At 60.7% G+C, this 57671-nt stretch carries 52 protein-coding genes and 2 pseudogenes (2 of these 54 running past the window's edge); 19 read left to right on the forward strand and 35 right to left on the reverse strand.

The features are described 5' to 3' along the window. Nucleotides 1–94, reverse strand: a pseudogene (locus ACVWYO_RS23805) (transposase) (its annotated part extends 339 nt beyond the left edge of the window); the annotation flags it as partial. A 26-nt stretch (nt 95–120) separates the two neighbouring features. Here ACVWYO_RS23805 and ACVWYO_RS23810 point away from each other — a divergent pair. The 3 genes from ACVWYO_RS23810 (at nt 121) to ACVWYO_RS23820 (ending at nt 2054) form a co-directional block, all read left to right on the forward strand. After that, nucleotides 121–468, forward strand: a complete 348-nt coding sequence (locus tag ACVWYO_RS23810) for a RidA family protein (protein WP_457355422.1) — start codon at nt 121–123, stop codon at nt 466–468. A 153-nt stretch (nt 469–621) separates the two neighbouring features. Further along, nucleotides 622–1920, forward strand: coding sequence for an IS1182 family transposase (locus tag ACVWYO_RS23815; protein ID WP_457355424.1), 1299 nt, complete (start codon nt 622–624; stop codon nt 1918–1920). Further along, on the forward strand, nt 1830–2054 hold the full coding sequence (locus ACVWYO_RS23820) for a transposase (RefSeq protein WP_457355426.1): 225 nt from the start codon (nt 1830–1832) through the stop codon (nt 2052–2054). Before ACVWYO_RS23815 ends, ACVWYO_RS23820 begins: the two co-directional genes overlap by 91 nt. A 630-nt stretch (nt 2055–2684) precedes the next feature. Here ACVWYO_RS23820 and ACVWYO_RS23825 read toward each other — a convergent pair. Continuing rightward, nucleotides 2685–3659, reverse strand: coding sequence for an SDR family oxidoreductase (locus ACVWYO_RS23825; RefSeq protein WP_457355428.1), 975 nt, complete (start codon nt 3657–3659; stop codon nt 2685–2687). Between the two features lie 18 nt (nt 3660–3677). Between ACVWYO_RS23825 and ACVWYO_RS23830 the strand changes: the two genes are divergently transcribed. Further along, a complete protein-coding gene (locus tag ACVWYO_RS23830) occupies nt 3678–4340 on the forward strand; it encodes a TetR/AcrR family transcriptional regulator (protein ID WP_457355430.1) in 663 nt (220 codons plus the stop codon). Between the two features lie 261 nt (nt 4341–4601). On the opposite strand, the gene ACVWYO_RS23835 is transcribed toward ACVWYO_RS23830, so the two are convergent. Further along, nucleotides 4602–4871 carry a hypothetical protein gene (locus tag ACVWYO_RS23835; protein WP_457355433.1) on the reverse strand — a complete coding sequence of 90 codons (270 nt, stop codon included), beginning with the start codon at nt 4869–4871 and terminating at the stop codon, nt 4602–4604. 80 nt (nt 4872–4951) lie between these two features. Then, nucleotides 4952–5884, reverse strand: coding sequence for an IS5 family transposase (locus tag ACVWYO_RS23840; RefSeq protein ID WP_457348219.1), 933 nt, complete (start codon nt 5882–5884; stop codon nt 4952–4954). A gap of 92 nt (nt 5885–5976) precedes the next feature. Between ACVWYO_RS23840 and ACVWYO_RS23845 the strand changes: the two genes are divergently transcribed. Next, entirely contained in the window at nt 5977–6111 is a 135-nt protein-coding gene (locus ACVWYO_RS23845) for a hypothetical protein (protein ID WP_457355435.1), read from the forward strand. Nucleotides 6112–6217: 106 nt separating this feature from the next. Here the strand turns inward: ACVWYO_RS23845 and ACVWYO_RS23850 are convergent, their stop codons facing one another. From ACVWYO_RS23850 to ACVWYO_RS23860, 3 genes are all read right to left on the reverse strand, one after another. Next, nucleotides 6218–6520: a DUF1330 domain-containing protein gene (locus ACVWYO_RS23850; RefSeq protein WP_457355437.1), complete on the reverse strand. Its 303-nt coding sequence runs from the start codon at nt 6518–6520 to the stop codon at nt 6218–6220. A 241-nt stretch (nt 6521–6761) separates the two neighbouring features. Further along, complete coding sequence (locus ACVWYO_RS23855; protein WP_457355439.1) at nt 6762–7727, reverse strand: LysR family transcriptional regulator; 966 nt, start codon at nt 7725–7727, stop codon at nt 6762–6764. Between the two features lie 206 nt (nt 7728–7933). Then, the gene (locus tag ACVWYO_RS23860; RefSeq protein ID WP_457355441.1) at nt 7934–8833 is read right to left on the reverse strand and encodes a LysR family transcriptional regulator; all 900 of its coding nucleotides are present in this window, start codon (nt 8831–8833) and stop codon (nt 7934–7936) included. Nucleotides 8834–8922: 89 nt separating this feature from the next. On the opposite strand from ACVWYO_RS23860, the gene ACVWYO_RS23865 reads away from it, so the two are divergent. Then, the gene (locus ACVWYO_RS23865) at nt 8923–9684 is read left to right on the forward strand and encodes an SDR family NAD(P)-dependent oxidoreductase (RefSeq protein WP_457355443.1); all 762 of its coding nucleotides are present in this window, start codon (nt 8923–8925) and stop codon (nt 9682–9684) included. A 53-nt stretch (nt 9685–9737) separates the two neighbouring features. Next, nucleotides 9738–10484: an SDR family oxidoreductase gene (locus tag ACVWYO_RS23870; protein ID WP_457355445.1), complete on the forward strand. Its 747-nt coding sequence runs from the start codon at nt 9738–9740 to the stop codon at nt 10482–10484. A gap of 419 nt (nt 10485–10903) precedes the next feature. Here the strand turns inward: ACVWYO_RS23870 and ACVWYO_RS23875 are convergent, their stop codons facing one another. Further along, nucleotides 10904–12298 (reverse strand): IS1182 family transposase, encoded by a 1395-nt coding sequence (locus tag ACVWYO_RS23875; protein WP_457355591.1) that lies wholly within the window; start codon nt 12296–12298, stop codon nt 10904–10906. Nucleotides 12299–12537: 239 nt separating this feature from the next. After that, nucleotides 12538–13509 carry a LysR family transcriptional regulator gene (locus tag ACVWYO_RS23880; protein WP_457355447.1) on the reverse strand — a complete coding sequence of 324 codons (972 nt, stop codon included), beginning with the start codon at nt 13507–13509 and terminating at the stop codon, nt 12538–12540. A gap of 15 nt (nt 13510–13524) precedes the next feature. Here ACVWYO_RS23880 and ACVWYO_RS23885 point away from each other — a divergent pair, with 15 nt between their 5' ends. Next, on the forward strand, nt 13525–14448 hold the full coding sequence (locus tag ACVWYO_RS23885; RefSeq protein ID WP_457355449.1) for an alpha/beta fold hydrolase: 924 nt from the start codon (nt 13525–13527) through the stop codon (nt 14446–14448). A 4-nt stretch (nt 14449–14452) separates the two neighbouring features. On the opposite strand, the gene ACVWYO_RS23890 is transcribed toward ACVWYO_RS23885, so the two are convergent. The 9 genes from ACVWYO_RS23890 to ACVWYO_RS23930 all read right to left on the reverse strand — a co-directional run bounded on the left by ACVWYO_RS23890 (nt 14453) and on the right by ACVWYO_RS23930 (nt 26323). After that, nucleotides 14453–15532 (reverse strand): IS630 family transposase, encoded by a 1080-nt coding sequence (locus tag ACVWYO_RS23890; RefSeq protein ID WP_457354733.1) that lies wholly within the window; start codon nt 15530–15532, stop codon nt 14453–14455. A 213-nt stretch (nt 15533–15745) separates the two neighbouring features. After that, on the reverse strand, nt 15746–16462 hold the full coding sequence (locus ACVWYO_RS23895) for a LytTR family DNA-binding domain-containing protein (RefSeq protein ID WP_457355451.1): 717 nt from the start codon (nt 16460–16462) through the stop codon (nt 15746–15748). Between the two features lie 82 nt (nt 16463–16544). Beyond that, nucleotides 16545–17720 (reverse strand): sensor histidine kinase, encoded by a 1176-nt coding sequence (locus tag ACVWYO_RS23900; protein ID WP_457355453.1) that lies wholly within the window; start codon nt 17718–17720, stop codon nt 16545–16547. A 71-nt stretch (nt 17721–17791) separates the two neighbouring features. Then, a complete protein-coding gene (locus ACVWYO_RS23905; RefSeq protein ID WP_457355455.1) occupies nt 17792–18082 on the reverse strand; it encodes a hypothetical protein in 291 nt (96 codons plus the stop codon). After that, a complete protein-coding gene (locus tag ACVWYO_RS23910) occupies nt 18063–18707 on the reverse strand; it encodes a YkgJ family cysteine cluster protein (protein WP_457355457.1) in 645 nt (214 codons plus the stop codon). Before ACVWYO_RS23910 ends, ACVWYO_RS23905 begins: the two co-directional genes overlap by 20 nt. After that, complete coding sequence (locus ACVWYO_RS23915; protein ID WP_457355459.1) at nt 18704–20062, reverse strand: efflux transporter outer membrane subunit; 1359 nt, start codon at nt 20060–20062, stop codon at nt 18704–18706. Before ACVWYO_RS23915 ends, ACVWYO_RS23910 begins: the two co-directional genes overlap by 4 nt. Further along, nucleotides 20059–23181: an efflux RND transporter permease subunit gene (locus ACVWYO_RS23920; protein WP_457355461.1), complete on the reverse strand. Its 3123-nt coding sequence runs from the start codon at nt 23179–23181 to the stop codon at nt 20059–20061. The genes ACVWYO_RS23915 and ACVWYO_RS23920 overlap by 4 nt, the downstream gene beginning before the upstream one ends. After that, nucleotides 23178–24383 (reverse strand): efflux RND transporter periplasmic adaptor subunit, encoded by a 1206-nt coding sequence (locus ACVWYO_RS23925; protein ID WP_457355463.1) that lies wholly within the window; start codon nt 24381–24383, stop codon nt 23178–23180. The genes ACVWYO_RS23920 and ACVWYO_RS23925 overlap by 4 nt, the downstream gene beginning before the upstream one ends. Then, nucleotides 24383–26323: a M3 family oligoendopeptidase gene (locus ACVWYO_RS23930; protein WP_457355465.1), complete on the reverse strand. Its 1941-nt coding sequence runs from the start codon at nt 26321–26323 to the stop codon at nt 24383–24385. The genes ACVWYO_RS23925 and ACVWYO_RS23930 overlap by 1 nt, the downstream gene beginning before the upstream one ends. A gap of 135 nt (nt 26324–26458) precedes the next feature. On the opposite strand from ACVWYO_RS23930, the gene ACVWYO_RS23935 reads away from it, so the two are divergent. Further along, on the forward strand, nt 26459–26716 hold the full coding sequence (locus ACVWYO_RS23935; RefSeq protein WP_457355467.1) for a hypothetical protein: 258 nt from the start codon (nt 26459–26461) through the stop codon (nt 26714–26716). A 46-nt stretch (nt 26717–26762) separates the two neighbouring features. Here the strand turns inward: ACVWYO_RS23935 and ACVWYO_RS23940 are convergent, their stop codons facing one another. Beyond that, entirely contained in the window at nt 26763–27674 is a 912-nt protein-coding gene (locus ACVWYO_RS23940) for an oxidoreductase (RefSeq protein ID WP_457355469.1), read from the reverse strand. An 84-nt stretch (nt 27675–27758) separates the two neighbouring features. Between ACVWYO_RS23940 and ACVWYO_RS23945 the strand changes: the two genes are divergently transcribed. Then, nucleotides 27759–28196: a winged helix-turn-helix transcriptional regulator gene (locus ACVWYO_RS23945; protein WP_457355593.1), complete on the forward strand. Its 438-nt coding sequence runs from the start codon at nt 27759–27761 to the stop codon at nt 28194–28196. 18 nt (nt 28197–28214) lie between these two features. Here the strand turns inward: ACVWYO_RS23945 and ACVWYO_RS23950 are convergent. The 3 genes and pseudogenes from ACVWYO_RS23950 to ACVWYO_RS23960 form a co-directional block, all read right to left on the reverse strand. Next, nucleotides 28215–28786, reverse strand: a pseudogene (locus tag ACVWYO_RS23950) (IS256 family transposase); the annotation flags it as partial. A gap of 212 nt (nt 28787–28998) precedes the next feature. Next, a complete protein-coding gene (locus tag ACVWYO_RS23955) occupies nt 28999–29238 on the reverse strand; it encodes a hypothetical protein (protein WP_457355471.1) in 240 nt (79 codons plus the stop codon). 555 nt (nt 29239–29793) lie between these two features. Next, nucleotides 29794–30798 (reverse strand): zinc-dependent alcohol dehydrogenase family protein, encoded by a 1005-nt coding sequence (locus ACVWYO_RS23960; RefSeq protein ID WP_457355473.1) that lies wholly within the window; start codon nt 30796–30798, stop codon nt 29794–29796. A 164-nt stretch (nt 30799–30962) separates the two neighbouring features. On the opposite strand from ACVWYO_RS23960, the gene ACVWYO_RS23965 reads away from it, so the two are divergent. Beyond that, entirely contained in the window at nt 30963–31400 is a 438-nt protein-coding gene (locus ACVWYO_RS23965; RefSeq protein WP_457355475.1) for an RrF2 family transcriptional regulator, read from the forward strand. Nucleotides 31401–31714: 314 nt separating this feature from the next. On the opposite strand, the gene ACVWYO_RS23970 is transcribed toward ACVWYO_RS23965, so the two are convergent. The 3 genes from ACVWYO_RS23970 to ACVWYO_RS23980 form a co-directional block, all read right to left on the reverse strand. Next, nucleotides 31715–32329: a TetR/AcrR family transcriptional regulator gene (locus ACVWYO_RS23970; RefSeq protein ID WP_457355477.1), complete on the reverse strand. Its 615-nt coding sequence runs from the start codon at nt 32327–32329 to the stop codon at nt 31715–31717. A gap of 922 nt (nt 32330–33251) precedes the next feature. Next, nucleotides 33252–33650, reverse strand: coding sequence for a hypothetical protein (locus ACVWYO_RS23975; protein ID WP_457355479.1), 399 nt, complete (start codon nt 33648–33650; stop codon nt 33252–33254). 285 nt (nt 33651–33935) lie between these two features. After that, nucleotides 33936–34469: a nuclear transport factor 2 family protein gene (locus tag ACVWYO_RS23980; protein ID WP_457355481.1), complete on the reverse strand. Its 534-nt coding sequence runs from the start codon at nt 34467–34469 to the stop codon at nt 33936–33938. A gap of 368 nt (nt 34470–34837) precedes the next feature. Here ACVWYO_RS23980 and ACVWYO_RS23985 point away from each other — a divergent pair, with 368 nt between their 5' ends. Both ACVWYO_RS23985 and ACVWYO_RS23990 read left to right on the forward strand, forming a co-directional pair. Further along, the gene (locus tag ACVWYO_RS23985; RefSeq protein WP_457355483.1) at nt 34838–37141 is read left to right on the forward strand and encodes a CocE/NonD family hydrolase; all 2304 of its coding nucleotides are present in this window, start codon (nt 34838–34840) and stop codon (nt 37139–37141) included. A 27-nt stretch (nt 37142–37168) separates the two neighbouring features. Next, on the forward strand, nt 37169–38440 hold the full coding sequence (locus tag ACVWYO_RS23990) for an acyl-CoA dehydrogenase family protein (RefSeq protein WP_457355485.1): 1272 nt from the start codon (nt 37169–37171) through the stop codon (nt 38438–38440). A 37-nt stretch (nt 38441–38477) separates the two neighbouring features. Here the strand turns inward: ACVWYO_RS23990 and ACVWYO_RS23995 are convergent, their stop codons facing one another. The 4 genes from ACVWYO_RS23995 to ACVWYO_RS24010 form a co-directional block, all read right to left on the reverse strand. Next, complete coding sequence (locus tag ACVWYO_RS23995) at nt 38478–39692, reverse strand: MFS transporter (protein ID WP_457355487.1); 1215 nt, start codon at nt 39690–39692, stop codon at nt 38478–38480. A gap of 70 nt (nt 39693–39762) precedes the next feature. Beyond that, nucleotides 39763–40656, reverse strand: coding sequence for an SDR family oxidoreductase (locus ACVWYO_RS24000; protein WP_457355489.1), 894 nt, complete (start codon nt 40654–40656; stop codon nt 39763–39765). A 66-nt stretch (nt 40657–40722) separates the two neighbouring features. Then, on the reverse strand, nt 40723–43137 hold the full coding sequence (locus tag ACVWYO_RS24005) for a TonB-dependent receptor (protein WP_457355491.1): 2415 nt from the start codon (nt 43135–43137) through the stop codon (nt 40723–40725). A 201-nt stretch (nt 43138–43338) separates the two neighbouring features. Further along, nucleotides 43339–43683 carry a cupin domain-containing protein gene (locus tag ACVWYO_RS24010; protein WP_457355493.1) on the reverse strand — a complete coding sequence of 115 codons (345 nt, stop codon included), beginning with the start codon at nt 43681–43683 and terminating at the stop codon, nt 43339–43341. A 191-nt stretch (nt 43684–43874) separates the two neighbouring features. On the opposite strand from ACVWYO_RS24010, the gene ACVWYO_RS24015 reads away from it, so the two are divergent. The 5 genes from ACVWYO_RS24015 to ACVWYO_RS24035 all read left to right on the forward strand — a co-directional run bounded on the left by ACVWYO_RS24015 (nt 43875) and on the right by ACVWYO_RS24035 (nt 50537). After that, the gene (locus ACVWYO_RS24015; protein ID WP_457355495.1) at nt 43875–44411 is read left to right on the forward strand and encodes a flavin reductase family protein; all 537 of its coding nucleotides are present in this window, start codon (nt 43875–43877) and stop codon (nt 44409–44411) included. Further along, nucleotides 44408–46009, forward strand: a complete 1602-nt coding sequence (gene mhpA / locus ACVWYO_RS24020) for a bifunctional 3-(3-hydroxy-phenyl)propionate/3-hydroxycinnamic acid hydroxylase MhpA (protein ID WP_457355497.1) — start codon at nt 44408–44410, stop codon at nt 46007–46009. The genes ACVWYO_RS24015 and mhpA overlap by 4 nt, the downstream gene beginning before the upstream one ends. Before the next feature lie 153 nt (nt 46010–46162). After that, entirely contained in the window at nt 46163–48328 is a 2166-nt protein-coding gene (gene scpA / locus ACVWYO_RS24025; RefSeq protein ID WP_457355500.1) for a methylmalonyl-CoA mutase, read from the forward strand. Between the two features lie 984 nt (nt 48329–49312). Continuing rightward, nucleotides 49313–50131 (forward strand): FadR/GntR family transcriptional regulator, encoded by an 819-nt coding sequence (locus ACVWYO_RS24030; RefSeq protein WP_457355502.1) that lies wholly within the window; start codon nt 49313–49315, stop codon nt 50129–50131. A gap of 94 nt (nt 50132–50225) precedes the next feature. Beyond that, complete coding sequence (locus ACVWYO_RS24035; protein WP_457355504.1) at nt 50226–50537, forward strand: hypothetical protein; 312 nt, start codon at nt 50226–50228, stop codon at nt 50535–50537. Between the two features lie 796 nt (nt 50538–51333). Here the strand turns inward: ACVWYO_RS24035 and ACVWYO_RS24040 are convergent. The 6 genes from ACVWYO_RS24040 to ACVWYO_RS24065 are packed head-to-tail and all read right to left on the reverse strand — an operon-like array spanning nt 51334 to nt 57380. Continuing rightward, nucleotides 51334–53088 (reverse strand): CocE/NonD family hydrolase, encoded by a 1755-nt coding sequence (locus tag ACVWYO_RS24040; protein ID WP_457355506.1) that lies wholly within the window; start codon nt 53086–53088, stop codon nt 51334–51336. A gap of 14 nt (nt 53089–53102) precedes the next feature. Continuing rightward, nucleotides 53103–53723: an NADPH-dependent FMN reductase gene (locus ACVWYO_RS24045; protein ID WP_457355508.1), complete on the reverse strand. Its 621-nt coding sequence runs from the start codon at nt 53721–53723 to the stop codon at nt 53103–53105. Continuing rightward, nucleotides 53720–54547 (reverse strand): fumarylacetoacetate hydrolase family protein, encoded by an 828-nt coding sequence (locus tag ACVWYO_RS24050; protein WP_457355510.1) that lies wholly within the window; start codon nt 54545–54547, stop codon nt 53720–53722. Before ACVWYO_RS24050 ends, ACVWYO_RS24045 begins: the two co-directional genes overlap by 4 nt. Before the next feature lie 16 nt (nt 54548–54563). Continuing rightward, entirely contained in the window at nt 54564–55514 is a 951-nt protein-coding gene (locus ACVWYO_RS24055) for a VOC family protein (RefSeq protein ID WP_457355512.1), read from the reverse strand. A 26-nt stretch (nt 55515–55540) separates the two neighbouring features. Then, a complete protein-coding gene (locus ACVWYO_RS24060) occupies nt 55541–57073 on the reverse strand; it encodes an AMP-binding protein (protein WP_457355514.1) in 1533 nt (510 codons plus the stop codon). Between the two features lie 7 nt (nt 57074–57080). After that, nucleotides 57081–57380, reverse strand: a complete 300-nt coding sequence (locus tag ACVWYO_RS24065; protein WP_457355516.1) for a Dabb family protein — start codon at nt 57378–57380, stop codon at nt 57081–57083. A gap of 134 nt (nt 57381–57514) precedes the next feature. Between ACVWYO_RS24065 and ACVWYO_RS24070 the strand changes: the two genes are divergently transcribed. Then, nucleotides 57515–57671: the beginning of a TetR/AcrR family transcriptional regulator gene (locus ACVWYO_RS24070; protein ID WP_457355518.1), read on the forward strand. Its footprint extends 482 nt past the window's final position; 157 of the gene's 639 nt are visible here — the first part of the coding sequence; it begins with the start codon at nt 57515–57517; the stop codon falls past the right edge of the window.

Below are 57671 nucleotides of genomic sequence, written 5' to 3' on the forward strand. Positions count from 1 at the left end.
CGAATGTTTTCATGAGGCCGCGGATCTGGTTCGACATCTGGGTTGTCGCCTTGAGCATCTGAGTACCGATGCGGCGAGCTGGCTGCGAGCGCACCTTACAGGCTCAAAGGAGGAGGCGGCATGACGATCGTGCGTATCGAGGAGAGTGAACGCATGAGCCAGGCGGTCGTCCACCGCGACACCGTATATCTGGCCGGGCAGGTCGGCACGCCGGGTGACGATGTGGAGGCGCAGACCAGTCAGGTGCTGGCCAAAATCGATGACATGCTGAGACGCGCCGGCAGCGGCCGGGACCGTTTGCTCCGAGCAAACATCCTACTCGCCGACATGGCCGATTATGACGCAATGAACACTGTGTGGGATGCGTGGATCGCAGACGTCGGGAAACCCACCCGAGCCACCTACGGCGTGGGTCCGGCGGTCCCGAGGCATGACGTCGAGATAATCATAACGGCGGCAATGCCGTAAGCATCAAGATTGCGTCAGCATCCGCCGCTCAAGTGTCGACAAACATGTCAGAACGTCCGAAAACTCGCCATTGGCCGCAATCGGAAACACGACAGACCGTCCGAAAACTGCCTGATGGATTCCCGTCAGGTTTCGTATCCGGTATGATCGGGCATGGGCTACATCGAACGTCAATCGCGCGATCAAATGCTGCTGCTGCCAGCCTCGGTCGATGACTATGTGGCGGCAGACAACGCGGTGCGTTTCATCGCGGCCTTTGTCGACGATCTGGATCTGGGGGAACTGGGCTTTGACCGCTTTCGGCCAAAGGCGACGGGCCGACCCGGCTACGATCCCGCGGATCTGCTGAAGCTTTATCTCTATGGCTATCTCAATAGGGTCCGCTCAAGCCGATGCCTGGCGGCGGAAGCCGGGCGCAATCTCGAAGTGATCTGGCTGCTGGGCGGCCTGCGTCCCGACTTTCGCACGATCGCGGATTTTCGGCGCGTGAACCGGGCAGCATTCAAGCCGCTGTTTCGCGCATTCGTGCTGCTGTGCCGCAAGCTCGATCTGTTCGGGCGGGAACTGGTTGCCGTGGACGGCACGCGCCTCAAGGCGGTGAACAGCCGCAAGCGCAACTTCACGCAGCAAAAGCTGGCCGGATGGATCAAGCTCGCCGACGAGCGGATCGAAGAGTATTTGGGACGGCTTGATCGGGCCGACCGCGCGGAAATCGAAGTGCCAGGCGCGGCGCGCCGTGCGGCCACGCTCGAGGCGAAGCTCGCGCGGGTGCGAACACGGCGTGAGCTGCACCAGGCGATGCTCACCGAACTGGTCGCCAGCGGTGAGAGCCAGCTGTCACTTACCGACCCTGATGCCCGGGGGATGGCGATGCACCCCAAGGTCGGGGTGGGCTACAACGCACAGGTCGCGGTCGATGCCCGATACAAGCTGATCGTCGAGCAGAACGTCACCAATTCGGGCAGCGACCTTGGATTCCTGGCCCAGACAGCCGGTGCCGCGCGTGAGCTGGGCGTCGAACGTATCGATGCAGTCGCTGACAAGGGCTACTACAAGGGCGAGGACATTGCTGCCTGCGAGGATATCGGCGTCGTGCCCTATGTCGCGCGGCCGCAGCGCGGCTCGGCGGTTGCAAGCGGCTATTTCAACAGGACCGAGTTTCACTACGACCCGGAGGCCGACTGTTACGTCTGCCCGAGTGGTGATCGCCTTGATCCTTATACCCGCACCCGCAAGGACGAGCATATCTCCATCCGCTATACCAATATGCGGGCCTGCCAAACCTGCTCCCTAAAGCCGCAATGCACTTCAGCTCCCGGCGAACTATTGATCGCTGGGAAAACGAGGCTGTGCTTGAACGCATGGCCGAACGACTTGTCGCGCGGCCCGATATTCTCGACAAGCGACGCGAGACGGTCGAGCACCCGTTTGGATCAATCAAACAGTGGATGAACCAGGGTGCGTTCCTCATGCGCGGGCTCGCCAGCGTCAACGCCGAGTTCAGCCTGACGGCGCTCGCCTACAACCTGCGGCGAGCCATCAACATCCTCGGCATTTCGGCCCTGCTACGCGCCGTGCAGGCCTGAAAAGGCCGGACATCCATTTCTCAAGAGAATATCGCGCTGACGATGCCCAATATGAGGGATTTGACCCGTCGATGAGCGGTCCAATCCAAAAATCCTGCCTCACGCGCCCTCCAGGCCAGCCGCGCGCCTATAGCATGGCCATCCCGGAGTTTTCGGACGGTCTGACGAGTTTTACAGTATGGTGTCGCCATCCCTTGATTCAAGGACATGATGGCAAGTTAGTTCATCACTTTGGCGCAACTATATGGGGTCACGACACGAAAGTGAGTTTTGCGTACGCTAGGAGCGAACAGAACGTGTCCGTGAACCCGTCGCCCGCCGATATTGTCCGGCAACTCATTAGAACCGTGCGCTGTCGGACACTATGACGCTGACCTTCATACCAGCGTTTGACGGCCACGGCAGGAATCGCCCGAACCGTTCAGTAGATCGGCTCACCTTTCCGTAACCAGCCATCTGCCGTGACTAAACATTCCCGTTTTCCCATGTAAAACAGGTTGATTTGAGAAACTCAATCTGGAACAGATTTCGAGAAAATAGCTCTCTTGGGTGCATCAAAAGACCGATTTTGCCAGCCTTCTCGCTACATATTCCTTTTCGGGAAAGTCGCTGACCCCGAAAAGCAGAGAGCTAAATGGACCATATTTTATCTTGGCAGTAGCGGGACACAATTTCCTTTATTGACGGTAAATCTCCGAACAGCTGCTTCTGCCTCTGTGGGTCCCGGCTGACATAACCGCCCTTCCGCAGCCACCTCAGGACGGCAAGCTGTTCTCTCAGGCGCGGCACGAACAACGCTGCCAGCGACAGAATAGCGAACAAGGAGGGCGGGAAGACCGGCTTGGCCCGGATCGGTCGCCCCAGCACCTCGGCGAAGGCCTGCGCCACGGCGGTCCCCGTGGCTGGTACGTCCGAGCCGATGTCGACACTCTGGTTTAGAGCGGATTCCGGAAGGTCCAGCGCCGCTTGGACCGCATAGCGCGCAAGATCGCGGGAGTAGAGCAGCGCCATTGGCACGCCCGGCAGCATATCAGGAAACACACCTTTCCGGATGCTCGCCGGTACAATGTCCCTCGACCGGTCAAGAAAGGCGCCCGCGCGCAGTGCCAAATAGGGTTGGCTCACCGTCGCAAGGTGCTGCTCCGCCTGGAACTTCTCGCGGAAGTGGGGAACGCCAGGCGCTCGGTCGCAGCCAAGGATGGAGATCAGGATGAACCGCGACACCCCGGCGGCGCGCGTCGCGTCGATCAGGTCCCGATAGCCCTCGGTGTCGGCCTTGGAGTTGTCGCCCCTGGTCTTGGCGGAATGGGAGGAGAAGCCTGCCGCGCTGGCGATGACGGCCGCCGCACGTGGCTCGGCGACGAGCGCCCTTCGAAGCGACGCGGGGTCATTCAGGTCGGCGACCACGAAGTCGGTAATCCCCAGCGCTTCAAGCCGCGAGCGGTCGCTTGTGGCGCGCACCATTGGCCTCACCCGCACCCCACGCGCGAGCAGTGCTTCAACGATATGGCCGCCGAGCGAGCCCGTCGCCCCGACCACCATCACCACCCGATCATCGCTCGTGGGGGGCGACGACGTCGATGCGATTGGCGCGCTGACTTCCATAGGCTAGGTCATCCTTCGATGGAACGAGATCGTCTTGACGATATAACCGGCGGCTCGACGGAACACAACAGTTCCGTCGCGACCCCTAGAGGCAAATGGCTGACTGGTGCGGCAGTGAAGCGCCCGCAGATCACCGACGCACTAACCCGCACCTTCTTTGAAGAATGGGCGCGTGTCGGCTACAGTGCGCTGAGCCTCGACGCGGTGGCACGCAAGGCTGGGGTCGGAAAGGCGGCCCTTTATCGGCGTTGGCGGTCCAAAGCCGACATGGCCCACGATCTGGTCGCACAACTCGGGCGCCAGCTTCCCGCGATCTTGGACGTGGGTGATCGGGGCTCGCTGGAGGCTGACCTCAAGGCTCTGCTGCTCGTCGCGAGCCTATTGTTGCGCGTTCCTCTCGTGCTTCGCATCATGCCGGACCTCTACGCCGCCGTTGCGCGCGAACCCACCCTCGCGGCCGCCATGCGCCCGGCCGACGCCGTTTGGGAAAAGAAGGTCGCGGCCCTGCTCGACCGCGCCGTGGAAAGGGGCGAGCTGAAACCCGACCTGGACCGGCGCCTCGCTGTCGCCGTTCTGATCGGTCCGGTCTATTGGCGCTTGGTTGTGATCGGGCAGCGCTTTGACCGGCCGGCGATCAAGACCTTAGCGCGGGTCATGGCGGCCGCTCTGGCTGCTCTGTGAGGAGGACGGCAAGGTTTCGCAGCCCACTATGGGCTTAAACGGGCCTTAGCCAGATAACTGGCCTTAACCCTGATGTACCTGAATACCATCCCATTTGAGAAGGCCGAGCGCGAGCGTGGGCGCGACGACCGCAGTCGGAGCCGGTAGGTCGGCTTCCTCAACTACCAAAGCACGTCCCGGTTGCCGGCAAGCGGTCATCGTTCATCTGATCGTCCAGGCTGCCCGTATTGCGCGTTTCTCGTTCAGTGCTTTCATCGGACCTCAGGAAGATTGATCGGCAGCAACGAGCTTCATCGCCGCTCCGCCGAGCTTCGGAGCAAGTTTCTGTTGTACCGCGACGATCGCCGGAAGCGGACGCCACGCGACCGTCATGCTGTCGACAAGACCCTCATCGTTCAAATGCATGTGATCCATGCCGTCGATCACATGATCGCCGAGCCTGATCGTAAACACAGCGACGAAATCTGCGCCATCGCGTAGGAGGAGTTTCGGCTCGAAGCTATCGACCGTGCTGAGTAGCGCATCGAGCACGCCCGCTACCTTCTCCTTACCGTGAAAGGGCTTTGTTGCATAATTACGCGAGAGCATGACCGACGTTTTACTTGAAGATGTTATTGGATGCGGACGGTCACCGGCGTTCCTATTTCGGAGAACCGATTGAGAATTGCAGCACGGACTTTGAGCTCGGTAATCTGACGATCGAAGGTGCGGGCGACAACGCGCTGGCCCAGGAGTTTGAAGCAGTGCATTTTGGTCTCGACCAGACTGCGGCGATGATAGCCGCTCCACTTTTTCCAGATTGCGCGACCAAGCCGCTTTGTCGCGCGTAGCGCTCCATTGCGTGCATCGACGCCGGGACCGCCTTCTGCCCATGGTTGCCCGTTGCGGCGGACCGGGATGACCGCATCGGCACCGCGCCCGGCAATAGCGGCATGGCAGTCCCTGGTATCATAAGCGCCATCTCCGCCGACGCTGAGTATCCGCTCGTCTCCGGGAATTTGCGCCAGGAGAACGGGCAGCGTCGGTGCGTCACCAATGGCATTCGTCGTGACCTCAATGGCCCGGATATCCAGCGTCCCAGCATCAATCCCGAGATGCACCTTGCGCCACTGGCGACGGTAGGACGGTCCGTGTTTGCGCGTCTTCCACTCGCCTTCTCCCGTCATTTTGATCCCGGTGCTGTCGACCAGCAGGTGCAGTCCGCCCGAGCTGATCCGCCCGCCGAGGTTGACCTTCAACGTCTTCTGCCGTCGGCACAGCGTCGTATAATCCGGCACCGACCAATCCAGCCCCGCCATTTTGATCAGGCTCGAAACCAACCCCGTCACTTGCCGCAAAGGCAGGTTGAACAGCGTCTTCAGCGTCAGGCACAGCTCTATCGCGCTGTCTGAAAACCGCATCGGGCGACCAGGGCGACCACACGGCTTCGAAAGCCAGTGCATCTCCGGATCAAACCATATTTCCAGCGACCCACGCCGCTTCAGCGCCGCATTATACTCAGGCCAGTTCGTCGTACGATACACAGGTGCGGCAGGTTTGGGCATTACGCCTATCTATACCGCTCGATTCCCTGCGTGAATCCCCGCCATCAGTTTTGCAACAAAGCCCCGTGAAAGGGAGCCGGAACGATCGGGCTGTGGATGACGACATCGTCAGCCATATGGGCTTTCGTCCCTTCGACGTCGCGCCTGCCCATAGCTTCGAGGTACGCGTTGAGATGATTGGGGCTAATCATGGAAATGTTACCTTGTTCGCCGGCCTGCCGGCATGAAGTGCAAGATGGCGGAACGCTCGCGTTCCGCGGCCGAGCAGGGCCACCGTCGAGGAACCTAAGATGTCACTCGTGCGGGGCACCATCTCAGCTGGAGCGAGGTGCTTTAGCTGCTCAGATTGACACCGGCAGGAGCGACGATTGCACTTCCGTTGGTCGTGCTGTTCAACCGGAGCTGCTTGACCGGCTGGTATTCCGGGCTGTCGTAGAAGGCCATTGCCGCCGCCTCGGTAGGAAAGGCGATTACGACGTTCATTCTGGGGCTTGACCCTTCAAGCGAACGAGGGGAATCGTTTCCAAGAACGACTTCGCCGTGGTGATCCGATATTATCGGCATCACCGCGGCGACATACTGGTTGAACATGTCGCGATCGACGATGTCGAACCTGTTGATGAGATATCCAGTCATGGTGCCCGTTTCCTGCTAAAAGCCGAACGGCGCGCTTGGCCGCGAGGACCAGGCATTCCGTGAGACTAGGTCAACGATATCGATTGCTTCGCTGGCGAGCGCCGCCATCAAGGACTTCATCGTTGTGCGTTTGATATCGCCTTGGGCTCGCGCAAAACTAGGGTCATTCGGGTGAAAGGCAGTGTTGACACATGGTCAACATTGCGGCTTCCTCGGCTTGAGAATGGACGCGCTCCTATACCTAGTCGAATGAGGCCGCTTTTCCTTTGAGAAACGAAATGAGAGCCTTCGTGCGGGTCGGAGTATGGAGACTGTCGCGACGTACGATGGACATGGGGCTGCGCTTGCCCCGCCATTCCCGTAGCACTTCAATGATTGCGCCTTGAGCCAGCTCTTCGGCGGCGAGCCATGTCGGCACCCAGGCTATGCCAAACCCAAGCGTTGCCGCTCTCCACACCCCCTCGGCATCGTCAAAGACGATCCTGGGTGTGAAGCTCACACGTTCCACCGCCCCCGGCTCGGACGGCGATGCAAACCACCAAGGCTCCACCAGCCCCGTCCTGGTGTTGCGGAAGCCGATCAGGTGGTGATCGTCGAGCTCCGCAGGCGTGGCTGGTATTCCTCGCCTCGCGATATAATCCGGCGAGGCGCAAGCGGCCCACTCGAAGTTGAACCACGGCTGCTGGAGATGGCCTGGCACCCCTACCAGTTCACCCGCCCGCAAGGCGAGATCGACCGCCTCTTCAGCCAGATTTACCATTTCGTCACTGGCTCGAACGTCGAGGAGCGTGGTTGGATGGTTCGCACTGAACTCGGCCAACAATGGGGTCAGCCGCCTGCGGACGAACGCGACGGGGGCAGTAACCCGTACGCGACCGCGTGCCCCGTCCTCGGCCGCTTCGGCCATCGCGGCCCTGAGTTGTTCGATCCCTCGCGCTGCAACCCGCGCGGCATCGATGATCTGCTCGCCTGCTTCGGTCAAAGCGAGGCTGTGCGTCGATCGATGCAAAAGGCGTACGCCTTGCCCGGTCTCGAGCCGCGAAATAGTCTTCGAAACGCCAGACGTTGTCAGCCCGATCCGACGACCGGCCGCGGCGAACGAGCCCGTGTCAACGACAGCCAGCAGACATTGCAACTGGATGATAGATGGCTCGGCAACAGCTCTGGACATGGCGTCAACACTGCGCCCCCGCTTTGTCGTTTTCAACAGCGCCGCAATTCGACATCATATGTCCATCCCAAGGAAAAGAGCTGGGCGAAGCTCCCGGCCTTTTCAACAGCCCCGAACGGTTTTGATACCGACAGCGACGGAATGTAGCGCGTGATTGACACCGATCGCGTCCCATTTCCCATTCCCGTGAAGGGTTTTAAGAAGCGCGCTTTCCCAATCCTCGATCCTTTTGGGAATCCAACTCACCACCGGTGCTGCTGCACGTGACCTACGAACGCCTTCAATGGCGACGGCACATGGTCTCGTCCGTGATAGTACAAAAAAGGCCCGGTAAAGCTCTGCCACCAAGGTTCCAGCACCGGCTCGAGCAGGCCGTGTTCAATTGCCGGGCGCAACCAATCCTCGAAAAGGTGGACGATGCCGCAGCCATCGATCGCGGCGGAGACGGCAAGATCGATGGCGTTGACATCAATCGCCAAGGGTCCCGCTGGTTCGATCCGGATGATTTCGTCTTCGCGCTCGAACTCCCATGTCGCCAGCGCCCCGTTGGCGAACCGGCCGGGCAGACAGGCGTGGTCGAGAAGATCATTGGGATGCCGTGGCAGGCCACGCGTAGCAACGTAGGCGGGTGACGCTGCAGTGGCGAACCGCTGCATACGCGGGCCGATCGGCACCGAAACCATGTTTTTGGTCAGGCGCTCGTCGTAGCGGATACCGGCGTCGCAACCGGCAGCCAGGATGTCCACGACATCATGCTCGGCCGCGACCTCGACCCGAATGCCAGGATAGGCCTGAAGGAAGCCGGGCAGGATGCGAGGCAGCACCAAGCGCGCCACGTTGACCGGCACGTTTAGCCGCAGGGTGCCGGTTGGCGTTTCGCGATGGTCGTTAGCACGATCGAGTGCCGCTTCCATGTCGGCCAGTGCGGCCTGTAGCCGCTCTAGCAAATGAGCGCCCGCGTCCGTCGTAACAACGCTCCGCGTCGTCCGGTTGAGAAGGCGCAGCCCCAATTGGCTTTCCAGTCGCTTTACAGCGCCGCTCAGGCTTGACGCGCTGATGCCGGATGCCAGCGCGGCATCGCGAAATCCGCCAGCGGTCGCGACCGCGACGAATGCCCGCACGGCAGAAAGGTCAGCAACCATTGTTCATTAATCCGTACAGCATGTACTGATATTACCGTATTATCCAAGGGTAATGAGGCGCCTATATCACTCCAGGAAGGAGTTCAATCATGACAGACACAAAGCGGATAGCGATCGTAACCGGTGGCAGTCGCGGGCTGGGACGCAGTACGGTGCTTGCCCTCGCAAAACGTGGCGTCGACAGCATCTTCACTTATAACTCTGCCGAGGCCGAGGCGTTCAAGGTCGTCGCCGCTGTCGAAGAAGCAGGTGCCAAGGCCGTCGCATTGCAGCTTGACACCGGAACCGTGGGTTCCTTCGACGCATTCGTCGGACAGGTTCGCGAGGCGCTGGCCAGGCTGGGTGCTGACCGCTTCGACTATCTCATCAACAACGCCGGCATCTCCGACCACACCAAGTTCACCGAACTGAGCGAGGAGGTACTCGATCGCCTTTACGCTGTGAATTTTAAGGGCGTGGTGTTTCTCACGCAGAAGTTGCTGCCGCTTCTCAACGACGGCGGCAGGATTGTGAACATCTCGACGGGCCTGACCCGCTTCACCACGCCCGATACGATTCCTTATGCCTCGCTCAAGGGCGCTATCGAGGTGTTCACGCATTACATGGCGAAAGAGCTGGGACCGCGCGGGATCACCGTCAATTCTGTGGCTCCCGGTGCCATCCAGACCGACTTCAGCGGCGGCGTGGTGCGCGACAATCCGGCGGTCAACAAGCATGTTTCCTCAATAACGGCGCTCGGACGGCCCGGTGTGCCGGACGACATCGGTCCGCTTGTAGCATCGCTTCTGTCCGATGACGCCCGCTGGGTTACCGGTCAGCGCATCGAAGCGTCGGGCGGCATGAACCTCTGATCTTCAACTCGGGCCCATCGCCTTTTGCGGGCGATGGGCTGGAAGGGCTTCCCATGACTGATCTTACCGGCAAGGTTGCGCTGATCACCGGCTCGGCTCGCGGCCTGGGCCGCGCGATCGCGGAGCGATACGCGGCACTCGGGGCGCACATCGTCGTGAACTATGCTGGGAGCGAACAGGCGGCCGGCGAACTGGTCGCCCGCATCGAAGGGCAAGGCCGCAAGGCCATCGCGGTTCGTGCCGATGTGTCGAAGGTAGCCGAAATCGACCGACTGTTCGACGTGGCCATGCAGATGTTTGGCCGTCTCGACATTGTGGTCGCCAATGCCGGCATCGAGCTGGTCGGGCGCGCCGCAACCGCTTTCGACGAGGCGGATTTCGATCGGCTGTTCTCCGTCAACACCAAGGGCGCAATCTTCACTATGCAACGCGCCGCGCGCGACATCGCGGACGGTGGCCGGATCATCTTGGTGGGATCGAGCACTACCGCCTTTCCAATGCCGGGCCATGCGCTTTACGGCAGCAGCAAGATGGCCCCGCGTTTCTTCGTGGAGGTGCTCGCCAAGGAGATCGGGCAGCGTGGTGTCACCGTCAACTCGATCCTTCCTAGCGCGACCGAAGGCGCCGGTGTTTCGACCGACGGTCCGCGTCCCGAGGTTCAAAGGCTGATCGACGCCAATCCGATGCGCCGCATGGGAACCTTGAAGGACACCGCTGACGCGGCGGAGTATCTCGCCAGCGATCTGGCGGATTATGTGAGCGGGCAGCACCTGCTTCTGAGCGGGGGCGCGCCGGCATGATAGCACGGCATGATGCTATTCCAGAGTATCCGATGGACAACCGCGCCTATCCGGTGATCTCGGCCGTCGTTATCTGCGAGCGCCAGTCGCGCGATCGTGGTTGGTGGGAACACATGGCTGCCTGACGCAAGTGACGCCCTGAGACTAAAACGGCGAGCGCGGATCGCGATTGATGCACCGCATGGCAGCGCGTGCAAAGCTAGGGAAGCAAGGTCACATTTGACGGCTGATCTTTGCCCACCTTGTTCCCCCAAAGGATCCAGACCGTCCGAAAACTCGCCCGTGATCGAGGTATGTACGATCGCCCTGCTGTGAAATGGCTGAAGGACTAGCCCTTTCGGGTTTTATGCTCTGATGAGGCCGAATAGGCTGTCGCAAGGCGATATTCGGCGTCGTGACGGCAAACATGGCGGGCTGGATCATGTCTGCACCGCCCGGATCAGCCCCGGGACATCGATGAGGGTGATAGCGCGCCTGAGATTGTAGGCGAGTGCCGTCAGGCTGAACTCGGCGCGGACCTTCTCCAGCCCGCGCATCAGGAACGCGCCCTGGTTCATGGACTGTTTTATCGTGCCGAACGGGTGTTCGACCGTGGACCGGCGGATGACGAGGAGGTCTGGGCGCTTCGCGAGGCGCTCGGCCATGCGCTCGATGATCTCTTCCTTCTCCCAGCGGTTGACGCGCCGCCAACGTCCCTTGTTGCACAGCGCCTTCATCTGGCAGCCGGTGCAGGCGGTAGGATTGGAATACTGGATCGTTACATGCCCGCGCGTCACCGAGTTGTAGCGGGTGTCGAGTATCTTCCCGGCAGGGCAGTGATAGGCGTCGGCTGCTGGATCGTAGCGAAACCACTCTTTGGGAAAGAGGCCGTTGCGGACGTTGATGCCCCGGCGCGGCCGGGGAATGTACAGCGTGATGCCGGCCGCCTCGCACGCCTCGATATCCTCGCCCTTGTGGTAGCCCATATCGGCGACCGCATCGATCCGCTCAACGCCGAGCAACTCCTTTGCCGCACCGGCGGTGGGCGCTAGCAGGCCCATGTCGTTGCAGGCGTTGGTGACATGCTGCTCGACGATCAGGCTGTGCTTTGCATCGACCGCCACTTGCGCGTCGTAGCCGATGGTCACTTTGCCATGAGCGACCATCGCGCGCGCGTCGGGATCTGTAAGTGAAATCTGCCCGTCGCCGCTTTCCTCCAGCTGACCGAGCAGCGCCAAGCTGGCCTCACGCTGCTCGCGCAGTTTAGCGATCTTCGTCGCCAACGCGTCGGCTCGGCCGGTGCCGGCACCATCTTCGCCCCGGTCGATCTGGTCCAGTTCGGCCAGATACCGCTCCAGTCGCGCGTCGGCCGAGGTGAGATACGTTGCCAGCCGCTCGCGGCTGAAGTAGCGCGACCGGCTGTTCACTGCATTCAGGCGCGTGCCGTCCACTGCCAGCAGTTCGCGCCCGAACAGGTCGAGCTTGCGGCACAGCATCACGAACGCGCGGAACAGCGCCTTGAACGCGGCCCGGTTGTCGCGCCGGAAGTCGGCGATGGTCCGGAAGTCCGGCCGCACCCCGCGCAGCAGCCAGATCAACTCGAGATTGCGGGCCGCTTCCGCCGCCAGGCGCCGGCGCGACCGTACCCGGTTGAGGTAGCCGTACAGGTACAGCTTGAGCATGTCGGCCGGATCGTAACCGGGCCGCCCCGTCGCCTTCGGTTGCGCCCGTACGAAGCCAGCGCCCCCCAGATCGAGGTCATCCACGCACGCGTCGATGAACCGTACCGGGTTGTCCGGCCCCACATAATCCCCGACCGATGGCGGCAGCAGCAGCGCTTAATCGCGCGCGTGACCCTCGATGTATGCCATGCGCGCAGGCTACACCGCTCCAGCAGGCAGCGGAATCCATAACGACCGTTTTCGGACGGTCTGGATCCCAATCGGGAAGGTCAGCACGGCCTGAGCGTTCATAGTTCATAGCCAAAGCGGTGCCGGTCCTGAGACCGGACATTTCGAACCGGAGTTCTGACACTTTCAAACCTGCGAAGTAACATCGGCATCGGGCGGGGTTACTAGCCGGTTGTGATATCGTCTGGCGATAGTGCGTCGTATGTAGCGCCGCGCAGTAGGTCCGTGAGGGCAGACGATAGGAAGTCCGCCACGCGCCGAATTCGGGCATTGCTGCGGACCTCTTCACTCATCACCAGCCAGACCGGAAACGCGCCCAGCGCGATTCCAGCGTCTACCTGTTCAAGATCGGTATGCCGGTTCGCCAGGACGAGCTGGGTAATCGCGATGCCTGCGCCTGCGAGCAGCAGGTTCCAGGCCAGCATCGCGTCATCGGTTCGAAGCGCGAAGTCTTCGCGCGCCCGGGGAATGATGTGCCCGGCAAAAGCGCGGATCAGGAAGTCGCTGCGATCGAGACCGATGAAATCGTGGTGGCGAAGGTCTTCGCGCGCGACGACGCGACCTTTGCGATCGAAATAGCCGCGCGTCGCGAACAGACCCAGGGGCGTATCCCCCAATTTGCGGGCGATGAGCGCGTTCTGCGTTGGATCGGCCATGCGGATCGCGATGTCGGCATCGCGACGAAGCAGGTTCTGGTTGACGTCCGAGGCGACGATCTCGACCTGGATGCTCGGCTCCGCCTGTCGCAAGGCAGCCAGAATTGGTGGCAACATTAGATTGGCGACGATGACCGACGCGGTGATCCTGACGGTCCCGAACAGCTGTTGAGAGCGACCCTGCGCTTTAAGATTCAACGCCTCAGCCGCTGTGCCCATGGCACGGGCATCCTCGATCAAGCCCAAGGCTGCATCGGTCGGGTCGAGCCCTTGTGCCGAACGGGTGAACAGGATGACTCCGAGGACCGTCTCCAGTTCCCGAACGTGTCGGCTCAATGTGGGCTGGGTCGTGCCAATACGCTTCGCCGCGGCGGAAAGTGAGCCACCTTCAACGACGGCGAGGAAAGAGCGCAGCAGCGTCCAATCAAGACTATTCAGTTTTGAAATGACCTGATCCGATAATCGATAATTACGATGCAAAAATAGAACGGCTAATTGGAAAACGTCAACAACGGGATCGCGGTCGAGGCGGTGATCCGAACGGTGAAGAAAGAGCAGATCATGGACGTCGCCAGCACGCAGACCCGGTTTATCACAACCGAAGGCGGCCGCGTCGCTTTTGAAGACACGGGCGGTACCGGTCCTGCCATCCTTGCCATTCCTGGAATGGGCGACCTGCGCTCCGAATATCGCCTGATCCGCCCGTTCCTGCAGCAGGCGGGCTATCGGGTGATCACGATCGATGCGCGTGGCTTTGGGGAGACGTCGGCGAAGTGGAGCGACTATTCCGCGCGGGCCGTCGGCCGCGACGCGGTTGCGGTCCTGAAGCATCTCGATGCCGGTCCGGCGACCATTCTTGGCAACTCGTTCGCTGCAGGCTCGGCGCTCTGGGTGGCGCAGGATTCGCCTGAACAGGTCAACGGCGTCGTCCTACTAGGGCCGATCGTCCGCGATCTCGAAGCGTCGTTCGTCCAGAAGCTGTCGCTGAAGATCGGATTGGGCGGACCCTGGAAAATCGCTTTCTGGATGATGTATTGGAACAGCCTTTTCCCGACCCACAAGCCCGCCGATCAAGCCGAGGTCAAGGCCGCGATCACGCGGAACCTGCGCGAGCCCGGCCGGATGGACGCTCTCCTGGCGATGCTCGCTCTGTCGAAGGCCGATACCGCGGCGATCCTCGAACAGACCAAGGTGCCAACCCTCGTGGTGATGGGCACCAAGGACCCCGATTTCGTCGACGCGATGGAAGAAGCGCGCATGCTCGCCGGCAAGTTGAAGGCGGAGACGATGATCGTCGATGGCGCGGGCCACTATCCGCATACCGAAATGGCTGATCTCGTTGCACCAAGAGTCCTGGCCTTCATCGATGGCCTGCCGCATAATGGTGTCAAAGCTGCGAGCACAGCTGCAACGCGTTGAATGGCTAGTGGTCCGAATCTAACACTTGGTGCCCGCGTCTGACGGCGGCGATGATTTTATCGGGGTCGGCGGTCCAGACGAAGGGCTTTGAGCTTTCGTTGTGCTCGACCAGGAAGCGGTTGATGGCGGCCTGAAGGTCGACGAGCGAATGAAACACGCCGCGTTTGAGTCGACGGTTGGTCAGCCTGGCGAAGAAGCCCTCGACGGCATTGAGCCAGGAACAGGACGTAGGCGTAAAGTGGAAGGTGAAGCGCGGGTGGCGGTCGAGCCACTCGCGAACCTTGGGGTGCTTGTGAGCGGCGTAATTGTCGAGGATCACATGGATCGCCTTGCCGGCGGGCACGCGCGCTTCGATCAGATTGAGAAAGCGGATGAATTCCTGGTGGCGGTGCCGTTGCATGTTGCGGCCGATCACGGTCCCGTCGAGGATGTTGAGCGCGGCAAAGAGCGTAGTGGTGCCGTTGCGCTTGTAATCATGGGTCATGGTGCCGGCCCGCCCCTTTTTCAGCGGCAGGCCGGGCTGGGATCGGTCGAGGGCCTGGATCTGGCTCTTCTCGTCGAACGACAGGACGATCGCGTGGGCGGGCGGCGCGACATAAAGGCCCACGACATCGCGAAGCTTGTCGATAAACTCGGGATCATTGGACAGCTTGAACTGCCGAACGCGGTGAGGCTGGAGGCCGTGGGCGCGCCAGATCCGGTGAACCGAACTGGCGCTGATGTCGGCTTCGCGGGCCATCAGCGAGGCTGTCCAATGGGTCGTCTCACCCGGCGGCGCCTCATGCGTCCGGCTCGCTACCCATGCGACAACCTCCGCGGTTAGGGGAGGGATGCGCGACGGACGGGTCTTGTCGCGCAGCAGCCCCTCCACCCCTTCCTGCATGAACCGCTCCTGCCAGCGCCACACGCATGTCTTCGATGTGGCCGTCCGCCGCATGATCTCGCTGGTGCCGATCCCCTCGGCGCTCAAAAGCACGATCTTGGCGCGCCAGACGTGCTTTTGGGGCGCGTTACGATCCTTGCAGATCCGCTCGAGACGCTCTCGGTCCGCCGACGCAAGGTCGATGATTATACCACTTCGCATCCCCGATGACTCGCACGGCAAAACGGCGACGGGAATCCCTAATCGGACTCAACTGTCAGGCGATAACCACTAGATACATAACCGCGCGCATTCCCACTTCTCGATCCTTTTGGGAACGGTTGGCAGGTCTACTTTGGCGTGATCGTCCACTTCGTTCGTCCATGGGCCTAATTACAATGAGGCGGAAGATGGAGGATACTTCATTATGACACATCACCATCTCAGGCGCCCTTTGAGCATCTTCCAGTACGTTGGACCGACACGTATCCGCGTATCGTCGGCAAGTAGGACGTTCCAAGTCCCTCCGCCGAGATGGACCACCGCTTTTAGCAGGTCTACGCGGACCATGACCGAGCGGCGGACGCGCACGAAGCGAGCAGGGTCGAGCCGCTCTTCAAGGCGATTGATAGCTTCGTGAAGGAGGTGGCTTTCCCGGGCCGTGGACAACCGTACGTAATCGCCATCAGCCTCGATCCGCTCGACGTCACCTAGCTCGATCCGGATCATGCCATCGCGGTTGGGAACCCAAAGGTGGTCGAGCCACGGCCGCTTCGCCGGGCTTATTGGCTGGGTACCTGCTCTGAGCAATGCCGCTTTCTGAAAGGCTTGAGACAACCGCTCCCGCTCGATCGGTTTCAGAAGGTAATCGGCTGCTGACACTTCGAAAGCTTCAAGCGCATGGGCGGGATAGGCCGTACAGAAGATAATCGTTGGAGATGAAGCCGACTGCGCGAGCATCTGAGCGAGTTCCATGCCATTCAAATCCGGCATGGCGATGTCGAGCAGAAGAAGGTCGGGCTGTTCTACCTCGATCCGAGCCATGGCTTCTCGACCATCGCCAACTTCGCCGATGATCACCGCTTGGTCTGGCATGGCGTCGCACAACGTCCGGAGACGTAATCGGGCCAGGGGCTCGTCATCGACGATCAAGGTCCTAAGTGAAGTCATGCCTAACGCAGCCCGCCGACCAGATGCACCCTCACGTCCGCTGGTATACGCAGGTTGTCCACGCTCAACATCGCGTATCGATGGCATCGACTGCGTCGGATAGAGCCTCGGGTGGCAGGCGCGAGGATAGCGGTAATTCGACGACAGTCCGGGTTGTGGCGTGGTCCGTCCGGTAATGTTGAAGGTTTGCTACACCAAGGTAATGCACGTCGAGGCGGGCGAGTACATTTGTCAGGCCAACGCCAAGCCCGGGTTTGCCGCCTCCCGGCCCATCGTCCTCTACGACAAGGCGAAGAAGCTTGTTTTCCTCACGCGCAGTGATCGAAACCGTTACCGTACGCGACGTCCGCGCTACCGCATGGCGGATGCTGTTCTCGACCAGAGGCTGAAGGATCAAAGCCGGGACTATCGCCTTTAACAATGAGTCGGGAATATCAAAGACGACGTGCAGGCGACTGCCGAACCGGATCTTTTCTACCGCGAGGTAAAGTCGTTGCAAGTGGATCTCATCATCCAGCGGCACGTCAGCTTCAGCATTAGTCGCGAGCGTCGCCCGCAAAAATGCCGACAGCGCTTCTACCGCCCGGTCGGCCTCGTCTGGCCGACCCGCTACGATAAGCCCCGACACACTGTTCAGGGCGTTGAAGAGGAAGTGAGGGTCGAGTTGCAGGCGTAGCGCTCGCAGCTCAGCTGCCCGCGCAAATGCTTGGGTGGCTGCCATGCGGCGAAGTAAGTCGCGCGTACCGACTGCATGGCTTACAGCGGTCCAGAGAACTGCCCATGCGGCGAAGACGAAGTAATTCTCGATGCTGGAATGCAGTACTTCGCCAAGCAGCCCGACGCGCAAGTCCAAGCCCATGTCGTGTATGTAGGCCGGCGGAGCGAAGACGTACATGGCGTTGTAGTTGAAGACGGACAATATGGCGGCCGGAGGAATGGATAGAACTGCCGCCGCGAGGAGGCGCACGCGCATCTCTCGGTTCTCTAACCTGTGCAGGACGATATGGAGGAGCCCGGCCATCGCTACTGCGCAGAGCGCAGTCAGGGCGTGGCGCTGCATCAACCACATTGGATTGGAGAATCCATAAACGATGCACCGGACCAGCGCGAGCGCGAGATAGATTAGCCAGACGCCGACCGCAGTGACCAAGGCGAACCGCGTTCCCGACCAATCATCTCCGAATTGGAAATCTTCAGTTTCCGGTAGCCATTCTGATGGGGCCGGAGGAGTCATCGACATGGTGCGTACCTGTTCGAAATAGCGAAACGCCCTATGATCGCGTCAGTCGTGGACGATCAACTCTTCGGCGTTTAGTGGATTGAACGTCTGCTTCTTCCAGCGGCTATCCTATAAAACGATATAAGAGCGCAAATTGATTTATTATCCGATCGTCCTACCTCTTGTTCCAACAGGTTCAGTTGTTGCGTGCACAGGGCTACGAAATATTGATTGCTCGTCAACCGGTCCATTACGGCAATGCGCCAAGCCACCAGGATCGGCAGCAAGGTTGCATAGCCGTCGTCTGTATTGCGAACCACTGTCTCATAGGAGGGAAGCTCTCCAACTTGTGCTGCGGATGGATCATCCATGGGCTTCAGCATATAGTCGTTCCATGGGCGGTCCTGTCTCACAATTCAAATGCTCTATTACGCTCGGTGCGCAGCTGATCCGATACGATATTGTTCCCCAGGAGGACGACTTCGCTGTCGTTCGTTTCGCAGCAATAACCCGGCGTAGCGACGAATGCGTCGAGATAGCTTGCAAAATTGACGGCTGCCGGGAGTAGTGCAACGGCACCGTCCGGCAAGTGACGGGGCGATACTCACAGATGCCGCATCGCCCATCTTCCAGCGCCGGACAGAGGCCGGTCGTGTAGTCGTCGACCATCGCCGAGGTAGTCAGACTCACCTCACGCTGGTTGCGCCGTTCGGAGCGACGTCCGCTTGCGAACAGCGACAGATGCCGCCGCTTTTCCTCGAACGTTGCGCGAACCGGGATGCGACTTCCTTGCTCCCGCCACCAGTCTCGCGCGCGTAGCGACCGCTCGTCGAGTGGGATGCTGTGCACCTTAAAAGGGACGGACATAATGGAGGTCGAGGCGAGCGCGGCGGTTTCGCCAAGCTCCATCTTAGGCCCGCGGTTGCAGCACGCACCGCAACCCGTGCAGCCGGACCGGCGCGCTTCGTCGTCGCGCGCCGCTGATAGATGAATGGCATCCCGCGTCATAGCACCGCCAACGACGCGGCCAGAGTGATGCGGTTTTTTAGATCGATTCCGGCCAAGTCGATCTGACGGCGTCGGGCGCCGTACAGCGTCTGCTGATCGACTAAAGCCGCTAGGAAGGTCCCTTCACCCGCCTTGAAGCGAAGGAGCGACAACCGATAGGCTTCCGCAGCGGCAGTCACAACTCCGCCCTGTGCCGCTCGCTCTGCACCGATGGTCTCCTTGCGAGCCAGACCGTCCGAGGCATCACGAAAGCCGCCTTGGATCGCCTTCTCATAGGTGGCGAGCGCGGATGCCTGCTGCGCGCGCGCTTGTGCCAGATTGGCCCTGACGGGCCCACCTAGTATCGGTGCGCCGACAGCAGGGGTCACGATCAGTGACGCAGCGCGGCCTGCAAAGAGATTGGCGAGCCCGGTGCCGGCGAAACCCACGACTGACGAAAGCGACGCCGTTGGGAAGAAAGCGGCGCGAGCGGCTCCGACCCGCAGCCCGGCCGCTTGCAGCTGATACTCCGCTTGGCGAACGTCGGGGCGGCGTAGCAGCACCGCAGACGATATGCCTGCATCGACTGTGGCGATCGTTGTCTCCAGTGTATCGAGAGATAGGGGCTCTTCGTCCGGTGAGATCGTGCCGCCGACGACGAACTGAAGCGCATCGCGATCCTGTTCCACGCGGGTTACTTGCTCTAATTCGTCGGCTTGGGCCTGCTTTAGGATGATGACCGCATTCTGAATGTCCGAACCGGACGCTAGACCGGCGCCATAGCGTCTTGTGGTAATGTCGAGCGCCTGCCCACCGGCGTCTGCCGTCTGCCGCGCCACCTTCAGAAGGTCCTTGTCGGCCGCGAAGGTAACGAAGGCTTGGCCGACCTCGGACCGGACGGCCAGCCGCGCCGCCATCGTTCCTTGAGCCGAGGCCAGATAATCGGTGAAGGCAGCGCGGCTCAAATTCTTGAGGCGGGAAAAGAGGTCGAGCTCAAAGCTGCTTTCGCCAATCGTCGTGTAGGTCGACTTCGACGCGATCGTGCTGTTGTCTCCCAGCGGCAGCGAGGTTCCGCCGGCGCCCACCGCCAGGGTGGGACGTTCAGCCGAGCGCTGAGCGCGAAACTGTGCCTGCGCGCTTGCGGCTGCTTCAACCGCAAGTCGAAGGTCGCGGTTATCAGAAAGCGCCCGGTCGATGAGATGGTTCAAGCGCTTACTGAGGATGGCCGGCCCGGCTACGTTCGCTGAAGCGCCGTCGACCTGAGAGAAGTGCGTAGGGATCGGACTCGGCGGCCGGACATAGGCCCTTGCCAGATCGCAACCCGCCAAGCTCGCGAGCAACAGACCCGCCAGAGCACTTCGCATGGCGTCGCTCATCCTCGCTGCTCCTCCGGCGAGCGACGGAACCGATCAAACAGCTGCGAGGTGACGACGAAGAAGGCCGGGACGAGGAACACGCCCAGGATCGTCGCGCTTACGACGCCACCCAGGATCGAGGTTCCGATCGCGATCCGGCTCTGTGCACCCGCCCCACTTGCCAGCGCCAAGGGTAGCACGCCAGCGACGAGCGCCGTGGATGTCATGACGACGGGTCGAAACCTCAGCCTAGCAGCCTCGATCGCAGCGTAGCGCAGCGGCGTGCCACCGCGAACCGCCATCTCGGCGAACTCCACGATCAGCGTCGCATTCTTCGCCGCGAGCCCGATTGTAGTCAGCAGGCCGACCTGGAAATAGACGCTGTCCGCCACGCCGCGCGTCATCGCGCCGATGGCGGCGCCGATGACTCCCAATGGTATCGAAAGCAGCACGGCCGTTGGAACAGACAGACTTTCGTAGAGGGCGGCCAGGCTGACGAAGACGACGAGCAGCGCGACCCCATAGACGATCGGAGCCTGCCCGCTGGCTTGCGTCTCCTGACGGCTGAGGCCCGACCAGTCATAGCCGAGCTGCGGAGCGACGCGCTTCTGGATTGCGACAATCTCGTTCATGGCGTCACCCGAGCTCGCGTTAGGCGCCGCTTCGCCGTCGATTTCGTAAGCGGGCTGCCCCTGAAAACGGGAAAGCGTGGACGGACCCTGGTCCCAGTCAGTCCGGGCAAAGGCCGCAAAAGGGGTCATCGCATCGCCGGAACTTGAGCGGACATACCAGTCGCCGAGGTTGCTCGGCAACATGCGATAGGGCGCATCGCCCTCCATGTAGACGCGCTTGACGCGCCCTCGATCGATGAAGTCGCCGATGTAGCTAGGCCCCCATGCCGAGGCGAGCGTGGCGGTCGCGTCATCCTCCTTGACCCCGAGCGCAGCGAGCTTGCTTTCGTCCAGGTTGATGCGGAGTTGGGGCGCGTCGGGCAGGCTAGCGTTGCGGACGTTGGCCAGCAGCGGGTCCTTCTGCGCCGCGGCGATGACCCGGTCGCGGAGCGCCGCGAATTGGTCGCGGGACACGCCGCTGCGATTGAGCAGCTGGAAGCTAAACCCGTCGGACGATCCCAGGCCCGAGATGGCCGGCGGTGTGGTCGCAAAGGCGTCCGCGTCGGGTATGGCGTTCATGGCCTCGGCGGCGCGGCGGGCGATCACGCGTGCGCCGTCGTTGACCAGGTCGCGGTGCGAGAAGTCGGTGAGAGTGGCGAAAGCGCCCCCGGTGTTGGCGCCGCTGGCGGACAGGCCGCTTCCGATCGAGGTGAAAAGGTGCGCAACCCCACGGCGTTCGTCGGTCAAGAAGTAATGCTCGACCTGGCGCATGGCGTCGGCCGTACGATCGGCGCTGGCGTTGGCGGGCAGGCTGAACTGGGAGAAGACCTGTCCCTGATCTTCGGACGGCAGGAACGTCGTGGGGAGCCGTTCCATGAGGATCGGGATGAAAGCGCAGAGAATCACAAAGCCGAGCAGATAGCCCCTCGGCTTGCTGACGATCCGCCCCATCCAGACCTGGTATACAGCTTGGATCCGGGCAAACCCTGCCTCCAGACGCGTTCCGTTGTTCTGCGCGCAAGACCGGGGCCGTAAAAACAGCACGCAAAGCGACGGCGAGAGGAAGACCGCTACGAAGACGGACAAAAGCATGGCTGATACGATCGTGACGGCGAATTGGCGGTAAATCACACCGGTTGGGCCGCCGAAGAATAATAAGGGTGCCATCACCGCGCTCAGGACGAGAGCGACGCCGATCAGAGCCGATCCTAACCGTTCCATGGCGAGCGCTGTCGCGCGCCGGACGCTCAAGCCCTCTTCCTGGATAATACGTTCCACGCCCTCCACAACGACGATCGCGTCGTCGACGAGGAGACCGATCGCTAGCACCATGCCGAACAGTGTCATCGTGTTTAGCGAATAGCCCAGCACCGCCAGCACCCCGGCCGTACCCAACAATACGACCGGGACAGCGATCGCCGGCACGAGTGCTGCCCGCCAACTGCCAAGGAAGAGCAGGATCACCGTCACGACGCAGAAGATCGCGACCAACAGCGTCTCCACAACCTCATGGATCGAGAGCTTGACGAAGTCGCTTGAGTCGCGCGGGAAGGCGAGGGCGTAGCCCGCCGGCATTCCCACCGCGAGCTCGCCGGCGCGCATTTTCACCAGCGCTGCGGTCTTTAGCGCATCCGCGCCCGGCGACAGCGAGATGTTGAGGCCCGATGCCGGATGACCGTCATAGTGGACTGCGACACCGTAATCGTCCTGACCGAGCTCAACTCGAGCGACGTCCGAGATACGGACTACTGACCCATCGGAGGCGGCTTTGACGATGACGTCGGCGAACTGCTGAGGGGTCTGGAGCCGCGACTTCATCTTGACGACAGCGTTGATCTGCTGACCGTGCACGGTAGGAGCCTGGCCGATCTGACCGGCGGACAAATCGACATTCTGGGCAGCGACCGCGTTCGCAACATCGGACGGCATGAGATGATAGATGGCCAGTCGGGACGGATCGAGCCAGATTCGCATCGCGTGCCCCTTGGTGAACGGCGCTGCTTCGCCGACGCCCGGCACGCGTGCGAGACCATCCTGCAGTCTGCTGATCGTAAGATCGGAAATCTCAGCGGGGGAGGCCCGGTTCGATTGGTCGTAGATCGTCACGAACATGAGAAAATTAGCGTTGGATTTGGTGATTCCGACACCCTGGTCCTGCACGACCTTGGGGAGCCGCGGCAGGATCTGCTGGACTTTGCTTTGGGTCTGCACCTGGACGATATCCGGGTCGACGCCTTGGTCGAACGTCAGCGTGATGTCCACGCCGCTGTTGCTGTCCGAGGAGGACTCGAAATAGCTTAGGCCTTGCAGGCCGTTCAGCTGCTGCTCGATCAGCGCGGTGACGCTGCTTTCGAGCGTCTCGGCCGAGGCGCCGGGATAGCTCGCATGGATAATGACCTGCTGCGGGGCTATGTCTGGGAAGCGCCTGACTTGGAGGTGAAGGAGCGCCGCCCCGCCGGCGACCGTGATCAACGTCGCCAGCATGTAGGCGAGGACCGGCCGGCGAAGGAAGGCCTTCGCCAGGGTCACAGCTTGCCTCCCTCATTGGTCACCGCATGCGGACGCACGGTGTCACCTGGAGCTATCTTGGCACCGCCCGTCATGATTACCCGCTCGCCTTGGGCAAGCCCGGACCGAATGATCCAGTTGGCGCCGATCGCCTGGCCTAGAACAACCGCGCGGCGAACGGCTCGATTTTGCCGGTTCACGATCAGCACCGAGCCTGCGCTGCCACTCCCGACCGTCACCGCCTGTTGAGGAATCATCGTTGCTGAGGGCGCCACGGTTTCCTCAATGGCACCGCGAACGAAGAGGCCTGGCAGAAGCTCATGGAAGCGATTGGTGACCCGCACCCTGACGATGGCGGACTGAGTGCCTTGCGCAATGGTCGCATCGGTAAACTCGACGCGACCGCTCAGCGGCTGGCCGGCATCGCCGCCTGCAAGCAGTCGCACGGCGGAGCCGGATGCTGGGACAACTTCGGCTGTACCGTCGCCTCCACCTTGTCCGAGCGGGAGGGCAAGATCTGCAAAGACGCTGTCGATCGATTGGACGGTTGCAAGAGGGGCCGCCTGACCCGGCGTGACGAGCGCGCCGACCGTGATCTGTGAGCGACCGATCCGACCGCTGATGGGCGACCGGATACGGGTATAATCGAGATTGGCGCGCGCCGTCGCGAGCGCGGCTTCGCGTTCGTGGACGAGCGCGTCAGCTTGCCGACTGGCCGTCAGTGCGTCATCGACATCCTGCGCGCTCGCGGCGTTGGTGTTCTGGAGCGTGGCGAACCGCTTCGCTTTTACCGCTGCGGCGGCCTGAGACGCGCGTGCGTTTTCGAGCTGCGCTTTGGCCTCTCCGAACGCGCTGACATAGAGCCGGTCCTCGATCGTGAACAGCACGTCACCCGCGTAGACATCGGTTCCTTCCGTGAAGAGCCGACGCTTGACGATCCCGCCGATCTGCGGCCTGATTTCGGCGGTTAGGGTCGGCACGACCTGTCCATTCAGCTCGCGCGACACTGTCGTCGGCGCAAGCGCGACGGCGGCTACCTGTACAACGGCGGGCGCCTTCTCCACTTCCTGGGTTTGGGCCGAGCACCCGGTGAGGATCAGGACTGCAGGCAGAGCGGAGGCGCCAAGACGAAAACTGTCTCTCGTCGTCAGCGCAGCGGCCAACTCCCGTCCGGCCGTCTTACCAAGTCGGGCGCAGGTCAGATCGAGGTATTTCCCAGACATCAGCCGACCAGCGCTTCGCAGCGATCCAGCAGCGAGCCCATGAGCTTGTTGACGGCCGCGTAGGGCGCCGCTGTCGCAAGATCGACGCCAGCCCTCTTCTCGATTAGATATGGATAGTCTGCCCCCCCGGCGCGCAGTGCATCGAGATAGCGGTCGCGCTGGGCCGTTCCCTGGCGAACCTGCACCGCGAAGGCCGCTGCGGCCGCGATGCAGGTAGCATATTTGTAGACGTAGAAACTGTTGAAAAAGTGCGGTATCTCCGCCCACGCCGAACCATAGTTGTCGGGAATCACGACATCAGGACCGCAGTACTTGCGTAGCAGGCCGAGATAGAGGCGCGACAGCGCCGCTCCTGAAAGACCTTCGCCGGCTTCGACCTTCTGATGAACCGTCAGTTCGAACTCGGCCAGCATGACTTGCCGGTAGTAGACTGACCAAAGATTGTTGATCTGCATGCCCAGGTAGATCAGCGTGTCGCGGCGCGACTGGGACTGTGCGATCATCATGTCGGCGAGCAGGATCTCGTTCAGTGTGGACGGCACTTCGCTGATTGCATTGGTATATTGCGCCTTGTCGTAGGGCTGCGCGCGGTTCGCGAGCAGCGTGTGCATCGCGTGACCCCACTCATGTGCATGCGTTGACAGGCTCTGATAATCGTCCGTCAGGTTGAGCAGCAGGTAGGGATGCACGTCATAGGCGGCGCCGGGGTTCATATAGGCGCCGACCTGCTTGCCCGTTCTAGGATAGGGATCCATCCAGTTTTTCGCGGTCGCGGAGGCGAGAAGGGCGGCATAGTCGCGACCGAGCGGCTGGACAGCCTGAAGCGTGAGACTGCGCATCTCGGAAAGGGAAAAAGTCCGGCCGCCCGGCAGGAGTGGAACGGACAGATCCCAATAGCCGATGTCGGGCAACTGCAGCAGCTTGCGGCGCAGCGCCATGTAGCGGTGAGCTTGCGGCAAGCCCGCATCGGTCGTCTGGACGAGCGTGGTGTACACGGCGTCCGGCGTTCCGTCCGCGTCCAGCGCCATGGCAAGCGACGTCGGGTAGCGACGGCTACGCGCTGTGAAGGCGTCCGCCTGAACATGCCCAAGATAGTTTGCGCCGAGCGCGTCGGTGAAAGTAGCAAGCTTCGCGTAATGCTCGTCAAAAGCCTGCTTGCGATCGGTCCGATTGGCCGACGTTCGCAGGGCATTGAGACCCTGGAGATCCAGAGTCTTCTTCGTGCCATTCGATAGCTTGACCGTTGGCCAAGCGATGTCACTGGAAATGAGCTGTGACTGCACGTTCTCGAACGTGCCAAGAGGCTGCGCTGTGCCAGCGAGAAGCGCTTCCTCCTGCGCGTTCAACGTATGCGGTTGCCGTCGCAACACGCCGTCGAGATAGTGCGAAAAGTGGGTGCTGAGCTCTGAGGACTCCACAAGATAGCGAGAGACCCGATCACGGCCAAGACCTACGACGGCGGGTGCGATCCAGGCCCCGGCGTCGTCGGCCCGGGCCGACAAGCCTTCCGCGAGTTGAGAGCGCTCCTGTGCGGCGCTGTCGCGGTGATCAGCGTCGGCCGCCAAGGTCGCGTAGGCTTCGATACGCTCGGTCTGGCGCCCCAGATCGGATTGAAGGTGAAGCACCGCAAGCAGTGCAGTGGCCGTCTCAACCGGCCGCGGTACACGCAGAGTATCGAGACGGGAGAGCACCGACCTGCGCGCGGAGTCCCACGCCGCTGCGCTGGGGTAAATGTCCGCTAAGTTCCAGGACAAGTTAGTCGCCGGCAACACCGCGCGATCAAATTGAGCTATCGCCGGTGCGGCAAAGCCGGCCATCGCCGTCCCGAGAAATGTCCGGCGAGCGATCAAGCAAGGCAATGACGATAGCTTGTCGCTCAACAGTGTCCTGTCTGGTGCCTCATCGTTAGCAATACGAAATTCGTAAGAACGGGCGGTCATCTGTCTATCCTCCGCGGCGACAAATATCTCCTCATCGTATGTACGAGCCGTTGCAAAGCGGTTTCGCCGAACACCCGATGCGCTTCGGCAAACCGCGAGGTGGTCTTGCAGCGGACGCACCAGCTGAAGGAATGGATGGTCGAGTATGTCCGTCTGCAAGCGCAGCGCGGGCAATCGCTGTTCAGCCGGAAGGCGCTGGCGACGGTGGGGACGCAGGAGATCGCGCGTCAGTTCAAGGAACGCGCAAGCGCATGCATGGCTCAGCTACAGCAGGAACAGGCGCATCGGGAGGCGGTGCAGCGCGAGCAGCTACGCCAGCGTCAGGTGAAGCGCGATCAGCAGCGCCAGATCGACCGCGATCATGGGCCGTCACTCGGGCGGAGGGTCCGCTAACGCAGCAATGCCGACGGCCTGTAGTTTGGTGCGACCAAGGTTGTTCTCAAGCAAGAGGATAGCTGATTCCGCTGATCCGCTCCAACTCGCCCCACAGCCGCCGACCCGCTGCGGCATCGTTCGCAAATGAAGCGGTCTCCTGCTCGACCGGGTGACCGCGAAGGCGGAAGAGGCCGCCAGGACCGTAATAGCCGCCCGGCTTGGCGTCGAGCGCCGTGGCAGCGCGCAACGTCGGCTCGGCACCCGACGCCGCGCTCTGCAACATCGGGCGCATCGCCCAAGTAATCAACTTCATCGGCAGCGAGGTGTCGACCGCTAGATTTGTGCGTGACGCCCCGGGATGGGCGGCGACGGACAGTAGCTGGTTGCCTGCCTGACGCTGAAGCTCGCGGGTGAACAGGATGTCGGCGAGCTTGGTCTTGCCGTAGGCGCGCACCGGGCGGTAGCCGCGTTCGGACTCCAAGTCCTCGATCGGCGTCGGGCCACCTTGCGTATGCGCGTAGGACGAGACGGTTACCACCCGGGGCACTGGAGCGTCGAGGATGAGGGGCAGCAGCAGTCCGGTCAGCACGAACGGCCCAAGCACGTTGGTGGCGAATTGCAGCTCGTGCCCGTCGGGGCTGGTGCGCCGCTCGGGAAGCGCCATCACGCCGGCGTTGTTGACGAGCATGTCGATCGGCCGCGCGGCGTCAAGCTGACTTTGCGCGAATGCCCGCACCGAGGCTAGCCGCGCCAAGTCTAGCGCGCCGGTACGAATCTGCGCCGCCGGAACCGCCGCGCGGATACGGTCAGCCGCCGCCGCCGCCTTGCCCACGTCGCGCGAGGCGATCGTTACCTCCGCACCTGCGCGGGCGAGTTCGAGGGCTGTGTACCAGCCGATGCCGCTGTTGCCCCCAGTGACGATCGCGCGCCTGCCGGTTTGATCGGGGATGTCACTGGTGGTCCATGTACTGCTCATGCCGAGCGGTATCGGTTTCATTATCACCGCTTGCAACCAGGTACCTGATGGTAACAAAGAAACTTGGCGGTTACCATGACGAGTATGACAGAAAGCGGCGAGAACAATGACCCCTGCTCGGCTCTGAGCGCCGAGCAGCAGGGCTTGGTGCGCGAGGTGCTCGCGCGCACGGTCGACAAATGGGGGCTGTGGGTATTGATCGAGCTGTCCGAGGACGGGCCGCTGCGCTTCTCACGATTGCTAGATCGGGTCGGTCGGATAAGCCAGAAGTCGCTCACCGCGACGCTGCGCCAGTTGGAGCGTGACGGGCTAGTGACTCGCACGATGGTAGCGCAAGTGCCGATTCGGGTCGACTATGCCGCAACTCCGCTGGGCCAAGCGCTCATCGAGCAGGTTCATCCACTATGGCTCTGGGCCATCGAGCGCCTGCCCGAAATCGCCGCCGCACGCGCGATCTATGACGCACGGATCGAGAGTGGCGGAAATTCCATGCCCGATCATCGCGGACTCGACCGAGTTTAGCAGGTCGCAATGATGAAAGCGTACGCCCAAGGCGATGTGGATCGCCTTATTGCGCACCATGCCCTCGTCGCGGATCTTGATCCGGATCGCGTCAAAAAACACCAGCGGGTAGACCGGATCGAGCGGCCGCTGCTGCCAGGTCGCGACCTCGTCGAGCACGGCGTCGGTCACCGTGCTGATCAGGTCGGGCGATACGTCGATGCCGTACAGATCTTGGAGATACCCGGTAATCTCGCGGGTGCTCATGCCACGCGCGTACATCGACGCGATCTTTTCATCGAACCCTTGAAAGCGGCGCTGATACTTGGCGATCAGTTGCGGGTCGAAGCTTGCCTGACGGTCGCGCGGCACGTCGATTGCCATCTTGCCGGTGTCGGTCATCACGGTCTTCCGGCCATAGCCATTGCGTGTGTTGCCGGCTCCGTCCTCGCCGGCGAGGTGGTGATCCATCTCCGCGTTCAAGGCGCGCTCCGTGAGCGCTTCAGGGAATCTAGCAGGCCACCCTGATCAAATGCAGCACTGGCGTCGCCGCCCGCCAGCAGTTGATCGAGAAGCTCGTTGGGGATCACAGGTTCTTTGCGTCGAGGCATATTGGGAACTCCTTTTACCCATTATGCCCGGCTACACACGGAAATCCTGACAGTCCCTTCTCCTTGGCCATGCATCCACCTCCTTTGTGGTGGTGGCCTAAGAATCAGATCGCAATCCCTTTGGGAATTCCTCGCGATTCAGTCAGATCGAGACGTGCTCTAGCGCCAAAAGATGGCTTGATCACACCGGATACTCTAGCGCGAGCCGTCCGCTAGTGCGGTTCGTCCCGCTGCTCGGGCGCGATCAGACGCCCTTCTTTGAACAAGGTTCCGATCCCGACCGCAAAGATCAGCGCCACGAGCGGAGTCCAGAGCACATGTTCGATTCCGAACCTTTGTGCGACCCAACCCACGATCACCGGAGCGAGACCTCCGCCGAACAGCTCGCCGGTTGCAATCACGACGCCGCTCGCCGTTGCAGCCAGCTCGGGAGGAACGGACCGGTCGCACATCGGCCCAACCGTCAGGGTCAGTAATGTGGATCGGCTCCGAAATTGAGACTCCGGTGTGTTTTCGCCAAGTTGTTGAATTTGCGCCCGAGCTTTCGGATTCTAGGGGGGCCGATCGGCGCCTATCGGGACCCCTTCAAAAACTGTGCTTTCCGAAGAAATACAGTTGGTTGCGTTGCTCAAAGAGGGGTCCCGTTTTCGGCACCGATCCACACCTAAGACTAGGTCCAAGAACGGTTTTAGGAGCGTCGTGATATTCCCAATTCCTGATCCAGACTGTGCGAAAACTCCCGGAGCGCCGCGGCAAAACCTGCTGACGAGGCGGATTGACCTTATTTGGAGCGTTTGGACTGCTCAAACAGGCAAAATGCGGCACTTACCGGCTTGGTTCTCGGTCGGCGATCGAGTTTTCGCACAGTCTGGATCGGGAAATGCGAAGGGCAGTGCCTTCCTAACTCGCGGGCAGCGTCTCGGGCGTGAGCTCCACCAGCGGCATCTGCGCCGCCAACGCCCGCAGTTCGGGGTCGATCAACGCGTCGGCCCGGACCTGCGCCGACGTCATCGCGCCACCTCGATCACCACCTTGCCAAAGACACCCTCGTGCTGCGCGGCATAAGCCTTGGCGACATCCTCGAACGCGAACCGGGCGCCCACGGGGGGACGAATGCCATGCTCCTCGATGAAGGCGCGCAACTGCTCGTAGGCGGCAGCGCTGCCGACTGCGATGCCGCGGATGGTGAGCGTGCGGCCCATGAAGAACATCGGGTTGGGCGGCCCGTCCTGCGCCATCAGACCCATGACCGCGATCTCGCCGCCGGGGCGGAGCGCTGCCATGGCGCGATTGATCTCGCCCACGGGATCAATCACCTTGTCCACGCCGCCTAGGCGCCGAAACACGTCGGCACCCCAGTCGGGCACCTTGCGATGGTTGATCGCCTCCGTCACCCCAAGCTCGCGCAGTCGATCGAGCTTGGCGTCGCTGCTGGAAGTACCGTACACTTCCGCACCCGCAGCACGAGCCAGCAACAGCGCGAACAATGCGACACCGCCCGTTCCAGGCGCCATCAGCCGCGTGCCTGGCCCGACAGGCTTGCCGTCGAACACCGCGCTCCACGCCGTCACGCCGGCACAAGGCAGGGTCGCGGCTTCAGCCCAGTCAAGACCGGCGGGCGCGGGCGCAACCCGCGTCGCGGGCAGCACGACATACTCGGCTAGCACGCCCTGCTCGGCGGCTGCGCCGAGCCCCATGGTCAGATCGAGCGGTGGTGGACCGTCAGTCCATCCACGAGTGTAGAGCGTGACTGCGCGATCACCGATTTGCCAGTCTTCGACGCCCGCGCCGATCGCATCGATCTCACCGCTCGCATCCGCCACAGGCACGAGATCTGTATCTGGACGCCAGCCTGGCGCGCCGTCGAGCACAAACAAGTCGCGATAGTTGAGCGACACCGACCGCACCCGGATGCGGACCTCACCGGGGCCGGGCTCCGGCACCGCGACATCCTTCTCAAGACGAAGGGCGGCGATACCGTTCTGATGAGCGGGGAGAAGCCAGCGGCGCATGAGTGTAATTCCTTGCCGGTAAGTGGAACAGAAAGGTTGCACCTCGGTCGCCTCTTGCTCTGCGAGCAACCGCGGGGCATATTGCAACGGTGATTATGGCATTACGTCTTTAACTGCAAGAGTGATTGTTTTGGAATGAGCGAGATGCTGAAGCGGAGAGGGACATGATTGACCTCCGATATCCGACCGCCTTGCAGATGGTGCTGTCGCTAGCCGTGGCGCACGAGCAAGACGTGCGTTGCACCAGTGCGGAACTGGCGGCTGGCTTGGGCGCCAATCCGGTGCTGGTCCGCAAGCTTTTGGTGCCGCTCGCGCATAACGGCATTGTCATTTCAACCGCCGGCAAAAATGGCGGCGTCCGCTTGGGCCGCTTGCCCGAACAGATCACGCTGCTCGATGTCTACAAGGCGGCGGTGGAGGAAAAACGACTGTTCGCCACCCGCCCCAACGTACCCGGCCTGTGCGTCGTCAGCCGGAATATAGGACGCTTCTTTGGCGGTTTGGCCGAGGAAATTGAGGGTGAGCTTTCTCAGCATCTATCGCGAAAAACCCTCGCGCATAGCTTGGCGGTAATCCGCGAGCTGGACAACATGACGCACTGATGTCGGAAACGGCTGTGCAGCTCATTTCAAACCACATCCTCACTGAGTCAAACTCTTGTTCTGATTAGTGCAACCAAACGGGCAAACGGGCAAACGGACAAACGGAAGGACAGATCACGAAGTTGAAGCTCGTCAAACGCCAGATGTACGGGCGCCCCCAGCTCGATCTGCTGCGCGCGAGGCTGATGCCACCTCACGATCAAACCGCTTAGCTGCACCAAAAGTGAGTCAGAGCCTCGCTTGGGCGCCTATCTACAATTACGATGCAAAAAAGCATTGCCCTACCACCGCGGGTGCATGAGCCGCTTGCTCAGTTAAAGAGCCCGCAGCGTTGCCATGGCCGACCGTACTCCATTAGTAAATCTGGTTTCAGATATACTTTCTAGGCAAGACAGTCCTGGCCACTTTACGACAAAGGCCGCCCCCATCAAAATGTCTGCTTCATCATTCAACTTCTCACCGCGCAGAGTCATGTTAACAAAGGATGCCAACTCGCGGGCGCAACTGTAGATACATTGATATTGATTTCTGACTTCATCAGCTACAGCTGCGTTCTGAGATACTTCGGCGAAAATATAAAAGGATATCGCCTCTTCGTCCTTGGAAATCACATTTTCGATAAAATGGCAGAGACCGTCTTCGATGGTGATATCGCCGTCCTTCAATCGCGGGATTATCGACCGTATTTCTCGCAGTTTCCGTTCGGCATCCAATTTCACGATTGCAAGGATCAGATCGTTTTTGTTGCCGAACAAGCGGTAGATCGAGCCCACGCTGACGTTCGCCTCCACAGCCAGTTCTGACATCGGGGTCTGGTGAAACCCAGAAATTGCAAACATTTTTGTTGCTGTGCTGACGATACGGTCTCGTATTCCCGACACTTCTCGCCGTCTAATCACGCAGTTTCCAATCATAGATTTCTGATTCATCCCACGGATCGCGCAGTGCGCGCCAGACTAAAATCAACTACTGAACCGAAAGCTGAACGCTGCTGAATGTTCGCAGTGCATGGCTTTGCGCTTTCCTCGCCGGAGCATACTTTACTGTCAGAAAAGAAGGTCTTCAGCTACGCGCGTTTTCTGGTCGATAATATTGGGTCAGTTCTCCGCTTGCCGAATCGTCGGCTTGCCCTGCAAAGTCAGAGTTTACGAAAAAACGAGCGATCTTTTCTATGCGGGGCAGTGAGTTATGGCGTAGGCCTCGCTGTCTGCATCGCGAGTAGCACCTGCCGTGCCGCGGCCGGCCGCTCCAAATGCACCAGAAAGGGTCTACGAGATAGCCGAAAACGGGCGCTCTCGGCGAGGCTCCGTATGCAACCAAGCAGGCGGGTTGCCGCTCGCGAATCCGTTACGTTGTCCGACGGGAAATCGGCTATATCTCGGCTAGGTCGCCGATCAAAGAATTGGCGGTGTGACAAAAGGCCAGTTTCTTTTGTGAGCAATTCTACAGCTTGGCTTTGGCCGAGGAGTTTTTTCCGTTGGATCATGCGACCGCCATGCCTTCAGATTTTGAATGCGGACCAGGTCTGCATCGAATTCCACTGATGGGCCAGAATGTCAGGAAGCGATTCCTGATCGGGTAAGACCGATCAATGCATACTTACCCCAGTTTGAGATACACCGCACGCTTCCAAATTATTGGCCGATCTGACTGTTCAACACTGATGGCGTGATTTGGTCGAGTTTCGCCATTGGTGGACATTCTAACGTGGCACGCATTGCGGTCATTCATGGCAGCAGTGCCGGAGGTTTCCACGTTCTCCGCCCGCCGCAAAAACCGTAGATGTCCCTTCATCATGTAAAAGTCGGTCTAGCGAACGGATCCTTATATCAACCTTCCATAACCTGATGCTCACATGCTTACGGGCCGCATTAATTCCGAAAAGCAGTGCTCGCGATCCGCAAGCAGCCATGTAATTGCAACCTTTTCTGAAATAAAGCATTGCTCCGTTGGCAAGTTAAAAGTCCGGCAAACTTGCAGTTTTTGCAAACTCGTCGGCAGAACGAACGCTCGACGATCATAAGAACTTATCTTTTTGGCGCGTTGCACTGCTACCATTTTCATTGCCTCAACGCTTTGTACTTGACCATCGGTAACAACAAGCATTTTCATGTCGCCATGTAGCCGCTTACACTTCTCTTTCGCCGCTTTGGTGGATTCAATAATCGCGCTGACTTGGTTACTCGAAAGAAAACCCTCGATGCGGCATCTGATGAAACCCGCCGCGCTGTCAAATTCAACCGAAAACATATTGCTATTCCCCGGTTCCCGAAAGGGTCGGCATTAAATTCGAAGAGACGAGACGGCCATCGCTGCCAGCACATAATTCCCTTTGACCGAAAAATTGTCCTACTACCTTAAAGATTTGACGCCTTGATAGTATGGTACATGTAAATAATGGACACGGGATTAACGGACCGAAGTCTGACAATGACAGCGAAAGCAGACAGCGACATCTTGCTCGTACGGTTTGAGCGCACTTCTATCGGTCGCAAGGGCGGCGCGCATACATCCGAGCGACTCGTCGCGTTTCATTCATGCCCTACCAGATGCGCGCTTGAGCGCCTTCAGGTATCCGAGGTTTCCTGCCTCTGCGAAACCGTAAAGCGAGTTCATGTTCATATCCGGACTCTGATCTCCGTTTGGCTCCGGGACGCGCGGATTCCCTGTCCATGACAGCAGCCTGCAGACCCTGCGACTGATTTTCCATCTACCGTCGCTCCGAACGAGCTCGTCGTCATACCACCCGGTGCCGAACCACGCAGGCCCGCCCTCGGCAGCGTCGCGTATCAGGAGCCAGTTACCGTAGCTAAAGGCGTAGGCGACATCGCCTTCGACATGGACCAGATGGCCCATCATCGTGTGCTGATGATTGTTCAGCGTGGCATGAAAGTTTTCGAATCCTTGCTTGAACTCGGCACGGCCCGACCAGGCGACTGCGGCTGGACCTAGATCCATCACGACGTCTTCAGTGAAAATGTCATCGAACAGCTCCCACGCGTGCGCATCAAGCGCAAAGGCATAAAGGTTCAAGGCCTCGATGATTTCGGCTTTGTCGGTCGCTGGCATCAATGACATCCTCTTCCATTTTACATTTCGGTACGCCGAATATGAGAATGAGGGATATCTCATAATGCGATTGCGGTCAATTCGCGAGAGACGGAGAAGGCAAAATTTGTAGGAGAACTAGTGTGCATGGCAGATCCGCCTAGCATCCGAGCGTCCGGTCACTCATTTGGTGACCGGATGAATTTTGATTGACGACCCCGCTGCCTCACCGTATCCAGTTTGCAAGATCGCCGTAAAAAGAGCGGTTGCGTGTTCGCCGATGACGTTACGGGCAACCGAAGCGCGCCTCGGGAGAGGTCTGGATGCCGCTCGCTTGAACAGCGCTAAACTTTTTCGGTCATGGCTTTCCTTTTGAGTGTGAGACCGGCATGCAACATGACAAGAAGGCTCCGAAGACCACTGACGCCTGCACCGGAATCTTTGCAGGTCCAATCGCGGGCCTGCGCTTCCAAAGCCGAAGTTTCAAAGGCGTCACGAACGAACGCGGAGAGTTTTCGTACGCTGCTGGGGAGTCCATTACTTTTCTGATAGGCGGCGTGGTCCTAGGTGCCACCGAGGGCGCCCCGCGCATTAACCTGGCGCAACTCGTCAATCGCGTCGCCGGTAACATCGACAAGCTCCACGATCCACTCGTCACAAACATAGCCCGCTTTGTGCAAAGTCTCGACCAAGAGGGCAAGATAGAATCCGGAGTGACCATCTCGCCGCTGGTGCACGAGCTTGTAGGGCCGATGGCGCTCAACTTCGGTCAAACCGCCGGCGACCGCGTCCAGACCGCTGACGGACTGGAATCCGCTTTTGGCCCGGATGGAAGCTTCGCCGGCGATCCGCTTCTGATTGGACTTCTTGCCAAACTTGACGCGGCACCGGGAGTGTTCAGCGCGAACACGCCTCGACGGCTCATTAGCGCTGCCGCGGCACGCAACGAACTCCGGCGAAATATTCGCGGTATCGTCAAATTCACGGATGTGAAGGTTCCACTACGGGACGGGTCGTTCGTCTACGCTGACCTCTTCCGTCCCGCGACGGAGGGTCAGTACCCGGTCGTGATGGCGAAGGGTTTCTACGGCAAGAGCTTCTACCACGAATGCATCTGCTCCGAAGAAGATGCGTTGCAGAAGGAGATTCTGGAGGATCGCTTCTTCTCGGGAAATCCGGACGGCCTCCAATACGAAAATCACGAAACGGTCGACTCCTCGGTCTGGGTGCCGAACGGCTATGTCTGCATCCGCGTAGATGCGCGCGGAGTATGCAAGAGTCCGGGCCTTCAGGCGCCGTTTAGCGTTCAGGAAGCCGAGGACTATTACGACGCGATCGAATGGGCTGGGACCGAACCGTGGTCGAATGGCAACGTCGGCTTGTGGGGTATGTCCTATCTCGCGATGACCCAGCACAACGTCGCCAGTCTACAGCCGCCGCACCTCAAGGCGATGATCGCGCAGGGCACCGACGCCGACATCTACAACGAAGCGCTTTACGGGGGCGGCATTTTCGGGGCGGGCTTTTGGAACTGGTGGTGGAAGGCTTGGTCGGGGAGCAACTTTTGCGGCCAGAGGCGCGAGACGGACTGGATGGCGCGCGTTCTCGCCACGCCGTTCAACGACCCGTCCGCCTACGGCCCGCGCGGATCGATCTTCATGATCCCTGATATCGAAAAGGCGACCGCCCCGGTTTGGATCGTCGGTCCGCAGACGGGCGCGATCATCCATCAGCTGGGTAGCAGCGAGACGTTCATCCGGTCGACCGGGGCGGTCGCACGCAAGTTCGACTTTGTCGACGCCTGGTTCCCGGATTGCTACAAGGCATCCTCCACTGTCGAGCACATGCGGTACTTCGATCACTGGCTGAAGGGAGTCGATAACGGGGAGACAGAACTCGCGCCAGTCCGTGTGCAGGTCAGGACCGGCGACGGCGCGCACTTCCTTCTGAAGGACACCTGTTGGCCCTTGTCCGAAACCAGCTATTGCCGGTGGTATCTTGACGCCACGCCGTCCGATTGGACCGGAGATCCCCGCCGGGCGGATCTCCTGCGCGTTGTGGACGAACCGCCAACCGAAGAGAGCCGCGCCGGCTATGGTGCCGACCTGGACGTCGGCACGCCGACGCTTGCGCCTCCCGGGGCGACCGACGGAACGCCGCGTTGGTCAACGGGCGTGTCATTCGTCAGCGACCCATTTACGGAGGACATGATCCTTGCTGGATATATGAAAGTTGGCTTGTGGATGTCGTCCACCAGCAGCGACATGGATATCTTCGTCTCCATGCGGGTGATCGACGAAATGGATCGCGAGATCCGCTACGAAACGCTCGTTCATCCGATAGATCCGATTAATCCGCACCCAGTTGGACATGGGCTGCTGAAAGCATCGCGCCGTAAACTCGATGAGGCGCGATCGAACGAGTACTGGCCGGTTCACACCCACCTCGAAGCAGATCAGGCGTTACTAAAAGATGGCGAGGTCGTCGCCCTCGAGATCGGGCTGAACCCAAGCACGGCTCTGATCCGGAAAGGGTGCCGGCTGCGCGTCGACATACAGCCCTACCCGCCGGCGGGGCTACCAGTGCGAGCCTATGACAAGAGCTATCACGAAGGCGCGACGAACACCGTCTACACCGGTCCGGAACATCCCAGTTACATCCAGCTTCCTATCTTGCCGTCGAAGGCGGCCTGACCTCCACTAACCTTAGGAGATACTACAATGGCCATCCATCACGACAAAACTGAACGGCTTGCGGAAATTCTCGGAAAAGTTCGCGCCATCGGGCCGAGGTTGCGCGAGCGCGCGCTGGCGAACGAGCGCGCGGGGCGGCACTCTGACGAGACGATCTCTGACCTCGACGCGGCTGGTGCGTTCAACATCGGCAGTCCCGCCGAATACGGCGGCGATGAACTATCGGTACGTCAGCAGCTCGAGGTCATCATCGAGGTCGCCAAGTGGGACGGCTCATGCGGCTGGTCCGTATGGGTCGGAGCGTCGACCAATTGGATTCCGGCAGGTTCTGGTCCCCGCGTTGTCGAAGAGGTGTTCGGCGGAAAATGGGTTGGACCGCGTGTGGCCGGATCGAGCCACTTTCCGGCATCGAAAGGCAAAGCGAAACGTACGGAAGGCGGCTGGATCGTCTCGGGAGGTCCGTGGACCTTCGGCAGCGACGCATTGTGGGCGCCCTACACGAATCTCGGCTGCATGGCCGACGACGGCGATGGTCGCTACCTGGTAGGCGTCCAGGTAGCCCGCGACGACCTGCGTTTCCTCGATGACTGGGAGGTCGCTGGCATGAAGGCGACGGGAAGCGTCTCGCTCATGCTCGCGGCAGACGAGCTCTTCGTCCCCGATTACCGCGTCGTGGATTTCCGCGACATAACCGGCGCTAGGATCGATAGCGGACTCGCCGGGTCGATCTGGAAAGCGCCGTCGCTTGGTTGGGCGTTCAGCCTGATGGGCGGGATGTCGATCGGCATTGCGCAAGGGGCGCTGGAACGATTCCTCGACCGCTCGGCGGGACGGCCGATCCGCGGCACGACGTATAAGAACCAGCTAGAGGCGCCGCTGACGCACCTAATGCTTGCTGAAGTTCATTCCAAGCTCCAGGCGGCAACGTTGATGGCGCGTGCCAACGCCGAGGAAACCGACCGGCTCGGCGAACTCTCTGCGGCCGGCACGCCGGCCGATGCCGAACATATGCAAAAGTTCAGTGCCCGCGTGCTAGTCGAGACCGCGTACGTCGCCAGATGGTGCGCCGAGGCCATCGAGTTGCTGCAGCGCAACTCCGGGTCGACCGCGATCATGGAGAGCGAACCGATCCAGCGCGCTTGGCGCGATGCCCGAGTCATCACGCTGCACGGAGCCCTGAATTTGGAGGCGTTGTCCGAGAATCACGGGCGGCTGATGGCGGGCATCCAACCACATAACTTTGCCGGCATCACGACGCTCGACCGCTTCGCGCCTGCGCCTGTGAAGCAGGCCGCCTGAGCGTCGGGCTAGCGAGCCGATCAGAGGCAGCGAATCTTTAATTCGCTGCCTCTTTCCTCGTCGGCGCTTCCGGCGGCGACACCCGTGCTATCCAAAGCAGGCTGAGCGCGAGAACCGGGAAAATCGGTAGCACCAGCAGACCGAGATCGTATGATCCAGTGCGATCGAAGACTTCGCCCATCGCGATAGGCCCGACAATGGCTCCGATTAGCATCACCGCAAAGCATGTCCCAAAGATCCGGGCATACGCCTGTCGCCCGAACCGCCGCGCGACGACGTAGCCCATCACGTCGATCTCCGCTCCTTGCACCGCACCGAGCAAAAAGCCGGCTGGCAGCGCCCAACGAAGTCCGTCGAGCAGCAGCAGGAAGCCGATCGCCTGACCCAGGAAAAAGACTGCGGCGACGCTCCTCACCGAATAGCGGTCCAGCATGACTCCGGTGAACAGGCGTCCGAAGAGCGACCCGGCGGAGCCGATCGCGACGATCGATGCGATTTGTATTGGCGATGCGCCTCGGTCGGAGAGCAATGCGGGAAGATGGAAATTACAGCCGACGACGGCAAAGATTACGAGCAGGAATGAGACCGCGAAAAGCCAGAAGTCACGCGACTGCAGGGCCGCGCCGAGCGTCGCCCCATTTGCATTGGCTCGATCTGGCACATCGCGGCGCTCGGCCTCGGGCACAGGACCACGGTTGTCTCGGACGAAGGCGGCGAGGTTCGCAAGACCGATGATGAGGGCGGTGAAGCCGGCGATCACCGCTGCCGCCCTCCATCCGCGAACCGCCACGTTCGTCGCGATTAGGTAGGAGAAGCCCGCGACGCCTACGGCCAAACCCGTCGAAGTCACGGCAAGTGCGGCGCCGAGACGCTTGTCGAACCATCGTTGCGTCAGTCCCATGAAGGCCGGGTAGCTCGCCAGATTGCCGACCGTGACGGACGCCGCGAGGACCGCAATAAATGCACCGTAGGAATGGACGAGCGATACGGCGGCGTAGCTACAGCATCCCAGCACCGTTCCGATGGCGGCGACACGAGGCGCGCCGAAGCGATCCACCAGATAACCGGCAATCGGCAGGATCAGAGCGTTGCAGGCCGCGGCGACTGCGAGGACGACCGAGAATTCGGTCCTCGACCATCCGAATTCCGTCGTCACCGGTTTCAGGAAGAGCCCAAGCGGTTGAAGCAGAAGTGCGGGCGTCGCCACGCCCATGCCAATGAAACATCCCAGCAGAACCAACCAACGTTTCAAGACGTCTCTCCAATGGTGCGCGAACGTGGTCTCGGATGCCGACCCCGCTACGATCGGCTTGGCAATCGCTTCAGTCGGGTGAGCGGCTCTCGGCCTGCGCGACATTGAGGTACACGTTGAACTCTTCCTGCACGAACTGCGCGAAAGTCTTGGGCGCACGGCCGAGCAGCCATCTCAGCACGTTGGGGTTTCCGACGAAGTCGTGGCTGCTGTAGCGTGCGCTGATTGCCCGCATCGCACGGGCTTCATAGGGGAATTTATCGACTTCCCCGAAGAATTGCTCGAGAAACGCGTCGCAGCTGATCTCCTCAACCCCGATCTCGTTCCCTGTGACATCCGAAATCACTTTCGCGAGATCGCGCGCGGCGAACCGGCCGGGGGCGGCGAGCTCATAGGTCGCGCCCGCATGGCGCTGTCCGTCGAGCAGGACGGAGGCCGCGACCTCCGTCACGTCGTCCAGATCGACCAAAGACTGGTATCTGTCGAGCGACCAGGAGAGCCTGAAGACGCCTTGCTCGAACGCCGGTTTCAATCTGTGCGGCAACATGTAGTTGCTCGGCTGGAGAATGGTGAATTCAAGACCCGAGGAGAGAAGATGCTCCTCGATGTCGCGCTTGATCTCGTGTTGCACCAGGTCAGTGGTGATGGCGTGCAAAACCGACGAAAAGACGAAGTGTTTGACGCCGCAGGCTCGCGCGGCGTCGACCGCCGCCAAACCCATTGCACGTTCCTGGGGGTGAAGCGTCGGCCCCACGTGATAGACGGTGTCCATCCCGTTCATCGCAAGCGCGAGCTGGTCAGGTCGAGACATGTCTCCGACGACGACGTCCGCGACGCCAGCCTCAAGTAACGCGGCCGCGGATTCCACCGTGCGCACGCATGCGCGGACCTCGGCACCGCCCGCCAGAAGTCTGGGTATCAGCCGCTTGCCCTGGTTGCCGTTTGCAGCTGCCACCAGGATCATTGATTTTCCTTTCGAACGAACGAACGTATCGCGTCGGGCGACGGGTTCCGTCGCCCGACGTGCCATTCAGAAACTATATTTTACGGATACTTCGAATGTGCGCGGTTCGCCGGGTACCTCCTGCGGATAGCTTGTGGCGTCGAAGCCGAGGACCGCGGCGATGTACTGGTGGTTGAACAGGTTGCGTACGTAGCCACTCAGTTCCCAATTCTTGTAGGTGTAGCTCGCGTTGAGATTGGTAACGGCGTATCCCGGAGTGCGATACAATGCGAGGACCTGGGTGGTGGTCACCCCGGCAGGTACGCCTGGTCGGCCAGCAAAGGCCGTTCCGGCCGGCACGCCCTGATAATCGTTGTTATAGCTCGAGGTGTAGCTCTCTTCGCCCGTAAAAAGGAACTTTCCGGGACCGATCTCATGGGTGAAAGTGGCCGAGGCGTTTAAGGAATGCTTAGGCGAGCGCACAAGCGGAACGCCCGTGAAATCGACTTGCGGGGAAGGCGGAGTCGGTACGGTGTAGCTGGTGATCTTCGAGTCCGCGTAGGTGTACTGCACACCCAGCCGCAAATCGCTGGACAGCACCGCGACGGCGTCGAGATCGACGCCGCGCCCGTGCGCATTTCCGGCGTTGGTCACGCGTGTGGTGAGGCCGCCACTGACCAGCACGTTCTGCGACAGCTGCAGCGCGCTATATTGGTTGTTGAACAATGCGACGTTCAGTTGAAGACGACGATGCAGAAGCTGAGACTTGAGGCCAATCTCGTACGCGTCAACGTTCTGAGGCGCATAATTCACGAGCGCGAAGGCTCCGCTATTCAGGCCGCCCGGTGAGTTGCCGCGCGAATAGCTCGCATAGGCGATGACATCGCGATCGATCTTGTAGCTCAGATTGGCACTGCCAGTCGTCGCGTCGAACGCCGCGCTGCGGCGGGTGATCGGGGCAGTTGTGATGAGGAAGCCAGCTGTCGTACCGAAAGCGCTGCCGGCCGTTCCGGACAATTCGTCGCGGCCCTGTCGGAGTCCAACCGTTAAGTTCAGTTTGTCGGTAAAATCGTATCCGACCTGGCCGAATGCAGCGAACGCGTCGGTCCTCAGATAGACGGGCTGGTACAGTGCGTTGATCGAGACGCCGGGTATGGCCAGTCCGTCGTACAGCGCCGAGCCGGGGCCGAAGGCCGCGAACGGATGGGCGCGGTCAATCGTTTGGCCACCGGACTGTTTTCCGATCGAGTGCAGGTAGTACAGGCCAAAGATGTAGCTCAGCCGGCCGATCTTGTTTGACAGACGAAGCTCTTGCGAGAACCGATGCTCGTCGAACGGCGTGTCGCCATTTACGATGCTCGCCCGCGTGAGATCCAGAGAAACCTGGATGTCCTGATAGCTATGCTGATAGTCCGTAAGCGAAGCGAGTTCGCCCATCGGCGTTTGGAAGCGCAGATCTAGCGTGCCCTGCTCGCCACGGGTGAAGCCGCGCTGCGGATGAACGTAGGTCGAATCCCAGACCGAGTTGCCGAAGACCAGCGTCGGCGCGAAGCCAGGGCGAGGGTCTCCGAAAACGACGCCTTGTCCGAGCGGCGGCAGGGTGCGCCCGCTATGGACCACGCCCATCGGAATATTGTCGCGAATTATGGTTCCGGTCAGGCGGGCCGTCACGGCCTCGCTCGGTTCCCAAAGCAACCGCACGCGACCGATCTTTCGGTCGTAGCTGTTGCCGCGGTTTCCAGTAACCGAGTCGTAAGTGTAACCGTCACGCTTTTCGCGATCCCCGAAAAAACGAACCGACAAGGTGTCTGTGAGCGGGATCGAGACGGCTCCGCGAACGTGCCACAAAGCCTCGCCATGGACGGAGCTTCCACCGTAGCCCCCGTCGATGTAGCCAGAAAATATCTTCGATGGATCGGTCGAGACGATGTTGATCGCACCGGTAAAGGAGGAGCGCCCATAGAGGGTGCTCTGCGGACCCTTCGCGACTTCGACACGCGCCGTGTCGATCCGGCTGGCGATCGTTACCAATGGTGGTGCGATGAAGACGCCGTCCTGGAAGATGCCGACCGTCGAGTTCGTCCCGACGCCGGCCAGCGTACGATTGCCGAAGCCACGAATGCCAACAGTAGGGATCGGACCAAAGGTCTTAAACGTCACGCCTGAGACCATCGACTGAAGATCGGCAAGCGAATTCAACCGCGCCACTTGGTCGCCGGTCACGGCGGAGACACTCGCAGGAATGTCCTGCAGGCGCTCCGCGACTCGGCGGGCTGTGACGACGATGTCTGCGAGCTGGCCGTCGCTCGGCGCCGAGGGCGCTGGGGCGGCAGGGCTAGGCTGCGCCTGAACGCCTGCGGCGACGCCTTGAGAGGCTTGCGCAAAGCAGGGCGTTGATCCACCGATGACCAGTGCCAACGATGAAACGCGGACGGCCCAGCGCGTCACGCTGAACCGGTCAGAACGAACGCCGCGTTCAAGCTGGGTGTGGAACTGTGACATGCATCCCCTCCAAGGAATAAGCGTGACCTCGTTGGGCCACAAAGCTCTTATAGTCACCAGGCGACTGGCGCAGACTGAGAGCTACGTCATAATGAGAGGCGCGTCAATACCGAGGCGGCCGCAGTGGCGACAACTTGGCGATCTCATCGAACCGCATCCGATCGGGCCTCCACGTCTAACTACGGCTCCCTCTTGGGCAGTCTACTGTGGTGGGGCGGGCGTTATCACTATCATAGTCGCGGGCGCGTTGGTCTCGTTCGCTATCGCACGTGCCTCGCCTGGCAGAATGTAGACGCTGTCGCCGCGATGAAGCTGATGCCGAACACCGTCGGCTTGAACGACGACGAGCGCGCCCCCCGTGAGAACATAGACTTTTCCGATCGGACCCGCGCCCATGGGGACGATCCCCCCAGCGCGAACGGTCGAGTGTCCCACCATCGCGAAGTCGAGCGTGCTCGCCTCACCTCCTTGCAGACGCCGTGCAACCACGTCCTCATGGTCGGGCAGTGTATACAGCGGCGCTGCGTTCAATCGCGTGATTTCCATTGTACGTGCTCTTTCTCTCTTGTTGGGGCAGCCTTCACAAACCGATGTCGAAAACAAACAAGCTCCATTGACAAGGTCATATGGTCACTTAGTAGGTAGGAGCTCGTGTCAGTCAAGCCAGATCGGGACGTTCGCGATTAGCTTAAAGGCAATGCGCGATAAGGTGGCAAGAAGGCGATCGGGAGTGGACGGTGCAGCAATCGCTCGAGTCAGGTGAATATCGGAGAGTCCTGTCGCACTACCCGACCGGGGTTTGCGTGGTCACAGCCGTTCTCGGCGTCGAGCCCATCGGCATGGTCGTCGGTTCGTTCACGTCTGTGTCGCTCGATCCGCCGCTTGTGGCATTTCTTCCAGATCGAAGATCGACCACCTGGCCGAAAATCGAAGCTGCGGGCGACTTCTGCGTCAACGTCCTGTCGGAGCGGCAGCAGGCGATGTGCCGGACTTTTGCGTCAAAAAGCAAAAACAAGTTTGATGAAGTCTCCTATCGTTTGTCTCCACGGGGTGTCCCGATTATCTCGGATGTGGTGGCATGGATCGATTGCCAACTTCATGCGGTTCACGAGGCCGGAGACCATTTTATCGTGGTCGGCCGGGTTCTTGGTCTGAATGTGGAATTGCCCGACCCGCCCCTGGTCTTTTCCCAAGGTGCATACGGTACCTTTTCGCGGAGCATATGCGACATGAACAAAGAACCGGTTCCCGTGACGCGACGGAATGTTGGGTGAGCGAACAGGCGACTCGAATGCAGACAATGGAGCAACGGGTTTTGGAATGTGATGTAGCGATTGTCGGTGCCGGCCCGGTCGGTCTTCTAACGGCGTTGTTGCTTGGCAGGCGAGGTCTGTCTGTTTCCGTCTTCGAGCGGTGGCCGAACTTCTATCCCTTGCCGCGCGCCTGCACGATCGATCACGAAGCGATCCGCATTCTTCAAGGCGCTGGATTGTCAGAGAAGTTCGAGCCACTCATCGACCCGGTGATCGGTCCCGAACGGCCGTACAAGTTTCTGAATGCTATGGGAGAAACGCTGCTGCAGATCGATTGGAATCGTCCCGGTACCTCGGGCTGGGCCCAAGCGAACGGATTCTTTCAGCCCGATCTCGAGAAGATGATAGTCCGCAAGCTCGAGGCCCTGCCCCAAGTGCAGATCATGCGCGGTTGCAACCTGACCGCGTTGGAACAGGGTGCGGACGACGTCCACTTAAAGTTTTCTAAGGACCATGAGCAGGTCCTGACCGAGGTTCAAGCTCGTTTCGTCATCGGCGCCGATGGCGCGCGCAGCACGGTCCGCGAGTTGCTCGACATCGAACAGACCGACCTCGGGTTTTCCTACGAGTGGTTGGTCGTCGACGTGGTGCCGCACGATCAGCGCATATGGGACCCATACGTCGTGCAACATTGCAACCCCGCCCGGCCGACCACACTGGTGAATAGCGGTCCGGGGCGTAGGCGTTGGGAATTCATGCGACTGCCTGACGAAACTGTCGAAGAGCTCAACACCCTCGAGATGGCTTGGAGCCTTCTTGCTCCGTGGGACATAACCCCGCACAATGCCACTTTGGAGCGCCACGCGGTCTACACCTTCCGAGGCTCCTGGGCGAACCAGTGGGGCCGGGGACGCGTATTCCTGGCGGGAGACGCTGCACATCTGATGCCGCCATTTCTGGGCCAAGGCCTTTGCTCTGGCATGCGAGACGCCATCGCGCTTGCTTGGCGGCTGATCGCAGTCCTCAAGAAATCCGCGCCTGAGGATCTGCTCGGCAGCTACGGTCTCGAACGCAGCACCCATGTGCAGGAGATCATCCAACAAGCCGTCGAAATGGGCCGAATTATTTGTATGCTCGATCCCGCGGAGGTGGCCGCGCGCGATGAGCGAATGAAGGCGGCACTTAAGGATCGACGGCTTGCACTCAGGCCGCCGCCGGAGCCTCGCCTGGGCGACGGGAACGCCTACATCTTTTCGGATCGGAACGCCGGGTATCTTTCCATCCAAGGACGGGTCCGTCGCGATGGTCGTGAAGGGCTTTTCGACGACGTCGTGGGGGGGGGGTGGCAGCTTCTCTGGCGCGGCAGCGGCGATGGATCTCAGCTGGACCGGCAAATCCTCGAACAGGTCGAACGGTTTGGCGGCGTTGTCGCCAATCTTGGCCCGTCCGGCGAGACCGTGGATCTCGATGAAAGTTATTCGAGGTGGTTCGATCGGCTTGGCGTCGATGCAGTCCTGGTCCGGCCCGACTTCTACGTGTTCGGATCGGCTTCGACAGCAGAGGTTCACCGACTCGTTGCTTCGGCGGCAAAAATATTGGGTGTTTTCGATCGTGGCTGACCTTGACAAGCCGACGAGGAGCATTCCTCGGAGACGCCGCGAGATCCGTGAACGGTCACGCTGCGGACCAAACGATCGCCAGATCGGCTCGCATCGCAATCGCTGCGCCGGCCGATGAGCTCAGTTTATCAGCCACGAAGCCGGGGCGACGAGGTGGCGTCGACTCTTCCGGAGACAGACACCTTGCTAGCCGGGGCGAAATTTGGAGACTGGCAGGCCGCTGCCGCGAAAGAGGTCAAAGGGCGTGATCTGACCTGGCCGACGCCCGAGGGAATCGCGGTCAAGCCGCTCTATACCGCGGACGACGTCGCCGATCTCGATCCGGGCCTGCCGGGCTTCGCGCCCTTCACGCGCGGCGTGCGCGCCTCGATGTATGCCGGGCGCCCGTGGACGGTGCGGCAATATGCCGGCTTCTCGACCGCCGAGGCCTCCAACGCCTTCTACCGCCGCAACCTCGCGGCGGGACAGAAAGGGCTGTCGGTCGCGTTCGATCTCGCGACGCACCGTGGGTACGATAGCGACCACCCGCGCGTGACCGGCGACGTCGGCAAGGCCGGCGTGGCGATCGACACGATCGACGACATGAAGATCCTGTTCGACGGCATTCCGCTCGACAAGATGTCGGTCTCGATGACGATGAACGGCGCGGTGATCCCGATCCTCGCTTTCTTCATCGTCGCGGGCGAAGAGCAGGGCGTGCCGCGCGACCAGCTCGACGGGACCATCCAGAACGACATCCTCAAGGAGTTCATGGTCCGCAACACCTATATCTACCCGCCCGAGCCGAGCATGCGGATCATTTCGGATATCTTCGGCTACACGTCGCGCGAAATGCCCAAGTTCAATTCGATCTCGATCAGCGGCTATCACATGCAGGAAGCCGGTGCGACGCAGCTTCACGAGCTGGCGTTCACGATCGCCGATGGCCGCGAATATGTGAAATACGGCGTGGCGAGCGGGCTCGATATCGACAAGTTCGCCGGGCGGGTGAGCTTCTTCTTCGCGATCGGCATGAACTTCTTCATGGAGATCGCTAAATTGCGCGCGGCGCGCGTGCTGTGGCACCGCGTGATGACCGATCTCGGTGCGAAGGACGAGCGGAGCAAGATGCTGCGCACGCACTGCCAGACTTCGGGCGTGTCGCTGACCGAGCAGGATCCGTACAACAACGTCATCCGCACCACGGTCGAGGCGATGGCGGCGATGCTGGGGGGCACGCAGTCGCTCCACACCAACGCGCTCGACGAGGCGATCGCGCTGCCGACCGATTTCTCCGCCCGGATCGCGCGCAACACGCAGATCGTGCTGCAGGAAGAGACTGGGATGACCAAGGTCGTCGATCCGCTCGGCGGCAGTTATTATATCGAGAGCTTGACCGCCGAGCTGGTCGACAAGGCGTGGGAGATCATCGTGCGGGTCGAGGCCGATGGCGGGATGGCCAAGGCGGTCGCCGCCGGCTGGCCCAAGGCGATGATCGAGGAAGCCTCCGCCGCCCGCGCCGCGCGCGTCGACAAAGGCGAGGACACGATCGTCGGCGTCAACAAGTACAAGCTCGCCGAGCAGGACCCGATCGACATTCTCGATGTCGACAATGTCGCGGTGCGCGAATCGCAGATCGCACGGATCGCCAAGTCCAAGGCCGGACGCGACCAGGCAAAATGCACGGCGGCGCTCGATGCGTTGCGCGAAGGCGCGCGCGGCACCGCCAATGTGCTCGAACTCGCGGTCGAATGTGCGCGGCAGCGGGCGACGCTCGGCGAAATTTCCAGCGCGATGGAGGATGTGTTCGGACGCTACGACACCGTCCCCACCCCGGTTTCGGGCATTTACGGCGGTGCCTATGAATTCGACGCCGAATGGCAGGGTCTCAAGGACGGCGTGGCGTCGCTCGAGCGTCGCAACGGTCGTCGCCCGCGCATGCTAGTCGCCAAGATGGGGCAGGACGGGCATGATCGCGGCGCGAATTTGGTGTCGTCGGCATTCGGCGATCTCGGTTTCGAAGTCGTGCCGGGGCCGCTGTTCCAGACGCCGTCCGAGGCCGCCAAACTGGCGATCGAGAGCGATGTCGACGTGGTCGGTGCCTCGTCGCTGGCAGCGGGGCACAAGACGCTGATCCCCGAGCTGATCGGGCATCTGCGCGAGGCCGGTCGCAGCGACATCAAGGTGATCGCGGGCGGGGTGATCCCGGCGCAGGATTATCAATTCCTGCGCGACGCGGGCGTGCAGGGGATTTTCGGGCCGGGCACCAATCTGGTAAGCGCGGCGGGCGAAGTTTTACGACTGCTGGGGCACAATATGCCGCCGGTCGAGCTCGATTAACAGCGTGATTACAAACCGTTGTAAATGTCAGACCGATGGGAATTCATGCATGGCCCGTAGGCGATACTCGATAAGACTCCAAGCGTCGTTGCCGCATGGTTTTGCCGTTTCTTGTGCTAATAACCGTTGAAACGCCGCTAACGGTCCAGTCAAAGGCGCCTTGTGCGACGAGGGAAACCAGGTCTGCATCTTCGTCCGTGCGAAACGAGCAACTTCATCTTGACCGGAGACGGCATTGCTTGGATGCGATTTGGCTATTAGGGGCGTCTTTACGCCACCGATCCGGACGCTGGATTCTTTGGCGTAGCCATAGCCATAGCCATAGCCATGCGTGTCGTGACGTATCTCAGTTTCGTCAGACCTTAAGTAGGCACGCGAACTTAACGAGGACTTCGTTTATCCGGCCGCTGACATCGCCTCAGAAGGCGCGGCCGGGACGAAGCGCACGGTCGGCGAAAAACGGCGAGATCCGTCCGCGATGCTACCGTTCTGTGGACCACAAGGCCGAATGGTTCGCGCATCTGTCGCGCCTCGGGTATTCCGTCTCGTTCGATCCGGGTCGACCTTGCATCTATAGGGTCACCGGTTTGAAAAAAGCACTGTGGGCAATTTTCTGGCGCCAAAGTTTTCGGCGACAGCGCCCGCGTCCAGAATGGATCGCCGAGCGCGAGGGGAGATTCGACGGTGTCGTCGAGGCGCGTATGAGGCGATTACCCCGGCCGCGATATCTCGACTTGAGCGGCTGGACTTTGGTGACGAACAACTGAAGGCTTTGCTTCGCGTGGGCGTAGAAAAATGGCGACCGGAAGCGCGTTTGAACGCGGGCGAATCGAGACGTTAGGTGAGCGGGTCCACCCGCTCCGTGGCTTGGGAAGGCTCCTTGGAAGCCCGCATGACGATGCTCCGCCTGTCGAGCGCTTGCAAAGCGTGAGCAAGGCTGCGACACCTGTGGCCAAGTGACCACGTGACATAGGGACTTTCCCGTTGCAGACCAGCATCGTGTCGACCGAGATTAGCGCGCCGCGTCGGCGTAAAGTGAAGCTAGTCGATGAGATCATCGAATCTCTGCGTCAGGATATCGTAACACGTCGCCTTCCACACGGAGAGCGTCTGCCAAGTGAGAAGGAACTTTCAGACCGTTTTGGCGTCAGCCAGCCGACGGTGAGAGAAGCGATCCGCGCGCTGGAGACGCTCGGACTCGTCGATGTTTTTCATGGCAACGGCACCTTTGTTCGCAGCCAGGGGAACTACGGGCTTGCATCCGCGCTGCAGACGCTCGTCCAGCTTGAGAGCGTCGAGATCATGGAGGTGCTCGAGGTGCGTCAGCTGCTTGGCCGCCAATCGATTGAAGCTGCTGCCGTGAATGCGACTACTCAGGACATCGATTCGATCGCTCAGGCGTGCGCCCGGTTCGACCGGATCGATCAGGTGACGAAGGTTGAAGACATCACTTCGCTTATCCTAGATTTCCAACGCGCGGTCTCCGCCGCTTCGCATAGGCCGCTTCTACGCTCGCTTGAGGAGTTCATGCTTGCCTTGTTGAACGAGGTTCAGGTCAATTCTTTGGGCGAGCGAGGAATTCGGTTTTGGCGTGCGCGAGCGACGGATTTTCAGATTCACCGCGTCGCAATCCTCAAAGGCCTGGAGTCGGGCGACCCACAGACCGCGCTTCAGGCGATGAACAGTTATTTCCAGGCTCAGCGGTCACGTTTTGAAAAAGACAAGAACATGAGCGCGCTAAACCTATCGAGCCCTGGATTGATCGCAGTCGTTGCAAATATGGTTCGTCTAATAAAGGACTGAAGACTTTGCTTACATATGCTAAGTCGGTGTAAGATGTTAGCGCAAGGCTTCCATAGAAAGCTGTGCATCTGGAGATGATCTGAGAGGACTACCAATGACCAGGAATAAACTATCAGTAGTGGCAAATATCGCGCGCGATGCGGCTTCGGTTGACTATGGAGTATTCGGCGATACGAAAATGGCGCTGAAGCCAGAAATTACCTCAGCGCGCAGCGGAGCGAAGTCTTGCCCAGGATGCGCGGGTACTGGCGTGGCCTATGTTGCGTGGAGCAAAGACATCGATGCGACCGTAGTGTACTGCTATTGTCATAAATCGGCACGAGCCAGCAAGATTCTAAACGCTTTTTGTTTGAGCTTTACCTTGGCGGTATTGCTCGTCTTGATCTTTGCAGGTCCACGTCTCTAACGCCGACCTGGCGGTTGTCTATTGTCGAAAGCGCCACCGTTTCGTCAGTTTCCGTGAAGCGAGTGGACCCGCTCGCCAGACCGCGTGACGAGCGCGGCTTGTCAACGACCCAGTTTTGCAGCTTCTCAAGAAGCCCGCCGCGACACTCACCGATCTTCAACACAGCGAGTTTCAGCACCGCCGGGCGCGCAAGGTTACTCCGTCACTTCGTGCGGCTCCGGCGGCCCGCCGCGCCTGATACGATGGTCACGAGAGGCGATCGCGCCGTCGCCGACCCTGGCGCGGACTCCGTCGTTTGCAGCAAAGCCACGTCGCCCGCTAGAACGGGCGGCAGCGATCGTGACGTTTGAGTCTCGCGCCGATCAAACCCGGCTCTGCTTGGCGAGAGACCCAAAGAAATCACGGCGTCTTGCGCCATGATCGGATCGTTTTCCGGGATTGATCGCCTTCACGATGACCGGGGTCTGATCGCCCGCCGCCATCCCGGTAGCCTCTCGTCATCCATCCCCCCCGGAGCCTGTGATCGCGTGGTGGGACACACCTGCTCACTTCCTCTAAACAGAACGAGACTATGGCGTTGGGCATGGATGCCGGAGTGCGACCACGGCCAGCCGCACGCGGTACGGCGACGCTGTGGAGCGTTACTGTCCGCGCCAGATTCTTAGGACCGGGTTCGTTTTCTTCCACTGATATTCTACATTGACCTGAGGAGATACGGACCATTCGCCGCATGTTCCGTATCTAATCAGGTCGAAACGGGGGTTAACCTGTGCCGCGATCAGCAGGCCTCAAAACGTCAACCGCAGCCGCTTGCGGCACACACCTTCACCGGCAGCTGCAGATAGGATGCATATTCCCCGCCGGTGTGGATGATGTGCTGGCCATAGTTTACGGCCGGCACGTTGGCTGTCCCAGGCATCACCCCCCCTAAAATATGATGGCCGCTTATTGTCAGTCGAAGCTGCTCTCCCGGGTAAAGTATCAGACCGACGGGGAAGAGATCGATGTCGATGCACACGACTTGGCCAGGGCAGACCTTCTCTACCCGATCGAAGCTGTGCGCCGGGACGCTATCGCTCGATTTCCCGTCATCGAGATGTCGCAGCGAGACGCGGAGACGACCATTCGATCCTTTGTATTTCAGAATCGCAGCGCCGGCCTGGGTCACCGCCTGTATCTGTGGTCCGCGGCCGGGCACCGTGAACTGTTCCAGCAACTCACCTTCCGCGTTCAGCTTCTGAACGAACACGAACAGGTCCATATCGTCGCCATCATCCGTCTCGACCCAGAGACGCGCCATGGGGTAGCCGACGAATTCGGTCCGAGCGTCGACTCGTAGGCTGAAGCAGGCGCTTCCGTCGTCGGCGCGACCGTCATAGCTCGCCGTCGCGGCACGCGCAGGTGCCTCCGAGCTCAGCGTGTGGGAGTTGGAATCCAGGTAGAATTGGGTCTCGGTAAAATCCTCGGGCGGAAAGGCACCGGCCGGCTGGTTGACGAGATCGCCTCCCTCAAGGTCCATGACTGCGTATCGGACCCGCGGAGTTTCGCTCCAACCGTTGTCGGAGCCCTTGAGATAGTGATCAAAGAAGCGGAGCAGGTCTTTGAGGTTCGCCTCTTCGTAATAGTCCGGCCATTCCATTGTGTTATGAATGCGCAACCACTTTTCGGCCGAAGCAATGCTACGCCAGCCGCGAAACGTACCGGGGGTATGAATGGAGTTCGAGTAGCTCGCGACGATCGACGCAGGGACCTTAATCTTTTCGAACGCCGGTATCTTCGACTCCCATAGCGCGTCGACTAGCGGGTGCTGCTCGGCTTCGGCGACGAGATCTTCTCGAAGATTGTTGCCGACGAGTGAGGTCTCAAGCGTGCGAGGGAAAGGAAAATCGGGAATCCCGCCGCGGACGACCAGATCTCGATAGATGTCGCTCATCCCTTCCCACGGCGCGATCGCCGCCAGATGGGGAGGTTGCTCGGCCGCGACGAACCATTGCGAGATGGCGAGATATGAATTCCCGGTGGTGCCGACCTTGCCGTTGCACCAATCCTGGACGCCGAGCCATTCGATCAGGTCGGAATAGTCCTCGCCTTCCTGCTGGCTCCATACTCTGATGTCACCTTCGGAGTTGTACGCTCCCCGAGGATCGGGATTGCAGACCGCATAGCCATGCGCGCACCAGAATGCCGGATCTGGACCTTCGAATTTCATAAGGCCCGACATCGTCGCGATGTCCATTCCGAGTAGCCCGAACAACTGGATGTATTGCGCAGCATTGCCCCGGCTCTTGCCATACGGGCTCCAGGCCACGATGACCGGGACTTTCTCGACGCCGGCAGGCCGCAGGATGTCAGTGTAGATGATCGTGCCGTCGCGGAGCCTCACAGCGACGTCTTTTTCGAAGACGATTTCGACCGGGATCGGCATAAAGCCGGGCTTCACCTGAAAGCCGACGGGAAGCGTGCGCGTACCCGGCTCAAACTGAGTAAAGACGCCGTGCCGGCTCTCGTCGTCGCGATAGGCTGGAACGAACGTTTCGAGTTGCTCGGGCATGATTGAGGCCTTTCTCAATGTGAGAGTATGTTAAATTGCGGGTGGTCTTTGACCAACTCGTCGAACATGATGGCCAGTCCGGAAAGCGCGAATTCGATCGTCGGCGGATCGTCGAAGCGACCGTCGACGATCTTCGCGCCGACGTTGCCGATCACGATCTCCGGCGTGGCGACCGGCTTGGCAAGCGCCGACGTCACCGTTTCCCGGATCTGATATTGCGCCCGTACCCCCCCGGTGAAGGCTGGCGACACCGTGACCACAAGTACCGGCTTTCCCTTCAACGGTGATCCGTTGTGCGGCCTGGAGGCCCAGTCGAGCGCGTTCTTCAGAACGCCGGGGATTCCATGATTGTATTCTGGCGAAACGATGACGATGCCGTCGGACGCTACGATCTGGGCGCGCAGCCGCGCCACTGCCGAAGGCAGCGGCTCGACGTACAGATCTTGATTGAAATGCGGGAGCGCCCCAATGTCAGCAAACTCATAGTCTGCGCGCTCGGTTGATGCTGCGGCCAATGCTTCCAGCACGCGTGTGGAATGGGCGTCGGACCGAAGGCTGCCCGAGATGCCGAGCAGGCGAAAGCGCTGCGGCGACGGATGTCGCCTTGGCCGGATCGAGATGGAGTCGGAGGTCATGACCGAGCGACGTCGCGCCGCGCCACCCGGTTGCTGGCTATGCCGATCTGCTCGATCTCGATCTCAAGATGGTCGCCCTCGCGAAGAAAAACCGGCGGCGTTTTGGCATATCCGACGCCGGCGGGTGTGCCGGTCGCTATGATGTCGCCAGGCTCTAAGGTCATCGCTTCCGAAAGCGTCGTGATGAGCTGCGCGACGTCGAAGATCAGGTCGGCGGTGTTGCTATCCTGCATGGTGAGACCATTGACACGCGAGACGATCCGGAGGCCCGCAGCACCGGCTGGCAACTCGTCGGGCGTTACCAGTTCCGCGCTAAAGGACCCGGTCTCATCGAAATTCTTGCCCACCGTCCACTGGCTTGTTTTGCGCTGATAGTCGCGGATGGTGCCATCGTTGAAACAGCAATAGCCTGCGACATGGTCGAGCGGGTTATTGCTGATCCTTGTTGCGCGTTTGCCGATGACGACCGCGAGTTCGGCTTCGAAATCGAGCTTGTCGGAGCAATCGGGGAGAATGATGGAGTCGTTCGGACCAATCAGCGAGGTGGCGCCTCGCAGAAACACAGCTGGATAATCGGGAATCGCGTTGCCGCCTTCCTCGGCATGCGCCCGATAATTCAAACCGATGCAGATCAGCTTCCCCGGCCGCGGCACCGGCATCTGGAGGATCACGTCCGATAGCCCGATTTCTTCGCCTTGAGGATACCGAGTTGGGTTCACCGCTAGCTCGATTGCGGAAGGCGCATTGGGATGGATGCGAATTTTATTCCCGATCAGCGCGCCACACTTAGTGCTCCCATCGTGCAGAAACGTCACAATACGCATGATGAAACTCCGGTTTTTAGCGAGTCGTGGCGGCGAACGCGGTCGCGTCGTCGGCGAATGCGGTGGCGTCGTTCCACCACCGCTGGGGAGGTTCGATCCAACCCCCGACCTTGAATCCGGGGACCTCCCATCTGAGTGGCTCGTCTTCGATGTCGACCGTATGGTAGTGGCTCGGAAACAACTCCACCCGGTGGCCGTCCGGATCACGAAGATACAGGAAGCGCGCCAGGCCGGGGCTGAAGTGTCGGGCGGGGCCGAATTCTATCTGCCCCTCTCGATCCTGTCCCACGAGCAGGTCGCAGACATGCATCAGATAGTGGGTCTCGGGCACCTGCATGGCGAAATGATGAAGCTTGGGGCCGGGCCGGTTAGAAAACACGATGTCGTGCGGATTGCCTTTGCGCTGGAGAAACACCATTTCGAGGCTGTCCCCGGCGACGACGTACTCGGACAAGCGGAAGCCGATTCCGTTGTAAAACTCGAGGCTCTCCCTCACCTTGGGGGTGGTAATCTGGAAGTGGTCGAGTCGTAGCGCGCATGCGCCGCGGTAGCGTTCGGCATTTGCGAACAATCGGGGGCGTGTTTCCATCGTCGCGCAGAATTCCAACGGAGTGCCGGCCGGGTCGAAAGTATGCAGCGTGCGACCTTGAAACGGGACATCGACCCATTCGGTCAAAAAGCCGGACGCGGCAAAGTGCGACTCCAGCAGATCGAGATCGTCTTCGGTTAGGACGCGAAGACCGATCCGCTCGGCGGCGACTTCTCCCTTCTTCAGAACGACGCTGTGGTGACATGCCTCTTCGAGTCCGCGGAGCCAGAGGGTCGAGCTATCCTCGTCGCTGACGACCATGCCGAGGGTGTCGCAATAGAAGGCCCGACTGGCTTCCAGGTCACTGACGCGCGAAACGACATGGCTGGCGCGCGTCACGTTGAACGCGGGTTTGTAGACTGGTTTCGGCAATTTCATTCTTGATCTCCCGGTCGCGCCATGATTCACGTCGCGGACGTGAAAAGGTCTTTGTAGCGGTTGCGCAGTTCAGCCTTTTGGACCTTACCCATCGCGTTGCGCGGGAGTTCATCCACGACGATCACCGTTTTCGGGCGTTTGAACGCCGCCAGTTGGGTCGCGAGCGCGCCGATGATCGCTTTCGGCTCGATCTCCTTCCCTGGCGTCTGGGCGACAATCGCGACGACGCCTTCGCCGAAGTCGCGGTGCGGAACACCAATCACGGCGCTTTCCGCAACGCCATCCAGCGCGTCGATCGCCAATTCGATTTCCTTGGGGTAAACGTTGTACCCTCCCGAAATGATAAGATCCTTCGTCCTACCGACGATCTGTATCACACCGTTTTGGTCCTGCGTCGCGACGTCGCCTGTGATGAAGAAGCCGTCGTCGGTGTGGTCTTGAGCCGTCTTTTCGGGATTACGCCAGTAGCCGGCGAATAGGTTCGGTCCGCTAATTTCAAGCACGCCCGGTTCTCCGGGCGCCGCCAATTCCCCGCCGTCGACGACGACGCGGACCGAGACGCCAGGCAAGGCATGTCCAACGCTGCCTGGGATCCGGGGGCCGTCATAGGGATTGGAGGTGATCATGAGGGCCTCGGTCATGCCGTAGCGCTCGAGGATGGCTTGACCGGTGCGCTGCTTGAACTCCGCAAAAGTCGTGTCGAGCAGCGGGGCGGATCCGCTGATGAACACGCGAACTCGGCTGCAAAGGCCTCCATCGAAGGCCGGCTCCGCTAGCAGTCGCATATAGAAGGTCGGCACGCCCATGAAGACCGTGGCCGAGGGTAGATCACGCATCACCGCAGCCGCATCGAAACGCTCGTGAAAGAGGATAGGGGAGGCGCCTTGCATCGCGCAATGCAGTGCTACAAAAAGTCCGTGCGCGTGAAAGATCGGCAGTGCGTGCAAAAGCACGTCGTTTTCGCGCCATTGCCATGCATCCTTGAGGACCATGACGTTCGATGCTAGGTTCCCATGGGCCAGCACCGCGCCTTTCGACCGTCCTGTGGTCCCGGAAGTGTAGAGAATCGCGGCAGGGTCGCCCGCGGCCGCTGCGACGGTCGAAAACCCATCATCGAAGGAAGCCCACGGGGCCGCCTGAAGGCTGCCGGGCAGCAACACCCGCCCTCCTTCAAAGATGACGGTCGCGCCTGCTACCTTCGGGCTTGCCACCAGGACGACCGGCTCCGCGTCGCCGAGGAAGTACTCGAGCTCACTTTCCTGGTACGCGGTGTTGAGCGGAATAAAGACGGCGCCCGCTCGCAAACACGCCAGATAGAGGATCACCGCGGCGGGAGACTTGTGCGTCTGAACCAGGACGCGCTCACCGCGCCCTGCGCCCAGAGAACCGAGCCATGCCGCGGCACGCGCCGTTTCGGCAAGCATTTCTCCATACGTCAAAATCGTCTGGCCATCGACGATGAGGAACGCCCCGCCATCATGGGCGGCCGCTGCGGCCTCGAACAAGGCAAAGACGTTTTCGTTGGCTTGCTGGCTGGCCGAAGGCCGCAGTTCGCTCATCGTGGGATCACTCCTCATATTGAAACTGAAAGCTGAGCCGATCTGCCTGGAGCGGCGATACTATTTCGCGAACGAAGGCCTTGTGGCGCGGATCGGCTTGATAAACGTCCCACGCGACGCGATCGGCGAACGTCCCGACGAGCGCATAGTCACCGCGACCTTCGCGGATGCCGAGGTCAGCCCCGTGTCTGATCGTTCCCATGTCGGATAGGTCGAGAGACAATTGGTCGAGGTCTCTACGAAAGGTTGCTATCTGCTCGGCCGAAACGCCGTGCAGCCACGTGAAGATCACGATATGCGTGAACATGAGATCCTCTCCTGGCGCTGTTCGCTTCTATTCTCGTCATGTCGACAAAGACAATGCGGAAAGTGAGGACTATCTCATTATGAGAGGTCCGTCAACAATTTGCGCTGGCGCGGCCCTTGAGGTAACGGCAAGCGATGCAGACCCAATCTCAAAGAACGTCGTCGAACAATGCCAAGCGGGCGCGCACCCGGGCGCGCCTGACCGACGCGGCTTTGCGTCTCATGTCCGAGCGCGGAATCAACGCCACGTCCGTAAGCGAGATTGCGGCCGAGGCCGAACTGGCGAATGGGA

Source organism: Sphingomonas sp. UYP23 (assembly GCF_054059235.1).

Coding starts and splice junctions, on each gene's coding strand:
- ACVWYO_RS24045 (WP_457355508.1), bottom strand. CDS start 53,723: ATGACCTCCGACTCCATCTCGATCCGGCCAAGGCGACATCCGTCGCCG.
- ACVWYO_RS23840 (WP_457348219.1), bottom strand. CDS start 5,884: ATGCCCAAACCTGCCGCACCTGTGTATCGTACGACGAACTGGCCTGAG.
- ACVWYO_RS24005 (WP_457355491.1), bottom strand. CDS start 43,137: ATGTCACAGTTCCACACCCAGCTTGAACGCGGCGTTCGTTCTGACCGG.
- ACVWYO_RS23940 (WP_457355469.1), bottom strand. CDS start 27,674: ATGAGCAGTACATGGACCACCAGTGACATCCCCGATCAAACCGGCAGG.
- ACVWYO_RS23910 (WP_457355457.1), bottom strand. CDS start 18,707: ATGACGCGGGATGCCATTCATCTATCAGCGGCGCGCGACGACGAAGCG.
- ACVWYO_RS23860 (WP_457355441.1), bottom strand. CDS start 8,833: ATGGTTGCTGACCTTTCTGCCGTGCGGGCATTCGTCGCGGTCGCGACC.
- ACVWYO_RS24055 (WP_457355512.1), bottom strand. CDS start 55,514: ATGAAATTGCCGAAACCAGTCTACAAACCCGCGTTCAACGTGACGCGC.
- ACVWYO_RS23930 (WP_457355465.1), bottom strand. CDS start 26,323: ATGACCGCCCGTTCTTACGAATTTCGTATTGCTAACGATGAGGCACCA.
- ACVWYO_RS24035 (WP_457355504.1), top strand. CDS start 50,226: ATGACCAGGAATAAACTATCAGTAGTGGCAAATATCGCGCGCGATGCG.
- ACVWYO_RS23905 (WP_457355455.1), bottom strand. CDS start 18,082: ATGCTGAAGCCCATGGATGATCCATCCGCAGCACAAGTTGGAGAGCTT.
- ACVWYO_RS23970 (WP_457355477.1), bottom strand. CDS start 32,329: ATGAATCAGAAATCTATGATTGGAAACTGCGTGATTAGACGGCGAGAA.
- ACVWYO_RS23965 (WP_457355475.1), top strand. CDS start 30,963: ATGATTGACCTCCGATATCCGACCGCCTTGCAGATGGTGCTGTCGCTA.
- ACVWYO_RS23850 (WP_457355437.1), bottom strand. CDS start 6,520: ATGACTGGATATCTCATCAACAGGTTCGACATCGTCGATCGCGACATG.
- ACVWYO_RS23935 (WP_457355467.1), top strand. CDS start 26,459: ATGGTCGAGTATGTCCGTCTGCAAGCGCAGCGCGGGCAATCGCTGTTC.
- ACVWYO_RS23915 (WP_457355459.1), bottom strand. CDS start 20,062: ATGAGCGACGCCATGCGAAGTGCTCTGGCGGGTCTGTTGCTCGCGAGC.
- ACVWYO_RS23980 (WP_457355481.1), bottom strand. CDS start 34,469: ATGCCAGCGACCGACAAAGCCGAAATCATCGAGGCCTTGAACCTTTAT.
- ACVWYO_RS24065 (WP_457355516.1), bottom strand. CDS start 57,380: ATGTTCACGCATATCGTGATCTTCACGTGGCTGCACGGCGTTTCGGCC.
- ACVWYO_RS23925 (WP_457355463.1), bottom strand. CDS start 24,383: ATGTCTGGGAAATACCTCGATCTGACCTGCGCCCGACTTGGTAAGACG.
- ACVWYO_RS23900 (WP_457355453.1), bottom strand. CDS start 17,720: ATGTCGATGACTCCTCCGGCCCCATCAGAATGGCTACCGGAAACTGAA.
- ACVWYO_RS24000 (WP_457355489.1), bottom strand. CDS start 40,656: ATGATCCTGGTGGCAGCTGCAAACGGCAACCAGGGCAAGCGGCTGATA.
- ACVWYO_RS23865 (WP_457355443.1), top strand. CDS start 8,923: ATGACAGACACAAAGCGGATAGCGATCGTAACCGGTGGCAGTCGCGGG.
- ACVWYO_RS23985 (WP_457355483.1), top strand. CDS start 34,838: ATGCAACATGACAAGAAGGCTCCGAAGACCACTGACGCCTGCACCGGA.
- ACVWYO_RS24060 (WP_457355514.1), bottom strand. CDS start 57,073: ATGAGCGAACTGCGGCCTTCGGCCAGCCAGCAAGCCAACGAAAACGTC.
- ACVWYO_RS23870 (WP_457355445.1), top strand. CDS start 9,738: ATGACTGATCTTACCGGCAAGGTTGCGCTGATCACCGGCTCGGCTCGC.
- ACVWYO_RS23820 (WP_457355426.1), top strand. CDS start 1,830: ATGGCCGAACGACTTGTCGCGCGGCCCGATATTCTCGACAAGCGACGC.
- ACVWYO_RS23830 (WP_457355430.1), top strand. CDS start 3,678: ATGGAACGAGATCGTCTTGACGATATAACCGGCGGCTCGACGGAACAC.
- ACVWYO_RS23945 (WP_457355593.1), top strand. CDS start 27,759: ATGACAGAAAGCGGCGAGAACAATGACCCCTGCTCGGCTCTGAGCGCC.
- ACVWYO_RS23990 (WP_457355485.1), top strand. CDS start 37,169: ATGGCCATCCATCACGACAAAACTGAACGGCTTGCGGAAATTCTCGGA.
- ACVWYO_RS23890 (WP_457354733.1), bottom strand. CDS start 15,532: ATGCGAAGTGGTATAATCATCGACCTTGCGTCGGCGGACCGAGAGCGT.
- ACVWYO_RS24050 (WP_457355510.1), bottom strand. CDS start 54,547: ATGCGTATTGTGACGTTTCTGCACGATGGGAGCACTAAGTGTGGCGCG.
- ACVWYO_RS24040 (WP_457355506.1), bottom strand. CDS start 53,088: ATGCCCGAGCAACTCGAAACGTTCGTTCCAGCCTATCGCGACGACGAG.
- ACVWYO_RS23825 (WP_457355428.1), bottom strand. CDS start 3,659: ATGGAAGTCAGCGCGCCAATCGCATCGACGTCGTCGCCCCCCACGAGC.
- ACVWYO_RS24010 (WP_457355493.1), bottom strand. CDS start 43,683: ATGGAAATCACGCGATTGAACGCAGCGCCGCTGTATACACTGCCCGAC.
- ACVWYO_RS23955 (WP_457355471.1), bottom strand. CDS start 29,238: ATGTGCGACCGGTCCGTTCCTCCCGAGCTGGCTGCAACGGCGAGCGGC.
- ACVWYO_RS23815 (WP_457355424.1), top strand. CDS start 622: ATGGGCTACATCGAACGTCAATCGCGCGATCAAATGCTGCTGCTGCCA.
- ACVWYO_RS23810 (WP_457355422.1), top strand. CDS start 121: ATGACGATCGTGCGTATCGAGGAGAGTGAACGCATGAGCCAGGCGGTC.
- ACVWYO_RS23960 (WP_457355473.1), bottom strand. CDS start 30,798: ATGCGCCGCTGGCTTCTCCCCGCTCATCAGAACGGTATCGCCGCCCTT.
- ACVWYO_RS23975 (WP_457355479.1), bottom strand. CDS start 33,650: ATGTTTTCGGTTGAATTTGACAGCGCGGCGGGTTTCATCAGATGCCGC.